Raw genomic sequence first — 57671 nt, 5'->3', positions numbered from 1 at the left:
GTGCAGATGAATCTGAATCTGCTCGGCGAAGCGATTCTCGGTCAGCGCGAGTGCAAACGCCGCATTGATGAGTGCTTGGATGCGCTGCGAATGCCAGATGTGGCCTGTTTGTCGGTCAAGATCTCCACGGTTTACAGTCAAGTGTCGGCCTTGGCCCGCGAGCATACCATCACGAAGGTTTCGGATCGGTTGGAGTTGCTTTATCGCACTGCGTTACAGGAAACCACGGCGCAGACGGGCCAGAGCAAATTCCTGTATTTGGACATGGAGGAGTATCGTGATCTGTACCTGACTGCGGATGTGTTGCGCGAGGTATTGCGCCGGCCGGGGTTGGAACAAGCGCGTGCCGGTATTGCGCTTCAGGCATACATCCCGGATTCCTTCCCGGTCTTGCTGGAGTTAATCGAATGGTCGGCTCAGCGCGTGCGTGAGGGAGGCTTGCCATTGACGATTCGCTTGGTCAAAGGCGCCAACATGGAAATGGAGCGGGTCTATGCATCCATCGCTGGCCATCCTCAGGCACCTTATCAGAACAAGCTGGAGACGGACGCAAACTACAAGCGAATGTTGCGGCATCTGCTTGATGGTGCAGCGTCGGGAGCAGTGCGTGTTGGAGTTGCTTCGCACAACCTCTTTGACGTTGCGCTGGCGTTGTTGTGGGCCGATGAGCGATCGCTGGAGGATCAAATACAGATTGAGATGCTCGAGGGGATGGCCAATCATCAGCGTCGGGCGCTCTCGGATCGTGGTAGCAGCCTGCTGTTGTATGCGCCCGCGTGTCGTCAAGACGGTTTCTTAAATGCGATCGGATACCTTGTGCGTCGGCTTGACGAGAACACTGGCCCAGAAAACTTCTTGCGGCACACTTATCGTTTGACACCCGACAGCGAAGAATTTGACAGGTTGGCTGAAGGATTTCGTCAGTCCTATGAATTGTTGGAACAGGTCAGTGGATTGCCGCGATTTCAAACGCATTCAAAGACTTGTCAGCGTTCCGTGCCGCCGGATCAACCGCCACCGGCGAGCAGTTGGGACCAATGGGTCAATGAGCCAGATACGAATTGGGCGATCCCATCGAATGTGCATTGGGTGCAAGAACACCTGAATCGCTGGCATCAGCAATGTGACGAAAGAGCGGTGGAAGTGCCATTGATGGTTGCCGGTGATGTGATCACCGCGACGGTACGCGAAGAGGCTACCGACCCATCGCGGCCGGAGACCGTGGTGTGCCGTTTTGCGGTCGCTGATCAGAGCCAGGTTCAGCAAGCGGTTCAGGCGGCTCGAAAGACTCAGCCACAGTGGGCGGCGACCGACATTCAGCATCGGCAGGGACTGCTGCGACAGACCGCTCAGAACTTGCGCCTTCGACGCGGCGACTTGCTGGGAGCCATGGTGGCTGATGCCGGCAAAACGGTTGCTCAGGCAGATCCCGAGATCAGCGAAGCGATTGACTTTTGCGAATTCTATCCGCTAACGGTTCAGCATTGGAGTCAAGACAAGAGCCTCCAGGCCTCACCGCGAGGCGTGGTGTCCGTGATCACGCCCTGGAATTTTCCGTTGGCGATTCCCTGTGGTGGAGTGGCCGCTGCACTGGCAGCCGGAAACTGCGTGATCTTAAAACCAGCACACGAAACTGTCTTGACGGCTTGGTTGCTGTGCAACGCGTTTTGGGATGCGGGCGTTCCCCGCGAGGTGCTGCAAATGATTCCTTGCGCTGATGAAGACGCTGAGTCCGGTTTGGTGAAAAACAGGGACATTGACGTTGTGATCCTTACCGGTGGAACCGCGACGGCCAAGCGCATGCTAAGCGTGCGACCGGATTTGCACTTGCTTGCCGAAACCGGAGGCAAGAATGCCACGATTGTCACTGCGATGGCCGACCGAGATCAGGCCGTCAAGCATGTCATTGAATCCGCCTTTGGGCACGGCGGGCAAAAGTGCAGTGCCACGTCATTGTTGTTGTTGGAAGACGAAGTGTTTGAAGATCCCGTTTTCCGTGACACACTAGCCGACGCGGTTGAAAGCCTAATCGTTGGTTCGTCTTGGGACTTGTCCACTGCGATGGGCCCTTTGATTCATCCACCCGGAAAGGATTTGACGCGGGGTTTGAAGACACTTGAAGACGGCGAAAGCTGGTTGGTTGTCCCCGAACATGTGGTTGGGAATCCCAATCTGTACCGGCCTGGAATCAAATGGAATCTCCAGCCCGGTAGCTTCACTCATCGCACGGAATTGTTTGGCCCCGTGCTTGGCGTGATGCGTTACTCACGGTTGGAAGAAGCGATCGAGATTGTAAGACGCACCGGCTATGGTCTGACCAGCGGTATCGAGAGCCTTGACGAGCGTGAGATTGAACTCTGGAAGCAAACCATCCATGCTGGCAACTTGTACGTCAATCGGTCCACAACGGGTGCGATTGTTTTGCGTCAGCCTTTTGGTGGTGTTGGATTGAGCGCCTATGGCCCGGGAGTCAAAGCCGGCGGCCCGCACTATGTCTTGCCGCTGATGCATTTGACGTCTGCAACGTCAACGATCGATGCAACGGTGGATGTGGCGACCGAGTCCTTGGTAGCGGGTTTGCAGCCCTTGCCGGATTGGTTGCACGCGGCAAGCCAATCAGGATTGTTGTCTGACGGCCAAGAACGCCAACTGGCCAGTATGATTCACAGCGTCAGCCAAGCCGTGGAGACAGAATTCAGCCAGGAGCATGATTCGGTGCGTTTGGTTGGACAGGATAACCTGCGGCGCTATCGGTCGCCCAAAAGCGTTACCGTCCGCGTCGATCGGGAGGACGATATCGATGCCACACTGCTGACCTTAATCGCGGCCATCGGTGTGCAAACGCAGGTCACCGTTTCGATTGATCCGGAATTGGCAACGCAAGCACATCAGTTGCTCGACCGCCTGGGAGACGCTGTTCCTGGCGTGATTCATCCAATGGAGGAGTCCGGCGAACAGTTGGCCGAACGCATCGCTGAAGGTGACGTCGATCGTCTTCGCGCACTGAGCCCACTGACTCGCGCCGATCAGCAAGCGATCTTAACAGCTTGTGCGGAACAGTTTGTCACCGTCATCATTGAGCCCGTGTTGGCCGCGGGGCGGATTGAATGTCTGCGTTACTTGGATGAACAATCCGTGTCGGTCGATTATCACCGTTACGGCAATCTCGGGCGTCGAGCGGGCGAGTCTAGATGTCCGGTGGCGTAGTTTGTCGCCGGTAGCGCAGCTTCTTCATTGCCGCGCTGTCTCATCTCATCTTAGAGCAGGCCCCGCGATGGCGCTTGCTGGAGCCTTTTAGGAACCGATCATTCAGCGCGGCTGAGTGTTGGTCTCTTATAACCGTCACAATCGGGACCAGCAAAGCAGCTGGTATTGTCGCCACAACGAACCGACTTGCATGTCGGTGTCTACTCATGCGGCGTCGCCACTTTAACGCCTCGGCAAGATGGATGGCGATGTCCTCACTAGCCCGGAATGACTCACCGGAAAACGTCTCAAAGTCACCGCTTGCTTCCCGTCTTTCGCGGGACAACAAGTCTGGCGGTTTGGAACACAAACACACCAAGCATGGTGGTGAGGGCAAGCAGCCTGTCACCCAAGTGGACGAAGTCCGCGCTAAACTGGCGCATTGCCACAGTGTTGTTGCCATTGAATCCATGTCACAGAGCAAGCTGTCAACACTGTACCGTGACTGGGTGACGCAGCCCGGGGCAAGCATGCCAAGCAATTCGTGATGTCTGCGTAGTCACCGATGGTGATTTGACTACAATGTGCCCGACTCAGCGTGCTCGCGTCATTTTTCATTGCTAAACAACAGCTGCAATCAAAGAGCTAGGCGATGGTTTGCTGAATGGATTGGATTCCCATCACGCCTTTGAAATCATTGCCCCAATAAAGATGGACACAGCAAAGCGATACTTGGTCACCGGAGCCGCAGGTTTCATTGCGTCCCAGGTTTGCCAGCAGCTATTGGACCAAGGTCATCAAGTTGTCGGAATTGACAATTTGAATGATTATTATGATCCACGGTTGAAACGGCACCGCCTGGAGCAACTGGGGGGTAACTCATTTGAGTTCCAAGAGCTGGACATTGAAAACGCGGCCCAGTTGCGGACGCTGTTTGATCAGTCTTCCTTCGATGCCGTGCTCAATCTGGCCGCTCGGGCGGGAGTGCGTTACAGCATCGAGAATCCTGTGGTTTACGAAACCACCAATTCACTAGGCAATTTGAATCTGTTGCAGGAAATGCAGCGCACGGGTTGTTCTAAGCTAGTGCTCGCGTCGACGTCGTCATTGTACGCTGGTCAACCCATGCCGTTTCGCGAGGACCTGCCTGTCAACACGCCGATCTCGCCTTACGCGGCCAGTAAAAAGGGTGCGGAGGTGATGTCGTACAGCTTTCACAATATTCACAAGATTGATGTTTCCATCTGTCGGTACTTTACCGTCTATGGTCCAGCTGGTCGGCCGGACATGTCGGTGTTTCGGTTCATTCGCTGGATTGATGAAGGGACGCCGATTGAGCTGTATGGAGATGGGACGCAGTCTCGCGACTTCACTTACGTGGACGATATTGCCCGGGGAACCATTCTGGCGGTCAAACCGCTGGGCTACGAGATCATCAACCTTGGTGGTGGTGGAACCCCGGTCTCTCTGAACACGATGATTGAAATGCTGGAACAGCGTTTGAACAAGAAAGCAATCATCAACCGTCAACCGTTTCACAAAGCGGACTTGATGGAAACCAGCGCCGACATTACCAAAGCCCGTGACCTGCTCGGTTGGAATCCGGAAGTCGATTTGGCCGAGGGACTCGATCGCAGTGTGCAGTGGTATCTCGAGAATCAGCCTTGGTCAGAAAGCATCCCGCTGCCTTAAGCGTGACGGTCAACCTGGTGTGGCGTCACTTGACGGCGTGTCCCCGTTCTGCGGAGACGTATGGTGAATAAACAGAAAGCCACCCTTGTCATCCTGAATCGTTCTTATTGGCCCGACATGGAAGCAACGGGGCAGCTGCTGACGGATCTCTGTCGAGACCTGTCACGGCGCTTCGACGTGCACGTGATCTGCGGCCAGCCAAACCGCTATCATGCTGAGCAGCAGTTTGTCCAAAGCGGAATCGAGAAACATCTCGGCGTGACGATTCATCGCCTCTCACATACTCGTTTCAATAAGCGATTTCCGGCCGGAAGATTAGTGAACTTGCTCTCGTTCTCTTGGGCGGTGGAGCGTTATCTGAAACAGGCTCGATTGCAACCCGATGTCGTGGTGAGTCAGACCGACCCATTTTTTCTGCCCTTGGTCGGAAAACGTTATGCCCAGCGGGTTCAGGCAAAGCATTGTGTTTCCTTGCAAGATCTCTATCCCGATGTTGCTCAGGCGGTTGGCAAGTGTCGGATCCCTGGCGTTGCTGGTTTGCTGCGAAGCAAGCTAAGAGCCGTTTATGAAGCTGCGGATCGTCTGTTTGTGGTCGGCGGCTGTATGCGAGAGCGTTTGGCGGCCAAGCCGTGGGGAATCGCTCGCAGTCGCCTGCATGTGATTCCGAACTGGGCAGATTGCGCGGCCATTCGTCCGATCGATCATGCAGACAATCCGTTTCGCCAAAGCATCGCGGCCAATGATCAGTTTGTCGTCATGCACTCTGGGAATATGGGACTGACTCAGCAGCTCGATCGCCTGGTTCGCGCCGCTTGTGACATCAACTGGCCTGACGACGCAAAGCTAATACTGATCGGTAGCGGGGCGGCGAAATCAAAACTGCGAACACTGATCAACCAGTGTGGTGCTCCCTTGGGCCGCATTGAACTGATGGACTATCAGCCTCGCGAGATGTTGGCAGAGAGTCTGTCAGCAGCGGACCTGCATGTCGCGTCGATGCATCCAAACATTGCCGGTTGTTTGTCGCCAAGCAAGCTGTATGGAATCTTGGCCGCAGGTCGCCCGCTGTTAGCCATCGGACCGCGAGAGACTGAATTGCAACGCACCATTGGCGACAATGACCTCGGTTGGTGCTTGGATTCGGCAGACCCCATGCGGATCGCGAACACCGTTGCAGCAGCTGAGAGTGAATTTCGCAGCAATCCATTGCAGTATCAAGCTCGTTGTCAGCGGGCACGTCGACTAGCCATTCGTCGCTACGATCGAACCGTCATCACTGGACGGTTTGGCGATCATCTGGAACAATTAGCCGCTGAAGAGTGGCTGGAGACTGCTGAGTCTCTGGAGACCGGTCCGATCCCACGTCGGTCGCGTCGACCCGTGCGGGCGCAGTTCGAATCCGTGGTCTCGCCGGCGGCAGACAAATCGGGTCAGGGACACGCATCGGCGGCTGTGTCCACGCTTCGTGTTGACGATGCGCAGCCGGTTTCAGAGCCACCGCCGATTTCAGAATCACAGCCAACCAGCGAAGAGCGACCCGCGACGGCATGTTCCACGCCCCGTAGCTCTGTTCCCGGTTACACTGGCTTGCCGAACGCATCAATTGATCAAAACCCCACATCGTTAGACAACAGATAAGCATGCCCACGGCGTTAATCACCGGTATTACAGGACAGGACGGTTCTTATTTAGCAGAACTGTTATTGGCGAAGGGTTATGTGGTGCATGGGATTGTGCGCCGCAGCAGCATCACCGCCAGAGGGCGATTGGATCAGCTGTTTCATCGGAAAGACATCTACGAGAAGCGGTTTTTTCTGCACTATGCGGACTTGGGTGACATGACCACGATTCGGCGGATCATGCTCAAAACCGCGCCCGACGAGCTTTATCATTTGGCTGGGCAAAGCCATGTCGGAGCCAGTTTTGAGATCCCTGAAACGACCTGTGAGTTTACAGCGATGGGAACGTTGCGGATCTTGGAGATTTTGCGAGATCTGCCGCAGCGGCCCAAGGTTTTGCATATCAGTAGCAGTGAGATTTTTGGACGCCCCAAGGACGCACCGCAGAACGAACAGACGCCTTACAAACCCGTTACGCCGTACGGTGTGGCCAAATGCTTTGCGACTCAGATGATTGCGTTGTATCGCGATTCGTTTGATTTCTTTGCCTGCAACGCCATTTGTTACAACCATGAATCACCTCGCCGTGGTGAATCATTTGTTACCCGCAAGATCACGCGTGCTGCGGCTGCGATCGCGTTGGGGCATCAGGACAAGTTGTCGTTGGGATCGCTTGATGGTCGGCGGGACTGGGGTTATGCGCCAGAATACGTCGAGGCGATGTGGCGCATGTTACAGCAACCACAACCCGATGATTATGTGATTGCAACGGGGACGGATTACAGCGTTGAAGATTTCCTTTCGGCGGCGTTTCAGGCTGTCGATCTTGATTGGCGACAATATGTGGTCCAGGACCCGCGTTACATGCGACCAAGCGAAGGGTTTCGGTTGGTTGGCGACGCGAGCAAAGCGGCGCAAACATTGGATTGGACGGCGACGACCAAGACGCCGGACATTGCTGCCACGATGGTCTGTCATGATCTTGAGGCCTTGCAGGCCAACGCGGCGGGTTCCGCCGTCGAGTAGTTTGGGCTAGCCGTTGGATGGACAGCGGCCAAGTAAACCAAATGCACCTTTAATGATTCGAATGTTAAACCTGTTGACGGCGCAACGATGCGTGCGCGCAAACCTGGCGTTCGAACTGACGTGATGCAACACCATTCAAATGTCATTGACGACTAAGCAAGACGTCGATCCAGTCGCTGGATTGGACCGTCCTTCACGGTCAGTGGAACTGCCATCACCGCCTAGGGGGGATGTCTATCAGCAGTGGTCGAATGATCAGGAAGTTGGTTGGCAGCGGTGGTCGGAACGACTGTCATGGGGGGCCACGGCGCTGATCGGCTTGCTGCCTGCCCTGGTTGCGTTGGACTTTGGTGGGGTCCTGGCTTGGACTCAACATGTTACAGCCCTGGTGGTCAGCCTTTGTTGCGCTATCGCTTTGTTGGCCATCTGGTTGGGGAACAGCAAAACATGGGCGGCGAAGTTGCCGCGACGATCGTATGCCGTTTGCGGTTTGATCAGTAGCTTTGCATTATTGGGCTTCGTGCAAACGATTCCACTGGATGCCGATTGGGTGCATGTCTTGAGTCCCGCCGGCCATGCGGTTCAGATGAACTGGGCGGCCGAGGCGATGGCAGCTGGCAGCGAGCACTTACAGCAGCCGGAACCGGTCATTGAAGCGATGGGCGATTCCTCGCGAATCACAGCATCGATCGCGCCCGTTGCCGGGCAGCACGTCACTGCGTGCTTGATGGTTTTAGCACTGTTGGCATTGACCGTACCGTTACTGCTGGCCAAACGCGAGCGATTTGTATTCGCCTGGTTGGGGTTGGCATTGGGTGGTGCGACCATCGCGTGCATCGGTTTGCTGCGAATGCTTGTTCCTGAGATGGGCTTTTTTAGCTTTTTGCAAGGCGGCGAGGGCGCGCCCTTTGGGACCTTTCTCAATCGCAATAACGCAGCGTTAGGCATGCTGTTGGGGCTGGCTTGTTCGGCCGGGATTCTGCGCTGGCAAACGCTCAAGATCCGAGCCGAGTGGGCATCGGAAGAAGTCGATCTACCGAGAACGTTTGAAGTCAGTGATCTGAGCTACTTGTTAAATCCAGTGACACTGATTGCGGTCGGTGGTTGCCTGGCCAGTTTACTAGGGCTGCTGTTTTGTGGGTCACGGGCCGGGATTCTCTGCGGTGTGATCTCAGTCGTGGTGTTTACATTGTTATGCAAAGGCACCTTCCTGCGGCGATACTGGAAAACCGTTGCCGTTTCGATCTTTGTGACCTCGTTTGTGTTGATCACTCAGCCGCGTGTCAATCAAGCCGAGACGCCAACGGAAAGTATTTGGCAGCAGCGTTGGGAATCATTGACCAACGATGACCGTTACTTGCACTGGCCGGACGGCTTTCGAGCGGCAATGCACTACTTTCCCTTTGGCAGTGGGCTGGGGAGTTATGGTTACGCGTATCTTCCGTTTCAGCGTTCAAGTCCCTGGCGCTGGTGTGTGCATGCGGATAATCTTTGGTTGGAGGTGCTCTGCGAGGCCGGTTTGGTCGGCGCTTTAGGGATTGCTTGCCTGTTTGGACTGTTGCTGTTTTCTGCGATCCGGCTCTCTCGATCAAGCTATCTGTTCGACCAGGGCATGTCGGTCACGGCGGTGATTTTGATTCCCATCATGGCCATCAGCCAGGCGTTGGATTTCGGGTTGTTGGTTCCCTCCAATGCGTTGGCGTTCACGATCATTTTGTCCGCTTTGGTTGGTCGAGCATTTTTGGCGGGTTTGATTGAAACGATGGATCGAAACACCGAACAGCGTGGACGCGCGTTTGGTGCATCACAAGCAACCATCGACCGAGCCAAAGGCGGCTGGGATTGGGGCCAGCGAACATCGTCCCGTGTCAAAACGGTCCCGCTGGGAATCGCCTGCGCGGCGTTGCTGTTGACCTTGCCAGCACTGTTGCAGCTCGGCCGAGACAGTCGCGCGATGACCGAGACTCGTTTATTGCGGCAGCAGCTGGCCGCGGGCGATTATTCCTTGGATTGGTTGGTCGAACGCGAACGCGGCCTCTCTGAGTTGGCCGCAAATCACCCCCACCCCGAATTATTGACCGAACTGGTTGCGTTACAGTTTCAGTTAGGGCGTTTCCAGGAATTAGAGTCCATGGATTTCGCTCAGCGTCCCGATGTGCAACGCAGACAATTGTTGTTTGCCACTCGTCCGGTGAATCGCCGGTTATGCTGGCGAATCTCGCAGGAACACCTTCGTGAGACGGTCAGTGACGCGAACCGTTCGCTGGTCATGTTGCGTGCTCCTGATCCCTATTCGCAAGCTGCCGAATCGTATCGCAGGGCACTGCGTAGCAATCAGCAATTGTTGCGTTATCGACCGCTTTCGGTAGATGCTCGCCGCTGGATGGTCGCGTTGGAGTTTGCTCATCAGTCGCCTGGCCACACGACCTTGGCGTTATGGCAATCCGCACGGCTGCATTGCAATAGTCCAGAGACACTGTTTCACATTGGTTTAACAGCAGCAAGGCACAGCGATAGCCTGGTCGCCACGTCATGCTGGTCGCGCGTTTCGATGTTGAAACCATCGATGATCCGCCGCGTGGAAGAAGAAGCGAAGCGACATCGAATTTCCTTGACCGACACCGATAGTCAACCTTTGAAACAAGCCAAACGACCGGCGTCCAGTCCCACCGCGGCGGCCAATGGATTGCTTTGATTTTGTTGACTTGCCCCTGCCCCGTGATCCGCTGTGAACATTTTGTCCGTCGTCGGCGCTCGGCCGAACTTCATGAAGATTGCTCCGATCATTCGAGCTCTGGCAGCCGCCGATCCGGATGGCCAACAATTGTTGGTGCACACAGGGCAGCATTTTGATCAGCGCATGTCCGATGTGTTCTTCCGCGACCTTGGCTTGCCGAAACCGGACGAGTATCTCGGAATCTCCGGTGGCTCGCACGCGGAACAGACGGCGCGCATCATGTTAGCCTTTGAGCCCGTTCTGCTAAAGCATCAGCCGGATTGGTTGGTCGTGGTGGGCGATGTGAATTCCACCGTCGCCTGTTCTCTGGTTGCGGCCAAACTGGGAGTGCCGATTGCGCATGTCGAGGCTGGACTGCGGTCACGAGACAACACGATGCCAGAAGAGATCAATCGAAAAGTGACCGATGCCATCGCTGATCGGTTGTTGACGCCGTCGCCGGATGCAGACCAAAACCTGTTTGATGAAGGTGTTCCCAAGGATCGCGTTTTCTGCGTGGGGAACGTGATGATCGATTCACTCGTTCACGCTCTGCCACAGATTGAACGCGCTGACATTCATCAGCAACTCGGGTTGCAGCCTGGTCAGTATGTGCTGGCGACGTTACATCGTCCGAGTAATGTTGATGACCCAGAGATGCTTGGGCAATTGGTTGAGGCGTTAGGGCAGATTTCACAAGACCAACGGGTTGTGTTTCCCGTGCATCCCCGCACCCGACAGCGTCTGGAAAGCAAAGGGTTTGCGATCCCTGCCGAGGTCCGATTGATTGATCCTCAGGGATACTTTGACTTTATGTCGCTGATGCAGCATGCTGGGGCAGTGATCACTGATTCTGGCGGCGTCCAGGAAGAGACAACGTACCTGGGAGTTCCCTGTTTGACGGTTCGTCCCAACACGGAACGCCCGATTACGATTTCACAGGGCACCAATCGCTTGGTGCAACCTGGCCGCGACAACTTGCTGGCGGCGTGGAGTGAACTGCAAAACACACCACCACAGAAACAGTGTCCAAGTTTATGGGACGGGAAGGCAGCCGAGCGAATTGCGGCTTGTCTGTTAGGGCAATCGGTTGCTGCAGCTTGAAGACGCTGCGGTTGCCGATTGAATTGAGAAACCTTTGAGCGATTCAGTTCAACAACAACGTCGAGTGACCATTCGTCCATCAAGTTTCGGTAGTTTGCCGAACCTGATGGAAGTCTGGTATTACCGCGATCTGCTGGTTCAGTTGGCTCGCCGAGACATTCAATCTCGGTTTCGGCAGTCGATCTTTGGTGTCGGCTGGGCGGTGATCACGCCACTGCTGACGACATTGATCTACACCGTCATCTTTAGTGTCTTCATTCGTGTCGATACCAGTCCGGTGCCCTATCCGGTGTTCGTCTTCACGGCCCTGATCCCCTGGCTGTATTTTTCGGCGTCGTTGACCAAGGTCAGTGCGAGCGTCGTTGCCGGCGGTCCATTGCTTTCCAAGGTGTTCTTTCCCCGTCTGGTGTTACCCTTGTCAGCACTGGTGGTTGCCGGCGTTGAATTGATGATTCATATGGTGGTACTGTTGGGGGTGATGGCGATCTACGGTTACTGGCCCGGCGGAGCGATCCTGGCGTTGCCGTTTTTTGTTGCCTACACGCTGCTGACAACGTTTGCAGTGGGGATTTGGTTAGCCGCACTGAACGTTCGTTTTCGCGATGTTGGCATGCTGGTGCCCTTTCTGTTGCAAACCTGGATGTACCTCTGTCCGATCATCTATTCAGTGGAAATGGTGCCGGAGCGATTTCGTGCGCTCTATTGTCTGAACCCGATGGTGGGCGCGATCAGTGGATTTCGCTGGTGTCTGGCTGGGGCTGCCGAGCCCAATTGGATGATGATGGGGATCTCCTGTCTGGGGATGCTGGTCGTCTTGATGGGTGGCTTGATTTACTTTCGACACGCTCAAGACCAATTTGCTGACATCATCTAAACGGTGACAACCAGCGTTCAGATCGACGGGCTCTCCAAGTGCTATCAGCTTGGCGTGACCCATGCGAACACCCTGCGTGAAGTCGGGCGGCAGGCCTATCGCTCGCTCGCGTCGATGGCGTTGGGGCGGGGCCGAATTGCCCCCCTGGCCGCAGAGAGTCAGCGCACGTTGTGGGCGTTAAAGGACCTTACATTGCAGGTCAAGCAGGGCGAGACGCTGGCGGTGATCGGTCCCAATGGCGGTGGGAAAAGCACGCTCTTAAAGATTCTTAGTCGAATCACGTTGCCCAGCAAGGGAACCGTCGAAGTACACGGACGGATCGCTAGCTTGCTGGAGGTCGGCACTGGATTTCACCCTGAATTGACGGGCCGCGAGAACGTTTACCTTAACGGGACGATTCTGGGCATGACTCGCTCCGAAGTGAATCGGCAATTTGATGCGATCGTTGATTTTTCGGGTGTGGAACAGTTCTTGGATACGCCGGTCAAACGGTACAGCAGCGGCATGCGAGTTCGATTAGGTTTTGCGGTCGCGGCCCACTTGGAACCGGACATCCTGATTGTGGATGAAGTTCTGGCGGTCGGCGATCAACAGTTTCAACAGAAGTGTCTGGGCAAAATGCACCAGGAGGCCAAGAGTGGTCGCACCGTTCTGTTTGTCAGTCATAACATGTCATCTGTGTCCCATTTGTGTGAACAGGGCATGGTGTTGAATAAGGGGCGGACCACGGGCGTTGTACCGGTGGCGGAAGCCATCGAGCAGTATGCTGCTTCCTTTCCCTCGGGCCATCGCGATGGCCTGTATGTGGCGGACCCGGCACATGAGCCCGCGCTGTTCTCGCGTCTTGTGATTGAACAGCAAGGCGAGTCACGTTCCACTGTGCTTGATGACCAGCCCTTTGAGATCGAGATTGCGGTTCGTTCTACAGACGCAAATCCCACTGACAGACTCTTCGTCACGGTGTGCAATCAGTTCCGGCAGCATGTGTTTTCGGCATCTTGTTTGGTGGATCAGATGGAACGCCGAGGTGATCAACACGTCATTCGTATGCAGGTCAACGAACGGTTCCTGATCGCTGGTTCCTATTCGCTGGATGCGTCTTTGTTGACAGTTGGCAACGATGTGCGAGAACACCTCGCTGGTATCTGCGGCTTTCGAGTTGCCAATGTGGCGGCGTCAGAGCTGAATCGTTTCCATCTGCAAAATGATTTAGTCCTGGGGCAGTATCAATGGCTCTGATTGTGATCGCTTTGATCGGGGCGGCAGCCAAGTTGATGTATTCGTTCTTGTTCAAGCGGTAGTCGAAACCACTGGGGAATCCAATGTTGCATTGTGTGATCACCACCATCCAGGAGCCGACCGGCTGCGTCCTGAAACTCGCCTCCTCTGCGTCCCGATTCGGGATGCGCCTGGTCATTGCGGGCGATGTGAAAGGACCCAGCGGTTACGACCTAAGCTCCGTCAGCGGTTTTGACGATCGGTCGCTGGAGTTTCTCTCGATTGCTAGCCAACAGGAAAGTGGCTTTCGATTGGCTGAGAGCCTGCCCACCGGTCATTATTGCCGAAAGAACATCGGCTACCTGCGGGCAATCGAAAATAACGCTAGTTGTATTTACGAAACCGATGACGACAACCGTCCCTTGCCGCATTGGCGACCGCGTAATTTTGTGGTCGCTGGGCCGCGTTTGGTCCGCAGTCGCCCAGCCAATGGCATTCACTGGGTCAATACCTATCAACACTTCACGCAGGCGAACATCTGGCCACGGGGTTTGCCGCTGCCCTTGATCCATGATCCAGAATCCGATTCGAGTGACGCGTCCAGTGCCGTTCTGGCGGACGACCATGACTATGTGTTTTGCTGCCCCGTGCAGCAATCGCTTGTCAACGGATCGCCGGACGTTGATGCGATTTGGCGGTTGGTATTCGGCGATGAATTTCAATTTGAATCCAATCCCAGCGTGTTGCTACGGCCCGGACAGTGGAGTCCGTTTAACACCCAGAGCACCTGGTGGTGGCCGGAAGCCTATCCGCTGCTGTACGTGCCTGTGCATTGCCCGTTTCGAATGTGTGACATCTGGCGCAGTTTCGTGGCCCAACGCTGTTTATGGGCCATGGGCTACGGGGTGTTGTTCCATGCTCCGGAGGTTGTGCAGGAACGCAATGACCATCGCCTGATGGATGATTTTGAAGATGAGATCTCTGGGTACTTGCAGAATGAGTCGATTGTCAAGTTGCTAGACGGATTGGAGCTTCATGTCGGCAACGATGCAGTGACCGAGAACTTAAGGCGTTGTTACGAAGCCTTGGTCAAAGCTGAGATCTTCCCGAGCGCTGAACTGACGCACTTGGACGCATGGATTGACGACATCACGGCGCTACAGGGGACGCAGTCGCCCGTTGCGAAGAACCGCGGCCAGCAAAGCGAGACTCAAGCAACAACGATTCGTGTCGATTCGCCCGGTACGACTGCACCCGCCATTGGCACCGAAAATCCGGTTGCCTCTCCACCGGTGACGCCGTTCTAACTTGAGGCTTTCGAGAATTGTTCCTTCATGAAACGAGGTGGGCTGAGACACATGCAGACGGCACAGACACAGCAGACGGCACAGACACAGCAGACAAAGCATGCAGCGGCGACGATGCATCGAGCGCAAACGGTCGAACGGGATTCTAACGTTCCCGAGAATCGACTGCCTGCGATCAGCATCGTTGTTCCCAGCTTTAACCAAGGACAGTTCATTGAACGCTGTTTGCAATCGATCCTAGAACAGGGGTACCCCAAGCTTGAGGTCCATGTTGTCGATGGTGGTTCAACAGACGAAACGGTGGATGTCCTGCACTCGTTTGATGATGAACGCCAGATCAAGTGGACCTCCAAACCAGACAAGGGCGTCGTTGACGCGGTCAATCAAGGATTCCAACGCTGCACTGGCGATGTGGTGGGGATCCAAAGTAGCGATGACCTGTACCTGACCGGAGTGTTTGACCAGGTTGCCAATCACTTTGCCGAACATCAGCAGTGTGATCTGTTGTACGGTGATTGCATCAAGGTGGACGCTGACGGAAACGAGTTGCTCCGGCAACCGACGAGCGATTATTCGTTGGAGAATCTGTTAACGTTTCGGACCTGGATTCCACAGCCGAGCGCCTTTTTCAGGCGAGCCATGCTTAGTCGCTGCGGTGCATGGGATGAATCCGTTCCCTATGCCGCCGACACGGATCTTTGGTACCGGATTGCGTTGTGTGGGACGGTCCAGAAACTTCCGGAGTTCCTGTCGCAGCGCCGAGTGCATGATCAACAGCGCGATCTCTGTGGCGAAAAGATCATTCGCGATTATGGGAAAACGATCCGTCGATTGGTGCAGCGCGACGATGTGACCAGCCAGATCAAACGCTGTGCGATTGCGGGCGATCACTTGCTAAAGATCCGTTATCGCCCCGATCACTCGTTTCACAACGCTTGGCATACGTTCTGTGCCGGTTGGGCAGATCGCGAACTTCGTGATTGGAACAAGGTGTTTTGGCATCTTGCACTGCCGATTCGCAAGGCGTTGTCCCCGATCAAGTCAACTCTGTTGGGCAGAAAGTGAAATCTAACTTGCGTTCATTGGCTGGACTAATCGTCCGTGAGGCACCGCACTGGTTACCGCTGTTGATGCGTGCTGACGCTTGGTGGCAGGTACGGAATCATACGGATTCGGTGACTTGTCGCGTCAATCCATCTTCGATGCAGGTCGAAAGTGACCAAACGAGTTCGCTTCGTGTCGCGGATCGATTCCCGTGGGCAGGGCGATACCTGTTTCGAAAAGCACTCAAGCAGTGGTCTTTTCAGAGCAGTTCATGTGTCAGTTTTTCAGATACCCCCACAATCTCGTTTATCATTCCATTCCGTGGGCAAGATCGTTTGCCGCAACTGCTGGCCGTGATTCGGTCGATTGCTGCGTTGCCGGGGGACGTCGAATGCATTGTCGTCGAACAGGGACGCGAGACGGTCATTGAACAGTTGCCGGGCAACACGCGTTACCTGCGAGTCGGTGATGGGGGGAGTGCTCTGGACGCTCAACCGGACGATCAGTGGAATAAATGCTATGCAATCAACCAAGCCGCTCAGGTTGCTCTCGGCAAAATCCTGGTCCCGCACGACGCCGATGTGCTGGTTCCCAGTCGGTATGCTGAAGTGATCTGTGATCACCTGATCAGTCGCGGTCAGCAGGTGATCTATCCCCAGCGATTTTTGTTCTATCTGAATCAACTTGATACCGGGACGCTCTTGCAAGCAGATGCGTTTCAGGAACTGGCACAGTTTTATCCGCTGATGGTCAAACAGAACTGGACCGGCGGGACCCTGGCCATCACTCGCGATGCGTTCGATCAAATCGGTGGTTACGACGAGACGTTTCGGGGCTGGAATGGTGAGGACTACGAATTCTATGATCGCTGCCAATTGTTAGATGGTTGGTTTCACGGCTATGTGCCCTTTGTTCATCTTTGGCATCCGCCACAACCAGGCCGGTTGAACCCTGTGGCCAGGAAACAAGTCCGTGAATTCACCGACGACAAGCTGCGTTTATCTCGGCGCGAACGAGTCCGTGGTCTAGTCCGTCCCAGGAAACGCGGTCTTCAGTCTTTGCAAGGAGGCAAGCATTGAACATGCGTATTGGAATCGTTGGCTGCGGCGCCATCGCGGAATACCTACACGTTCCCGTGATCCAACGCTGCACGGAACTGCAACTAACCGCGTTTGTTGATACCAACGCTCAGCAACGTCAGCAATTGGCCAGTCGTTGTCCGGGCGCCGTGCAGGGGGAAACGATCGAACAGGTCGTAAAGCACATTGATGCGGTTGTGTTGGCAACACCACCGCATTGCCGAGTGTCACTGGTCAAGCAGGCAGCTGATCTTGGGATTCATGTGCTCAGTGAAAAGCCACTGGCTAACTCGGTTGAAGATTGTTTGGAGATCGAAGCCGTTCGTCAGCGAGCCGGCATCCAATTGGCCGTGATGCACCAATTTCGATGCTGGCCAAACCGAATTGCGTGTGGCGAAATCATTCAGTCTGATCCTGACGCTCTACTGGGTATCTCCGTCGCACAGGGCAACCCGTATTCGTGGCAATCGGCCACAGGTTACAGCGTTCAGAGACATTTGGTGTCGGGGGGCGTGTTAATCAATGCAGGAGTGCATCCCTTGGATTCGGTGATCTCTTGGTTGGGTGATCCGGTCTCGACGCAATACACAGACGATGCCTGTGGTGGTCTGGAGAGCAACCTGCGCATCGAGGCTCGTTTCGTGGGAAAGGTCCCCGTGACGGTCAGGCTCAGTCGAACCTGCCGGTTGGAGAACACGATCCGTCTTCGCTTGGCAGATCGAGAGCTGGTGATGAATAACTCCGATCCGTACAGCTACCGAGTCGAAGTACCGACCGCCGCTGGAGCACGTCGAGATTCCGTAGTCGCTTGTGGCTCCGACGAGCAAGAGTTTCTAGGACCTGCGGTGACTGTTTACAAGAATTTTGCGTCAGCGATTGTCAGCGGCGAACCCTTAATCGTGGATGCGAATGAGGCGACTCGCGTGATCCGCTGGATTGAATCCTGTTACGACCAAAAGCAACAGCGTGACTTGCCCGCTGCAGCCTTGACGCCGGGAGCATGCTGGTGAGTAACTCCTTTAGTGATTCATCGTTTATGAGTGGTTCCACCGTCAGTCATCCGCGTGTCACATCGGCAACTGTTCGGTCTGGACTCTCCCGGCCCCAATGGGTTCGTGGCTACCGGCCACTTGCTGATCCCGATTTGGCTGGTGTCAAAATCGGGGTCACAGGCGCCGGTGGTTTCATCGGTGGTCGGCTGGTCGAACGACTCACGCTAGAACATGATGCGCTCGTTCAAGCGACGGTGCGTTCCTGGCACAGTGCCGTTTGGATTAGCCGCTACAACGCTGCAATTCATTCGGCGAACGTACAGGATACGGCCAGTTTGACCACGGCGTTCGAGGGATGTGACGTTGTGGTTCACTGTGCCAACGGAGGCAATCGTCCCGAAGAGATTTGGGCGACCAATGTCGGAGGCACTGAAAATGTGATTCAAGCGTGTTTGGATACCAAGGTCCGACGTCTCGTTTTTGTCAGCAGCATTGCCGTGCACGGATGTCAGCCACCGAACGGCGTTGACGAGCTCTCTCCCTACGACTTCGAGGGCAGTGTCTACAGTCGATCTAAAATTGCTGCCGAGCGATTGGTCAAAGCGGTTCATCGCAGTGGTGACTTGGAAACGGTGATCATTCGCCCGACCTTCGTCTGGGGGCCCCGGTCGGCGTTGTTTAGCGTGCGGCCACTGCAAGCGATGCAGCAAGGCCGGTTTCGATTGGTCAACCAAGGCAGCGGCGATTGTCACGCTGTCTTTGTCGAAACGGTGGTTGATGCGTTGATCCGGGCATCAGCAGTTCAGGCGGCTGCCGGCCGAGCGTTCTTAGTTGCCGATGACTTTGGAATTCAGTGGCGTGACTTTTATGCTGCTTACGCACAGATGCTGAATCTTGATCCGGACCAGTTGCTATCGGTTGATGCAAAGCGTCTCACGACTCGCGGACAAGCGTTTCTGTATGGGCTATTGAAACGAAAGTTGGAAGATTGGAAAGGCAATCCGGCACCACTTTGGCGTAAGGTCCTGCGCCGCAGCAGTCGCATCGTGGCCGACAAGTTGGCGGCCGGTGGTGCGATGAATCTCTGGGATTTAAGGAAGCAGGCGCGGCAGGGTTCGCTGAACACTGACGCCATGCAGCGTGTCTTGAAGGTTCGCTCGAGATACTCCTTTAATGACGCCATGGAGCTCACCGAGCAATGGCTCCGTGACCAAGCGTGCTTGCCACTAGATGGCTCAAATCCCCGTTAACGAAATCATGATCAAGACCGTTCTAAAACAATTCGTACCGCCTCGCATCCGGCAGTCGATGCGCCGTGGCTGGTTGGTTCAACAGCATCGAAACGGAGCCTGCGAGTGCAATGTTTGCGGCAACAGCGTCGAGGCGTTTCATTCGCATGGAATCCCGCCACGTCCCTCGATTCGCTGTCCGATCTGCGGCAGTAAGCCATGTCACCGTTTGATTTGGGCGTGGCTGAGTGAAAACGTCAGCGTGATCCGGCCCAATCATATGGTTCTGCATATCGCACCACAGCGCGAGTTGGGAAATCGGATTGCGGAAGTGGTTCGCTGGCGTGGCGCGACTTTCCATTCCGGTGCCATCAATGATCCTCAGGACCCACTGGACATTACCCAGTTGCCATTCGCTGATCAAAGTGTCGATCTTTTGATTGCGTGTCATGTTTTCAACATGCTGCCCGCAGATGATCCTGCCTTTGCAGAGGTGCACCGTGTGCTTCGCCCCGGCGGGTTGGCCATTACGTCCGTGCCGATCCACTGCGATGTCACAGCGTTGATCGAACTGCCTGGCGAGACCACCTGCCAAGAGCGGCTGGCGACCTTTGGCGATCCATTCATGTTTCGCAAATACACTCAGCAGGCGTTCTATCAGCAGGCACACAGATTCGGGTTTGAGTTTGCTCTGATCCAACCACAACACCTTGAGCATGGTGACTATCGTTGGGAGCTCGCCGAGGAGTCGCTGCATCTGTTGCGAAAGAGTCCATGATCTCGCTGACATTTGATGACGCTTTGGTGGAACATCTAGAGATCGCCGCACCCATCCTAGATGCCTATCAGTTGAGCGGGACATTCTATGTCCACTTGGCAGCCAACCAGTTTTTTCAACGCCGAAGTGATTGGTCTGCACTCGCGGATCGGGGTCATGAACTGGGTGGGCACACCATCTTTCATCCGGCGGTTTCATCCAAAAACTGGGTGAGCTCCGGCATCGCGATCGATGATTACAGCCTGGATCGAATGCGGCACGAGCTGACGGTTGCCAACGACTATTTGACTTCCATCGATGGATTCACCGAGCGTAGTTTTGCCTATCCGTGTAGCAATCCAAGCGTTGGAAAAGAAGGCTACGTGCGGCGCATGCTTCCTGCGTTGGGACTGCAGCGAACTCGCGTGGCGGGTTGGGTGGATCGAATGGGGATCGACTTTGGGGCCACGAAGCAACGGTATCAAGACTTGGTTTCACAGTTGTATTTCGCTGCACGCAGTGGCGGGATCACACTGGCCGACACAGCGCCGCCAGCGACGGCAATGGATCGCTTCTTGCTCGTTAGCGCTGCGGTCAATGGTGATGGACTTGAGCCCATGTGCGAGTTCATCGAACGTTCTTTGGCGTCCGATGGATGGGCAATTCTTCAGTTTCATGGCGTGGGCGGCGGTCATGCGATGAATTGTCCACAGGACGATTTCGCTCAGCTGATTGATTGGATAGCGTCCCGGTACGCAGAGTCAGTTGTCACGATTAGGGATGGAGTCAAACGATTACAGCGCGATGGAACGCGATTACGTCATTTAAGTGTCCGATGATGAGTCAGAATCTAGAACCCACTTCCGATTTTGTTCCTGGTATGGTGTCGACCATCATTCCGGTTTACAACCGCAAACGCTTGTTGGTCGAAGCCGCCGAAAGCGTGCTCAGCCAGTGTTACCAATCGATCGAGTTGATCATCGTTGACGATGGTTCGCGTGATCGATCGTATCAAACCGCCAAGCAACTTCAGTCCCGGTTTCCCGAACTGATCAAGGTACTCAGACAAGCAAACCGAGGCGTTGGTGTCGCGCGTGAGCACGGTCGCCGATACGCTCGTGGCGAATTCATTCAGTACCTCGATAGCGACGACCTGCTGGTGGCGAACAAGTTTCGCGACAGTGTTCAGTTGATGCGAGACCGACCGGAACTGGGGGCTGTCTACGGGTGGATCAAACTGCGTCAAGCTGACGGCAGCGAATTGGATCATCCGTACAAGTGTAGTGGCGTCGAACGAGCCAGCCTGTTTCCCTGGTTGCTATCGGATCGTTGGTGGAACACCAATGCACCGCTCTGGCGACGCAGTGTTTGTGATCAGATTGGCCCCTGGAGCAGTTTGCGTTGGTCGCAGGACTGGGAATACGACGCTCGTGCAGCGTCTCGCGGAGTCCAATTGGGCTATCTACCGCAATACGTCACCATTCAGCGACAGCACAACGGACGCCGGCAATCAGCGGCCAGCCGATGGACATCCAGGCAACGGATCGACAATCGGGTGCAGTTCTTTGAAGCGCTGTGGGAACATGCCCAGGTCGGGCAGATTTCCGAAGACAATTCTCATCGTCAGCACTTTGCCCGGTGGGCGTTTGCGACCGCTCGCAGCGCCGCCTTTGCTGGCCATGGTCTGGCTGCCGCCCGCTTGATGCGAGTGGCTTATGGAGCGGCGGGCAAACAAGCTCGTGTCGCGCGCGGCTTCGAACTCTTTGACCGAACGCGACGAATGTTTGGCAATCGAATAGCCGGACGAATTTGGAAACTTGCTGGCAAGGTCAAACCCGTAGGTCGGTTTACTTTGCAAGAGTCTTTTACCAATGGAGTGCAATAGATGAAGCTGCTTGTCAATGCGTTATCAATCACCAACCAGAGCGGTCGAAATGTACTGGTTGCCCAGCTCAATCAGCTGAAGCATTGGTTCGCCGATCAGTTGGATTGCACGATTCTGTATCACCAGTCGAATCAGGATCTGATTGCGCAGATCCCGGGCATGAACTGGCGGCGCTGTCCCGGCTATACGTCTCATTGGCTGGGCCGGGCGGTTTGGGAACGAGCGAACATCGATTCGATGGCGGGTTCCATTGGCTGTGATGTCATCTATTGCGTTTCTGGAATGACTCTGCCAACACAGGTTCCGCAGCTCGTTTTATGCATGAATCCTTGGGCCATGATTCCAGGGGTGCCACAGGGTTTCAAACAGCAGATCAAGGCAAGCCTGCAACGCAAACAGTATCGCAATGCAATTGCCCGGGCAGACGCGATGGTGTTCTTGTCAGACTACATTCGACAAGCCTATCAAGAAAATGCGAACGCCCAGGCCGAACGGGACTGCGTCTCTTATGCTCCCATCGATCCAGCGGTGATTGAGCGAGCCGCGTCGATCGGAAAGCGAAACCGCGAGCGGAATCACATTGTGAGCGTGTCCGCCATGGCCAGGCATAAGAATCCTCATGTGTTGGTCAAGGCGTTGAAACAGATTCGCCAGCAACGCATTGATGCCAGGCTGACGCTTGCTGGTGGCTGGCCTGACCCGCAATACAGACGTGACGTGGTCGAACTGATTGACTCACTGCAGCTGACCGAACACGTCTCGTTAACAGGCTGGGTGGACGACAATCAACTGGCGGAGCTCTATCAGCGAGCGGATGTTTTCTGTTTGCTCAGCTCCAGTGAATCGTTCGGGATCCCAGCCATCGAGGCGCAGTGCTACGGAACGCCATGCGTGGGGACCGATGCCTGTGCCGTTCCTGAGGTCTGTGGGGAAGGCGGAGTTTACGTGCCGGTCAACGACAGCCAAGCGGCGGCAGATCAATTGTCACGCTTGCTAACTGATCAAGCGCATTGGCATTCGCTGCATCAAGCGGCATTGCGGAATGTCCAGCGTTTCCGCTGTGATGTCGCTTGCCGATCTCTGGCTCACGCCCTGATGCGGTTTGATTCGCGCTTGCAAAGTCCGCTTGGCCCCCAGCAGCAAACCGACGACGCGTTGATCTTTCATCGTGCCGGAACTCTATCGACCTTCGCTTCGCAAAACAGCGGTGTGATGCAGAACTAGCGACCGCACACCGGGAATGCCAGCCAACATCAGAACCATGAAAACGACACCGCCACGAAGACATCCAAGTCATCCTTTGCCAACGGCCAAAGTTTTAGGGGAGGTCCGACCGTTTGGATCGGCCAATGGGTTGCAGCAACGAATCGATCCACCTAGCGATGCAAGCATCCGCGTGCCAACCGTTTCGGTCGTCATGGGTGTTCATAACGGTGAGCTGACGGTGGCCGAAACAATCGACTCAATGCTCTGTCAGAGTTTGAGTGCATTCGAATTCATTATTGTTGACGACGGCTCGACTGACACCACGGCCGAGAGATTGCAGCGCTACGCAAATCAGGATTCACGGATCCGGCTGGTCCATCAGGAAAACCGTGGTTTGACGGCCGCTCTGCAACGAGGTTGCTCGCTGGCACAAGGAAAGTACATTGCCCGCTGCGATGCCGGGGACTGGTATGCACCCGAGCGTTTGGAACGCCAGTTGGCTGTCTTGGAAGACAGTCCGGAAATCGTTGCCGTCGGTGGTGGTGGTCAGCGTGTTGGGCCGGACGGCGAGTACCTGTTTACAGACCAGCGAAACGCACCGCCGGCGGTGATTACACAACAGTTGAAGCAGGCCGATGCCGCGATCACGCATGCGGTGGCCATGTATCGGACCACCGTCTATCAGCAAGTCGGCGGGTATCGCGATGAGTTCACATTCGCCCAGGACATTGATCTCTGGTTGCGGATGGTTGAGCATGGACTGTTGGCTGAAATTCCGGAAATGATTTGTCGCATTCGGATCGAACCGCAGGGGATTTCGTTGGCCAAGAAAGTGTCCCAGTGGCGTCTCGCCGAGATCGCCTATCAATGTGCGGCACTTCGAGCCAAGGGACAAGACGAGTCAACGCTGCTCCGCGAAGCCGCCAATCTGGGCATCGCCAAGCAGCCGGCGCAGACGGTTTGGGGAAAGATTCAAACTCGCTTGACGAAGGCCAAAAGCGTCCGCTTCGTTGGTAATCAATTGTTTGTGAATCGAGACGCACGCTGTCGCCATTACTACCTTCAGTCTCTCGCGATAAACCCCACCAGCCCAACCGTCTGGTCGCGATGGTTGGCGTCCTGGTTGTTGTGTAGGCATCGTGAATAAACGCATCGAGCAACCGTTGCCTGAGAGCAGCGTTTCCAGCCCGGCCAGAGTGATCAATCGAACACTGCACACCGCTGATCTGGTTTTACAGCGTTTGCGAGCCAGCCTGTGGCGTGTAAGGGGTGCCAGATTGAGCGCCAAAGTCATGATTGGGTCCGGTGTCATGATCCGTGAACCCTCCAGCGTGACGCTGATGGATCACGTGACCGTCGAGAGCCAAGTTTGGCTGAAGGTCGTCGATCACAGGGCAACGATTTAAGTTGGGAAACACTCTTTCATCGGGCGTGGGACTCAGTTTGATGTTTCAGGTTCCGTTCACGTCGGTGAACAAGTCTTGATTGCACCCAATGTGTTCATCACCGACCACCAGCATCGGGTCGATTCAATGATTCCAATCGCTGAACAGGGGTGTGAACAACGTCCTGTCGTGATTGGCGATGACGTTTGGATTGGAACAGGGGCCGTGATCCTGCCTGGGGTGACGATCGGCAGTGGAGCGGTGATCGGCGCTGGGGCGATTGTGAATCAAGACATTCCCGCAAATCAAATTTGGGCCGGCGTTCCAGCTCGAATGATTCGACATCGTGGTGGAGCGGGGCCACCTCAGCCAAAGAAACTTTCCACGGTATTGAATTCATGATGAAGCAATTAATCAAGTCCGCACTACGGCAATGCAATGTGGAAGTCGGGCGTCCGGTCGATCCCGAACTGCCGCTACAGCATGCCTTGAAGATCGCGGGCCGCCCGCATTCCTTTTGGTTGGTCAATCGCTTTACCAAAGACTGGTGGCAGCGGCCCGAAATTGAATGTAGCGGCGAGTTTGCTTACTTGTCCAAGCTTGCTAAGTTTGGTGACACGGTCGTTGAAATCGGAGCTCATCATGGCATGATGACCCTCTTGCTGTCGGACCAGATTGGTTCCGAAGGCCACGTCTATGCGATTGAAGCAGAGCCATTCAATTTGATGACGTTGCAAGCGAATTGCTTTAGTAATCAGGTTCGCAACGTCAGCACGTTCCACTGTGCAGTGGGTGATCACTGCGGACGCGTTGATTTTGGGGGTGAGTCATTGGCGGCTCAATCGGGAACGGTCCGCAAGGTCGTCATGACGACTTTGGGCGAGTTTGCCGAACAATCGCAAATTGAATTCATTGATCTGCTGAAGATCGATGTCGAAGGGTATGAAACTCAAGTGCTGCGTGGCGCGGGGAGCCTGTTGAAAAAGATTCCTCGGCTCGCCATTGAACTGCACCTGGACTTGTTACAGCAAGCCGGTAGCAGCTTGGCAGAGTTTTGGTCCTTGCTGGAGACGAACATTGCGGTCGGGGACAAGACCGTCATTGCCATCCAACGGCCTGATTGGAACACTGGACGACCAATCACGTCGATTACTGACCTGCCTGATTCAGGGGTGGTCAATCTTTTTATCTCCAATGAATTCTAATTTTCCGTCGACGCCCGGCACGCAGAACTGGTTTGCTGACAAACCAGTCGTAGTCGTCGCGCAAAATCCTCGGCAGCGTTCATCGCGTGCTACGGCCAAGAACGACTCTCAGCAAGAACGCCGCACGCCACCGAGCGTGGTGAATTTGTCTTTGGCAATCCCCACGTATGGTCGGAACAAGGTTCTGATCAAAACCATCGAGTCGATCCTGAAGCTGCACTGCCAGCCCAGAGAGATTTTGGTGCTGGACCAATCCAGTAAGCATGATCGCGAGACCCAGCAGCGCCTGGATTTGTGGCAAGGGATGGATGTGATTCGCTGGATTCGCATCCCAAAGCCAAGTATTCCAGGGGCGATGAATCGCGCCCTAAGAATTGCGGTGGCGCCGTCGGTGTTATTCATTGACGATGACATTCTGCCTCGGGGCGAATTCATTCGTCATCATCACGAGGCCTTACGCGATCGTCCCGAACGCTGGGCAACGGTTGGGCAAATCGTTCAGCCCTGGCAAGAACCCAGTGATGTTGCTGCGCCGCGGCGAAGTTCGGGCATCTATCGCGATTTTGATTTTCCATTCTGTTCGACTCGGGATCAGGATGTCACCAACGTGATGGCGGGCAACCTCTGCGTGCGCCGGCAACAAGCCCTTTGGATCGGCGGGTTCGATGAGGGCTATGTTGGCGTCGCTTATCGCTTTGAATCCGATTTTGCCCATCGGTTGGTTAAGTCCGGTGGACAAATCCGCTTTCTGGGCAACGCTGGGATTGATCATCTAATGGCATCCAAAGGGGGCACACGCTCCTACGGAAAGCATCAATCAAGTCCCTCACCCATGCACGCGGTAGGGGATTACTACTACGCCCGAAAACACACCAAGCATCAAGCGATGGTTTGGTTCTATTCCCTGCGACGGTTAGTCAAAGAGAGTTTTACACGTTTTCACCTGCTTCGTCCGTGGTTGATTCCATTCAAGCTGGTAGGCGAGGTACGTGGGTACTTCTTGGCAAAATCCCTGCTGGAAAAACAGTCCAGCGCGCTACAGGATCCAAAACAGGAAGATCAATGAAGTTAATGTATCTGACCACCCATCCGATCCAAAACCAAGTGCCGGTGTTTCGGAAATTGGCCCAGACTCCGGGGATTGACTTTAAAACACTTTACTGTCAGATCCCCGATGCCCAACAACAGGGACAACAGTTCGGTGTGAACTTCGAGTGGGACATTCCACTGTTGGATGGCTATGAGTATGAAGTGCTGGAGAATCGATCGCGAAAACCCAGTGTGATGAAGTTCGACGGTTGTGATACGCCCGGTGTGGCCCGAAGTCTGCATCAGCATCAACCTGATGCGGTGGCGATCAATGGCTGGGTGGTCAAAAGTTGTTTGCAAACCGCGCGCGCCTGTCGACGTTTAAGGATCCCTGCCATCGTGCGTGGCGAAGCAAACGATCTGCGGCCGCGATCCTGGTGGAAGCGTCAGTTGCACCAGCAGATGATGCAGTTGTTTGATGCATATTGCCCGATCGGTCTTGCGAGCACTCGATTTTATCGCCAATTAAATATTCCTGATGAAAAGCTGTTTCTGTCCCCGTATTGCGTGGACAATGATCGCGTCAGCAGGTCAGCGCCAAAGACCGATGCGTCGAGAGCTCTGGCTCGTCAGCGGTTCAAGATTCAGGATGATCGTTGCTGTTTGCTGTTTTGCGGAAAGCTGATGCCCAAGAAGCACCCGTTGACAATCCTAAAGGCTTTGGAACATAGCATCGCCGATGGATCAAAGGTGCAGCTGCTAATCGTTGGCGATGGGGAATTGAGAGCAGAGTGCGAGCAATTCGTCTCTGCGCGGAGTCTTCCGGTAACCTTCGCAGGCTTTATCAATCAGTCCGAAATTAGCATGGCGTATGACGTCGCGGATTGTTTGGTCTTGCCCTCCGATCACGGAGAGACCTGGGGGCTTGTGGTGAACGAAGCTTTCGCGGCGGGAAATCCAGCCATTGTCAGCGACCAAGTCGGGTCGTATCCGGATCTGATCGAAAACGGTGTCACAGGTTGGGTGCATCGATTTGACGATGTTTCGCACCTGGCAAGTCGAATCAGCGAGGCAGCCGAAGATCCACAGCGGCTAACACTGATGGGACAGCAAGCCAAGGAACTGATCCATAACTTCAGTCCGGCGCGGGCCGCCAAGGGCATTGTCGCGGCGGCGGAATACTGCGCTGCCAATCGCTTGCAGTACGCTTGATCTCTCGGTCAGTATTTTTGCACCGTCCGCATATTGGCCCGCACATTGGCAAAATTGATGCACATCGGTTTGATAGACACTTCGTTGGTAGGGTCACGGGGCAGTATGGCGCGGTATCGCGATCAACTGGTCCGAGCGCTAGCCGATTATCAAGGGCAAAGCGTTCAAACAAGCGTGCTTTCGCTTGGCCCCAGCTCACAGCAGCTTCGGCGCGTCCCCCGGCCTTTGCGGTCGATCCTGCGTCATGGCTTCACTTGGAATGCTGCTCGCAAGATTGATCCATCAGAATTCGACTTATTGCATCTTCTTGACGGTAGTTTTGGCTATGTCGCCAGCGCACTGCGAACGCAGCGTTATGTGACAACGGTACATGATTTGATACCTCGGTTACAAACTCAAGGAACGTTCGCCAAGGCTCCGCGGGTTGGAAGATTTGCTTCGGCCATCGTCAATCGCAGTTTGCGCGGTGTTGCTGGCGCACGTGCGATTTGCTGCGACAGTCATTGCACCGCTGCGGACTTGATGGGAACTCAGTTCGTGAGCGATGACCAAGTTTCGGTTGTTCATCTTGGACTCACGGACGGATTGACCAAAGACGAGATTCAGTCGGACCGGTCGTTTGCCAGTCGCCCAGAGGATGGCGTGAGTGATCCGGTCATTCTGCACGTTGGCAACAATGGATTTTATAAGAATCGTTTGGGTGTGATCGAGGTTTTCGAACGCATCGCCGCTGTCCGCAAGGCGCAGCTTGTGTTGGCAGGCGAACTGCCTAGCACAGCGATTCTCGATAGAGTTGCCAGCAGTGCGTTTTCAAAACAGATCCAGGTGCGCAGCGACTTGACCGACGGGCAGCTCTATAAGCTTTATCGATCGAGCGCGTTGTTGCTATTTCCTAGCTGGTACGAAGGGTTTGGTTGGCCACCGTTGGAGGCGATGGCGGTCGGCTGTCCGGTGGTCTGCAGCAGCGCGGGGTCCCTTGCAGAGATCGTCGGTGACGCCGCGGCGATCAGTCATCCCGGAGACACCGTCGGCCTTGCAAATCACTGCCTGCGGTTGCTTGGGGACATCCCTTATCGGGAGCGAATGATCCAGAGGGGGGTCACGCAGAGCGCACAATTCAGTTGGGAAAAGACGGCCCAAGAGATGGCCCGTTTTTATGCGCGGGCCCTGTTTGAAAATCAGGCCAGCGTCGAAAATCATCCAGGGGGCGAACATGGAAGGAAGGTTTCAGCGAATCGATATTCCGCGAGCCAAGTCAGCAAGCAGCCCCGTCGGCAGCGAAGCCTTCGTTGATACCTCGCGCGGTAATTGTCGTTCCATTCATGGTTTTGCGAACAAAGTGGGGCGTGTTCTGTGGACGGTCTGTTGGTGGACTTGTTTTCGACCGTCACCGCGAGTGTTCTATTTCTGGCGAGTCATGCTGCTGCGACTCTTTGGGGCTCGTGTTCATCGGAAGAGCCGAATTCATCCCTCCGCCCGCATCTGGGCACCGTGGAATCTGAGCGTTGGTGCGGACACCTCTGTTGGACATCATGTTGATCTTTACAACGTCGCGCCGATCTATTTGGGGAACCGGGTCACGGTTTCTCAAGAGACACTGCTTTGCACGGCCTCGCATGAGATCACTGATCCAACCATGGTGTTGACGCGGCAATCCATTCGCCTGGAGGATGAATCCTGGGCGTGTGCACGTTCTTATTTGGGGCCAGGAGTACTGTTGGGACGCGGGGCTGTGGCAGGCGCTTGCGCCGTGGTCACCAAGAGCGTTGAGCCTTGGAAAGTGGTCGCGGGCAATCCGGCTGCGGTTCTCAAGGAGCGAAAACTCTGCCATGTCTAGTTCTGAAACCGCGTGGCGATACGGTGCGGCTGAAACTCGTCCGCAAGCTGTCTCAAAGACGAATCCAGATGAACGCCTTCTCAGCTCTGAGACGCCCAGAGCCGAGACGCTCGACTCCCAGCGGCACATCGCGGCGGTCCGAAACGGTCTCTCTGCCGTCGTGCTTGCGTTCAACGAAGCTCGCAACATTCGACGCTGCATTGAATCGTTGTCCTGGTGCGATGAAGTCGTGGTGGTCGACGATTGTTCGACCGACGCAACGCGGGAAGTTGCCGAATCATTGGGCGCTCGAGTGGTACAGCATCGGTTTGAGTCATTCGCCAAACAACGGAATTGGGCCCTGCAAAACGCTGATCTTCAACAGCCCTGGGTGTTGATGCTGGACGCCGATGAAGTCGCGACGCCTGGGTTTGCCAATGAAGCACAAATCGCGGTCAACGAAGCGGCTAGCGACTTGCAGGCGATCTGCATTTGTCGCAAGACAGTGTTTATGGGCAAGACGCTGCATCATGCCGATGGCTTTCCTGTGTGGATCATGCGATTGGTACGAAACGGAATGGCCGCCTTCGAGGACCTCGGTCATGGTGAACGACCCGTTCCCAGCGGTGTTGGTACACCCAAACTGATTCGGGAACCCCTGCTGCATTTCGCCTTCAGTCGCGGGATGGACGATTGGTGGAATCGCCATGTGCGGTATGCCAAACGCGAAGCCATTCGGGAGTCGAATGAGGGACGCGACCGTTGTTGGCGCGATCTGTTTGCTGCGGATTCCTGGAAACGACGTCGCCAGTTGCGGGCGTTAACGGCTTGCCTGCCAGGACGCGGCTGGATGCGTTTCTTGTATCAGTACATTTACAAATGTGGATTCCTCGATGGTACGGCCGGCCTGCAGTTTTGTCGCATGATGGCTTGCTATGAAGCGATGATCTCCGTTCGCCGTGCTGAGACACATTGGCTGAGCGACAGTGAACAACACAGTGATTCCTTCTCTGAACCAGTGACCCGAGCTTAATCGTTGGCTAACGCGTTTTATCTATTATGCCTAATCGGTGGACTGATTGGAGCACGGAATTGGAAGCACGGTCTGGTGATCGCGATGATCCTGGACTGCGCTCGGGATCCGGTGCGCAAGTTGGTCCCTGGCGAGCCAACGACCATCACCTATGCCGTCGGCTTGGTTTGGGCCGGGCTGATGCTGAATATGTTGGTCAGCCAACGCAAACGCCTGATGGAGATTCGTCAGCGATTCTTATGGATTGATCAAGTCGTCATTTTGCTGCTGTGCAGTTTGGTGCCGGGGGCATTGATGTCTCTTTCGCTGCACAAGTTTGGTCCCGTTCTGGCGCTTGTCGGGTTCGTCTCGTACAGCGTGCCGCTTCTGGGGATCCTGGTGGGGATTTGCTATACCTTCGACTTGGCTGCTTTTCGCCGCCTGCTGCAGGTCTATATCTTCGTTAACAGTTTGTTCTTCATTGGCTCGTTGGCCGAGTTGCTGAACTGGGGCTGGCCGGGGCTAGGCGGTTTAAGCGGATTCCATTGGATTCGTTACACGTCGAATGATATCGTGACTTTGTACAGCGGCTTCTTTCGCAGTCCCGATATCGCTGGTTTTCACGCTGCCAATGTCATGATCGCCTCGATCATGTTGTTGCTCAATCGAGGCGATAAACCTCGCTTGGAGCGACGGATGAATCCCGTCTGGTTGTTCACTGCCAGTTGGAGTTTTGTGCCGTTGTTACTTTGCGGTCGCCGAAAGATGCTCGTGATTCCGGTGGTGTTCGTGGTCACGTATCTTTGTTATTTGAACCTGTTTAGTCGGCGGGACGTTCGCCGCGTGGCTGCTTACATCGCGTCCGTGGTCGCCATTGGGGCGGTGCCTTTGATTCTGCTGGGAAATCGCTCGACCGTAGACAGTCACCAGGCGTATTATGCGTCCACGCTAAGTGACCTCGCGCCTCGCCTGCGAGACAACGTCGCCGGCAGTGTGGTGGGAACCTTGCAGCAGTCCGGAGTGATGGGGGGCGGTCTAGGCGTGGCAACTCAAGGGGCACACTATTTCTCCAGTGACCAAGCCCTGAACGCTTGGCAAGAGGATGGAGTCAGTCGATTGTTCATGGAGCTGGGGATTCCCGGCGTGATCATGATTGGATTAGCGGGAATCATTCTCATCCGCCGATTAGGCGCCGAGGCTCGGAAAGGTGGTTACGCACCGCTGGTGGAGCTGAGGGCGATGATGTTTGCCATGTCTGCGGGGAACTTGGCTTCGTTTGTCGCTTCCCACCAGCATTTCAGTAGCGACCCCGCCAATACGCTTTGGGTGCTGATCTTTTTTGGGATGTTCATGGGGGCATTGGCGATCAATTTGCCCGCCAATTTCAATTCGGCAGCCACTGCCCAACCCAGTCAAGTCCCACCGCCAGCGATGCGGCCTGTCGCTCACTTCCCCGGGGACGCTGCCTCGTCAACCGGACAGCCTGTCGGCCGTGCAATCGAGTGATGTCGGTTTCACATGCCTGAGCAAAGCCGTTACAATGAATTTTGGTAGGATGCGATCCTTTCCCTACGAAGATTCATTCGTGCTCGCAGGATTCGGTTGAAGTCATGTCGGTAAAACAAGTTCAGTGCCCAAAGTGCAAACAGACGCAGAATGTGATGGCGTCGATGATGAACGCCAAATGCCCAAGCTGTGGGATGGTGTTTTCGACGACCGCTGAGCCTGCCGCTGCTGGCGGTGATCCTGCGAATGCCGCCAATCCCTACCTCTCCACTGCCTCACAAGCGTCGTCAGCTTCCAGTGCCAACAAAGCCATTGTTCCGGCGGTTGTTGTTGGAGTGGTCTTGCTGGTCGCCTTCGGCGGAATCTCCTTCCTGTTCCTTGGATCTTCTTCGACCACCACTTCCACTGTTCCTGCGGCCAGCAGTGGTAGTCGTCCGGTGACCGACTCGGGCGGAGCCTCCAACTCAACAGCAAAGGCTGACAACAAACCGCTTGGCCCCGATCTGCCAACGGAGTACCAGGTCATCTCATTGCCCGAAACCACTCGCAAGCAGATTCATCGCGACTACCGAGCGATGATCGATTCATCGCTGGGGAAATCATCACGGATTCCCGATGGAGCTGCTGGAATCGCGTTGAACAATACCTTGGACAGCGTTGTCCGCCGAGAAGTCGACCGGTTGGCTGCCCTGCATAGCGTGAGCTCGGACGATATTTATCACATTGTCGCTGAGGGTGACGACAAAGGCTGGTAGGAATCACAACTCCATAGGGCTTGCTGAATGAGTCGAACACCTTGCTTTTTACTTGGCTTGGCAAAAGTCATCATGGACTGCCCTGCGCCGTAGGTGTTCCGCTTTCACAGCCCAAGGTCGCGAAGCGCACTTTGGTTAGGAGCGCACTTTGGTTAGGAGCTGACTAAATCAGCAACCCCTCCAAAGACACGCTCGACACGCAGTTTCGATTGTCTGACTGAACTCAGGCACAATCGTTTCCATCAACCGCATCAGGATCATCCACGTGATAGAGATCCCGATGCGGTTTTTTTGTGCTTTGATCCAAGCCGCGATATTCGAGGCGCTGTCAGGGAAAGACAATTCGATAGAATGCGTTTTTACGACAACGACGGTGAAGGTTGATGGATAAGAAACAGAAAAAGCGGCTTGATGTGATCAACAAAAAACTGACCAGCTTGCGACAGCAATTGTCAGGGTCGCGGCAACAAGCTGACGACCTTGATGAGTTGAAAGAGCTTGAAGACCAAATCGCCAAGCTCGAAGCGGAAGCCGCCGCAATCAAAGCGTCCAAGTAGAACGCTTCGGTGCCATGCGTTGGTCATCTTCGTGTGGCTTTCTCAATCGCCACATGGACAGGCGGCATTCTTGCCTCCGATGGACGGCAATGAATGCTGCGTTGCTTCAACGCTCGATTCGCTGAGGCAGCGCAACGCGCTGCTTTGGAATTAGAGATGTGTTTCCCGATTGCCTGAAGCCTGTGCCCCGTAGCCTGCGTCCTGTGCGAGACGTTCACAGCTTTGGCATCGACGGCGTTGGGCTTTCGGCTAACGCCTTGTTTGGGTGCGAAACCGTTTGATCAATCGGTGAATTCGTAGTCTGGACGCACGGTCTTGTACCAGTCTTGCCACGCCAATTCGCCATTGAGTCTCGAAGCCTCATCAAGCACATCTGGCATGTCGAAGCCTTCAAATTTACGACTGATGAATCGCAATGAGTCTCTGGCAAATCTTGGAACCTCTGGATCGGGGTCGCTGAGTGCATAGATCAGTGTTGGAACCACATCAAAGCTGTCTGCCGTTCCTAGCACACGTGCGGCAACTCGGCGTGCTTGGTGAGACTCGCTCCCTCGCAGGATTCGCTCCATTTGATCGATCTCGTTGGCACGTTTCTTGGGATCGCGTGAGAGTTTCATGTTTTCCGCCAGTGCCTGGCCATCTAGCTTGTCGGCACCAGAGGCTTCAAGCAGTTTCAGCATATTGTCCATCGACTGTGCAGCACTGGGCTGGGTTGCTTTGCCATCAGCGGTCAGCGTCGAGTTGCTAACGTCTTTTCCAAATCCGTAGCCGCCCTGAGTGTCTGAACCATAGGCCTGATTCAGCGCCTTCTTGGTGCTGCGAATCAGGGCCAGGACTGCAAAGCAGGTGTTCGCTGGGGCACCGATCCCGTTGGTTCGTAGCCAAGAACCATCAGCACTTTGTTTTTGGCGGAGTTCATCAACGATGCGGTTGTACCAAGGTGTATTGTCGGCGATCGGCTGGCCTTGGGCGATGTCGGAAAAGCTCTGGTAGCGTTCCTCGGTGTAGCACGAGTAATAGTAGAACTGTCCGGACATGCGGTTCTTGTTGTTGTTTGCTCGTTGCCAGCCTTCCATTCGCCGACATGAATCCACCAGGCGTGCGTTGGGAATGCGACTGAGGTTATTCTTCTTTTTCGCGTTGGGGTCGATTTTGACCTCTTTGATCGCTTTGGGCAGATCGATCAACGAAGGGTCTTCTTGGGTCTTCGTGTCTCCCCACATGCCCAGCACATCGCCGCCGATTAAGAGAATCGAACCGCCCGCATAACCCATGCTTTCAGTGACTTCGTGCTGTTTGATGAGTTGTCCGCCGGCGGGCAGCTCGCCTTGATAGGGAAATCCACCGGTGGGATCCTGAACACGAAGCTGCCAATTCATCGACAATTGCAGACGCGAATAATCGATGGAAAAATCATGAATGTCCAGCGTCCACAAAGCCAGAATGACGTACTGAGTCTGTGAGGTGTCCCCTTTCTTTTCGGCGGGGTAGGTGTAACCACCGTGCGATGGTTGCACTCGATTGAAGTATTCAACGATCGTATTCAGTTCGCTGCGGTATTTGTCGACATCGACTTCGCAGAACAGCAGTGCCGAGATTGCGGCTTCATAGTTTGATTTTGAAGTGTGTTCCCGGGCCGCTTTTGCGGCGTACTTTTGGGCTTCCGCAAGGGCCTTTTGGACGACGGGGTTTTGTGCGTTGTGATTCTCCTTCATCAGCGTGTAGCCGACCAGGACCAGCTCATTCGGCGCCGTTTGGGCGCTGTTCAAGTACTGAATCGCTTTTCCAACCATGTTCTTAACGACAGGGTCTTCCGGCGTGTACGCATCGCTTTGTTGACCGCCCAGGCAAAGCATGCTGGTCAACAAGAGGATGGAGCAAGCGGCCCGCAGAGTGAAGTTGTTCATCGTTCGCTCGAAAAGAAAAAGGAAAAGCTGTCGGCAGTTGACCAGAGCATGCGAGTTTCCGCTGTCGAAGGCATTCGGGCCGGCCTGAACAATTGACGCTGCCAGCCGAATGACCGCTCTAGAAGTCTAGTACTGATACCCGAAAATTATAGCAAAGAGCGGTTCATTGCAAAACAGTAGCCGGACCTGACAGCGGAATTGGCGTTGTGACCGGAATAAACGCGACAAAATCGCGGCAAATCTTCGGTGCTCGGGCAAATCTCGAGGCGTCCAGTCGGGACGATGCCCTGTTTGAAGGTCAATTTTTCCGTGAAGCTGTTATAGTGTCGGCGAAAAGCCCACCGCTGCAGCCGCCAAGGCCAGGATCTCTCTTGCTTTGTGGGCACCGCTGGGTTTGTCTTTGGCGACGCTGGGTTTGTCTTTGGCATCGCTGGGGCGGAATCTCGCCGCGTGTTCGCAGTCCTCAGGTGGACGTTCTGCCTGGTGGCTTCGCTGTTAGCGGAGCGAATTGGCTGGGAAACCAGACGTGCTGCTGGAAGAAAGATTAAGAAACTTATGCCTGTTCGACATGCCATTCGATCTGTTCTCCGTCCCATGGTTAGGGGGGTGCGGGAGATGCTTGCCGAACCGGAGCCTGAAGTTCAGTTTGGCCCGGTCCAGCTGACCGATGGGCCCGCCGCCGGCGTGACTTTGATTTTACCTCGGCCGAGCGAATTGACTGAGTTGATTGTCAATGGTGCCTATGAACCGACGACCAGCTTGGTGATGGCACAGTTGTTGGCGCCCGATGATCATTGCTGGGACATTGGTAGCCACTATGGTTACTTTACCTCCTTGATGGCAAAGCTGGTTCCACAGGGCAGTGTCAATGCATTTGATCCTTTGCCAGCGCATGTTGATCGCTTGCGACAGGGGATGGCAACGTCGGGGCTCGATCACGTGCACGTCCATCAGCAAGGCGTGGCGGGACAGTCTGGTGAAATGGTGCTGCGTTTCGCCCAGGATGGTCAAGATGACTCCATGGCGTATTTGGAAGACTACGGCGGAGTGAAGACGCCACTGGCAGATCAGAATTATCCGGACTTTGGTGCTCAGAGCGTTCCCGTCGTCACGCTTGACGAAATTGATGCCGCCGTGCCGGCCTTGATCAAAATCGATGCCGAAGGGGCTGAGGCGGCGATCCTGTCCGGCGGAGTCAATTTGTTTCGAACCGCTCGTCCACGCGTCTTGGTGGAAACTCATGGTGTTGGCGAAGCGCTTCAGTGCGCCAACCAGATGCAAACGCTTGATTACATTGCCTTGGCGTTGTCGCCCACCAAAGAGACCTTGCCCGTCTTGTGGGTGCACAACCAGGACCAACAGGCTCGCGAGTGCCTAGAAACAGTGACAGAGTCTCCGGTGAGAATCCTTTTTCAGCCGGAACGGTTAACCGCTGGCGAGACAAGCGGTGACGCGACAGCCGGTCGGGAGCAGGGTTGATGAGCGCCGGAGACGCCGGCGAGTGGCCGGAGGTGACGGTTGCTATTCCGGCTTATAACTTGCAATCGTATTTGCCGGACACGATTCGCAGCGTGCAATCACAAGACTATCCGGGCAAGGTCCGCATTCTTGTGCTCGATGATGGCTCCACCGATCAAACCTTAGCGCTCGCTCAGCAGATGGCTGAAAGAGATCCGGCGATGGTGGTCATCAGTCAAGCGAACCAGGGTCGCGCTCTTGCTCGGCAACGGTTGTTGGAAACCTGCGAGACGGAGTTCATGGCTTGGATCGACGCCGATGACTTGGCGACCCCGACTTGGTTGACCGATCAGGTCTCACGCTGGAACGAGGACTCTGAGCTCGCAGCGGTCGGTGGTCAAGGCTATGCAATGTTGCCTGATGGGTTACCGCTGGGACCGATTGAGCATCCCTTAGAGTCTGCTGCGATTGAACAGCGGCACGTCGAAGGCCATGCCAATGCGTTCTTTCAGTCCTGCGTGACGACGAAACGTTCCAAGCTTCTTCAAGCCGGCGGCTACCGCGAAAAGTACCATGCCGCGGAGGATTATGATCTGTGGCTGAGGTTGACGGAACTGGCTCCCATCGTGAATGTCGATCGACTGCACCTGCTGTATCGTGTGCATGCGGCCTCGGCCAATTGGACCTTAACTCACGTTCAAAAGGAACAAGGTCACCAAATTTTGAACGAAGCCCGCATTCGGCGTGGCTTGCAAACGCGCCAGTCGCTGGTTCATCCAATCAATGATCCGCACCTTGATGATCGCAATCGCCGTTTGTACTGGATCAATATCGCGCTCAAACACGGGAACGCCTATTCAGGCTTGCGGATGAGCTGGACCGCTCTTGGGCGTCATCCGGGCCAGCCACTGGTCTGGGCGGCGATGTTACTGTGTTTGATGGACACGGTGACTTGTCTTGGCAATCGAACGAAACGTTTTGTTCCTGGTCAACAACCGCAAATCAGAACCTTGCCGCGTTTCAGTGCGTATCGTCTTGCACGCTGGGCGGTGCATGTGAAACGACGCTTCAGGAAGGCAGGCTGATGATTGAAAGCATTGCCGGCAGCGCGGAGGCTTTTCAAACGCTTCGATGTTAAAGTTAATCTCCGATCGTTTGCAGTTCGATCGATCTCTGCAATGGGTGTTGCTGACTCGACTCTGGCACACTTTGTCGGGTCCGGTCACCATTGCGCTGGTGATTGGCATGATGTCATTGTCAGAGCAGGGGCTGTATTACGGTCTGATCAGCGTGGTCGGTATTCAGGCCTTCTTTGAGCTTGGATTGCCAAGCGTGTTGGTGACACAGGCCAGCCACGAATTTGCGGCCGGTGGAGCCACTCGATTACCGCAGTCGCCTGCCAAGACTTTGGCTCGGTTGCAGGCCTTGCTTGAGTCTTCGCGGACTTGGTTTGCTCGCGCTGCACTGGTTTATGTGGCGGTGGGGTTGGCGTTGGGCGTCTACACGTTTTGGACCGAAGAGAGTTCGGATTGGATCTGGCCGCTGGTCTGGCTGATTTTGGGATCCGCTCTCTCGGTGGCGCTGACGCCTTCGGTGGCGTTCTTAGAAGCCGTTGGGTACCGGGAAGACGTGTATCTGTTTCGGTTCCTGCAGTTCGGTTGTGGTAGCTTCGTCGTTTGGTTGGGCTTGGTGCTGGGGGCAGGTTTGTGGGTCTTGCCGCTGTCTTCGGCGGTTCAGGCACTCTGGACTTGGGGACTGATTCATTGGCGTCATCGCGACGTGTTTTCCTGTGTTCGGGACGCCGCTGCGGAACAGGCTTCATTTTCTTGGATTGAAGAAGTGCTGCCCATTCAATGGCGCATGGCGGCCATCAGTTTGGTGTGCCACGTTGCCACGCAGTTCTTCACGATCATCATCATTCGATTCTGGTCGGCTGATCTGGCGGCACCCTTGGGGACAACGCTTTCTGTGACTTCAGCGATCGGGATGTTGGCCATGGCCTGGGGGCAGACAAAGTTCCCGTTGATCTCCCAGTATCACGGGGCGGGCGATCGCGAGCGTGCGGGAACGCTGTGGCGTCAGGTCGCTTTGCTGTCCACCACGTTGATGGTCTTGGGCTTGGCAGCATTGCTGGTCATTCTGCTTGGCCTGCCGCTGTTAGAGACTTGGGTGGGCAAGTCGTTGCAAGATCGTTTTCTCACGCCAAGTCAATTGCTGATTTATGCTGCCGGGAACTTGCTGATTCATCTGGTGACACTGCAAGGCATGTATGTGCTTGCCCAGAAACGAAACCCGCTGACCGCCGCAACGGTGATCGGATTTGGCATCCTGGCCATCTCGGTTTGGGCCGGCGGTTACTGGGGCGGCGTCGATGGTTTGCTGATCGCTTACACAGTGACGGTGGCAGCGGTGACGTTCCCTGTTCACACGCTGGCGTATCTGCGATTGCGAAAGCAACTCACGGTGTAGCGGATCGCTTACCGGCCTAGAGCCACTTGCTAAGCTGTGAGTACACGGTCCAAGTACCGGTGATCAGCATGCCCAAGGCCGATAGCCACAAGCACATGTCCCAGAACGTGCTGGGCTTCAATTCCTCCACACAGCGTTTGTAGCGAAAATACAAAGCCGCACCCGCCAGCATCGGCAGCATTACCCCTTGCGCGATGCCACTGATCAGAACAAGCCCTTTCGGATCGGGGATGAAGATAAAGATCACCAAGCAAAGGATTGGGAAAAATCCGCTCAGAAAGCGAATCCACTTTTGACGTGTGACCTCGTCCGGTTTGATCACGCCGATCACTCGCAGGCAATCGGAAAACGCGCGAGCGTGTGAAGCGTTGGCGACGAAAAAGGTGGAGTACAGCACCGCGACGGCGCCACACAAGAAGATCATTGACGCCCATTCGGAAAACACTGGTTGGAACATCACGGCCAACGTCCGCACCATGTCGGACTTCTCAGGGGCCAAGCCAACGCGGTGCAAGACCGAGGCTCCTAAGACGTAAAACGCAATGGTCGAGAACGTGTAAATCAACATCGCTCCCCAGGCGTCAACTTGCATCACACGCATCCAGCCCTTGGCGCGTGCTTTCCATGCCTGGCTGTTGTCGTTCTTGCCGGTGAACTTGGCGTAGCCTTTCTCGAGACACCAATACGGGTAGGTGACCAGTTCCGCCGCCCCGACGCCAATGATGCCGAAGGTCGCCAGAGCTGCGTAAGTAGACTCTTTCCAGTTTTCGGTTTCGGAACCAAAGGGCACCATGCCCGTCCAAAACTCTTGGGCGCTGAAGGCAAACTCGGCCTTGCTCTGCAACCAATAAACGTTCAGCACCACCAAGGCGGTGAAGGAGCCGACCAGCGCGGTGCTGAAGGTTTGGATCAGGTTGTAACGCCCGATGACTAGAATCACGCTGGTGACCACTGCGATCATGGCAGCCCAAATCACCGTGTCGTACGGCAGGCTGCGCGCTTGGGCTTCACCAACTGGGTAGGCTTGGTCGTATTCCGCCCAATAGTTTTCGGTCTCTCGTGGAGCGGCAGCGGTCAAGGCAGCGGTTTCATTGGAGGCTGCCAGCTCTGCTTGTTCTGCCTTCGATGCGCCCTGACGACGTTCATATTCAGCCAAGTAGCTGTCAATCTGTTGCCGCTGTTCCAAATCAGCGGCCGCGTTGTAGGCCTTGGCTTGTTCGGTCATCGGCGCGCTAATGGCAAGCGACTGGCCGACGCCGCCAACGATCCCGCCCAGCTGCGCAATGCTGGCGAACCACATGATTAACCAATACCAAACCAACCAGTTGCCACGACCCTTGATGCGTGGGCCGGGAACCTCGTTCATTGCCGTCATGGTCGTTTTGCCACTGATGATGGCGTAACGTCCGAACTCAATCTGGGCGAACACTTTGATCACACAGCCAATCAGGATCAACCAGAGCAGCGAGAAGCCGGCCTTGGCGCCGGTATGCGTTGTCGCAATCAGTTCGCCACTGCCCACGATGGAGCCGGCGACGATCAACCCAGGCCCAACAGCAAACAGGATGCGAAAAAACGATTTTGGGGGTTCTTGGATTTCACTCATGGCGGAGCAGTGTAGCAGAAGGCGCCCTTGAGTGGTTCATTGACGACCAGAAGTTGGAAGAAGATTCCCGGATGGGGGCAGGGGATGCTTGCAGCCGGCAGGGGAGCGGTCGATACTAGAAGAGGGTGTCACTGCGTTGCGCTGACCAGTGAAGCGAGAGTCTCGACCAGAACATGCTTAGCTCGACATGCTTAGCTCGTTCTTTGCTTGCTGTGCTTCCATTGCTTTTCACTCCTTGGCCATCGAGCCGACAAATGCAAACTGTCCAACGCCGGCGCGTTGTGCCAAACCAGACGGTGCCCGACAAGCACGACCGCATCCCTAGCCCTTGAAACAATCGACACGGTAAAGAAGGCATCGATGGCCGCTGATCAGCCACTTGATACGACGATAGGCGTTGTCACTCCCGAGAACATCGCGTTTGAATACCAGTTGGCTGGTCCGTTTCGCCGTTTGCCTGCGTTCGTGATTGATGTCTTTGTCGTCATTGGGATCAACATCGGGTTGGGGTTCTTGTTAGGCTTGATCGCTTTCCTGCTGACCACCACTGTGACGGCGATTTTGGAGGTCTTGGGCGTTGGGCTATTCATCGCGGCGACCTTGTTTGTTGCTTGGTTCTATGGAACCCTGATGGAAGCTCATTTCAACGGACGAACAGTTGGTAAGTGGATCTGTGGGTTGCGCGTGATTGAGATTGATGGACGTGCCGTCACACCGCGTAGCGCTTTACTACGCAACTTAGTCCGTGTTGCCGATTTTTTTCCCATCGCGTTTACCAGCGTCGGCATGGAGTTTGGTGCTCTGGTCTGGTTGGTGCCACTGGGGATGCTGGGGTTGCCAACGGGGATGGTTGGATTGATCACCATGATGATGACCCGTCGCTTACAACGGCTCGGTGACTTGGCTGCCGGGACGATGGTGGTGGTGGATGAACGGAAGTGGCAATTGCCGGTGGCAAAGGTCGATGATCCGAGAGTCCCCGCATTGGCCTCGTTCATCCCGGCTGACTACCGCGTCACGCGACGGATGTCACGAACCTTGGCAACCTATGTGGAACGGCGAGCGTTTCTGACTCCCGGTCGGCGAACCGAAGTGGCGCGTGCCTTGGCCGATCCCCTGGGCGAGTTGTTTGAGTTTCGCAAGGACATCGATCCGGACCTGCTGCTCTATGCGCTTTACTACCAGACGTTTTTGAAGGACAGCAGCGCTCCGTTGCCTGACGTCGGGAATCTTTCGAATTACAGCCCGTTGGCCAGAGACGCGCATCGGCTGAACCAATCGCCGCCAGCAGTCAATCCACCACCAGCAGTCAATTCACCAGCAGTCCCTCAGGCAGTTGGCAGCCCAGCGGTTGTAGAGCCAGCTGCGATCCCCTCTAGCCGGCCAGCCAGCTCTCAGGCAGGATCTGCATCCAGCGTGTGGGAATCAACCGGCAAGCCTAACACCATGAGTCAACCGCCAACGGGGCCGAGCATGAATCGGGAAGACCAACCATGAACGTTGCCAAGCTGCTTGAAAAGAGACGCAAGGACTGGAATGAGCTGGAAAGGTTTTGCGAGGCCATGGAGGTCAGTGGCAAGACCGACAAAGCGGGTCCGCAATATCGTGGTGCGCAGGGCGTCATGCGATTTTCGTCGCTTTACCGAGCGGCCTGTGCTGATCTGGCTTTGGCCGATGCCTACCAGTTGCCGCCCAATACGGTGACGTACTTGCACCGCTTGGTGGCTCGTGCCCACAACCAGCTGTACCGAACCGAATCGGCCAATGTGGCCAGCTTTTTTAACATGCTGATTCACGAGGCGCCACGGCGGATCTTTTCGGACAATTGTGTTCGCGTCGCCGCACTGATTTTTTATGGCCTGTTTGCTCTGGCGATGTTCATGGGCATGTCTGACAAGCAGTTCCCCGGTTTTGCCGAAGCTGTGTGTGGGACAGATCAGTTGGAGGCGACTTCTGCCAATTATTCAGAATTCGATTTCGGTCGTGCCACTGGAACCAACAGCGTGATGGCTGGATTCTACATTCGCAACAACACACAGATCGGCTTGCAGTGCTTTGCGCTGGGCATGCTCGTGATTCCTGCCATCTTTGTCTTGGCGTACAATGCGGTGGTGCTGGGCTCTGTGTTTGGATACATGGTGCGTGACGGAGTTGGCGGCACGGAGAACTTTTTGCAGTTTGTCACTGCGCATGGTCCGTTAGAGTTGACTGCGATCGCGTTGTCCGCTGGTGCGGGGCTACGAATTGGTATGGGAGTGTTCTACACCGAAGGTTTGGATCGAGTGGATTCGATTCGTCGCGCTGGGAAACGGGCCGTGCCAATCATTTCGGCGGCGGCCATGATGTTTATTCTGGCGGCCTTTACCGAGGGGTTTTTGTCGCCCAGTGGTGCGCCCTACATCGTCAAGGTCGGGTTTGGAATCTTCTCTGCGATGCTGATCAGTCTTTATTTCGTGGTGTTAGGTTTCCCACGCACACAAGCGGTCGATCAGTCCTTGCGACGATCGGTTCGATTTGGCGAATTGCGTGACGAGGCCTCCAGCGCACAGCAGGCGGGGTGATCCATGCAATTAGATCAAACGCATGTTGCCGTCCGCGTTCGCACGCTGAGCGAAATTGGCGATCTGATGTTGGTGCTGATTTATCAGTATCCCAAGATGTTGTTTTCCAGTTTCCTGATCGGCGCGTTCCCTTGGATCATTGCCAATACATTGATCTTGGGTTGGATTCCATTGGTTGAAATGGAATTCGGGTGGGATGACGAGCAGTCGGCAGGTCGCTTGTTTAGCTACCTGGTGTTGATGGGATTCCTAATCTTTTTGCAAGTCCCGTCCGCTGGCGTGGTGACGACGGTTGCTTTGGGCCAGGCGGTGTTTGAAAAACAGCCCAGCGTGCGGCGGGCATTGAGTTCCGCCAGGAAACGCTGGAAGAGTTGGTTCTATTGTCTGGCCGTCAGGCGGCTAGCCGTGCCGATGATGTTCATTGCCGCGATGTTTTCGTTGGGTTTAGGAGAAAGCGACTTCGTGACGTTGGCGTGGTTTTTGGTTGTGATTCTGTTCCTGATCGCTTTGGTGATCAGGGGCTCCAAACCCTACGTCCCCGAAATGATTCTCCTGGAACTGTGTCCGCTGCGGTCAAAGGATCCCGGGCAAATCACGTTGTCCAAACGCTCTCGCGCTCTGCATCGCGCTGCCGGTGGTGACGCCAGTGGCCGCTGGGTGGGGACGTCGGTGATGTTGATGGTGATTGCTGGCGGGCTGTTCTACAGCATGTACTGGTTACGAGGCGTGATCGTCGGTTATTGGGACATTGGCCGGGTGGTGTTGTTGGTGTTTTACCCGGCCGCCTTGTGGATCGCTGGTGCACTCAGTGTCGTGCTGCGGATGTTGTGTTACGTTGATTCTCGGATTCGCACCGAGGGCTGGGACGTCGAATTAGCGATCCGCGCCGAAGTCCTGCGGCAGTTTCCTGAGGACGAGGGGTTTGGTGAGGCGACCGTCAGCGGGCGCAGTGCGTCACAAAAGAACGTCGCTGCCACACCCGAGCCTGCCACACCCGAGCCTGCCACACCCGAGCCTGCCACACCCGAGCCTGCCACACCCGAGCCTGCCACACCCGAGCCTGCCACACCCGAGCCTGCGTCACTGCGTGGAGGTGGATGATGCTAAGAACTTTCAATCCATTGGCGGCTCGACGGTTGAGTTTCGCCGCTGCCTGTTGTCTGGCGTTCCTGCTGCCCGCTGGGGTGGCGTTCGGCCAGGCGGCAACGCCACAGCCCGGTGAAGCCTCCACAGCGGGCGTTCCAAGCATTCAAAAACAGCTCGCCAGTAGCCCTTGGTATGATGCGGAGACCAAGCAGATCAAGCCTGTCCGCGTCGAGATTCCCACCGCTGACTCCATCAATCGCAAGAGTCGATGGCTGCCGAAACCCAAGACTGTCAAGACCAGCGTTTCGACCAACACAGCGACAGGAGGCACCACGGCCAGCACCTCCAGCGGTCTGTTCAATTCAAGCGTCACATTTGGCCATTTGATGGCCTGGGCATTGGTGATCGTGATCGCGCTGCTGATCATCGGGTCGGTGCTGTATATGATGAGTCGTTCGGAACGCTCGCAGCGAACCGGCGGAGGTCATGACGGTGATGAGGGTGAGCTTCCGAATGAACAGTTGCTTGAACGAATCAAGCATCTTCCGGCTGAGTTGCGACGAACCGACGTCAACTTGCGCACCGAGTGCGAGCGGCTGATGAAGGAAGGGCAATATGACCAGGCAATCATTCTGTTGTTGGGCCATCAGCTTTTGATTTTAGATCAAGCGGGTTATTTGCGTCTCAACCGAGGCAAGACAAACGGGCGTTACGTTCGTGAAAGCGGGCGTCAGGATGCCGCCGTTGGACAGTGGCTGAAACAGACCAGCCAGGCATTTGAAGCCTCGTATTTTGGCCGGCACGCTTTGGCCGACGATCTGTTCACGAGGCTTTGGTTACAGAATCGTGAATTGGAATCCAGCGTCGCCGAAAAGGAGGCAATGGCATGAAAGTATCCACCGTTTATCGATTCCTGCTCTGTGGGTTATTCGGGTTGATGGTCGGCTGTGGCAGCCAGTTAACAACGGACTACGGCAAGAGCAAAGGCTATTTTGCCCGCAGTAGCTTGAATGGCTTTACCGCCTTTCGACAAAGCTGGGAAGATGCGGGCTATCAGTCCACCGATCTGACTCGGATGTCTGATCGAATGCGAAATGTGTCGGTGATCGTCTGGACACCCCCGCAGATGAATCCGCTCACCTGGGAGAATGTCACTTGGCTAAACAATTGGATGCGACAAGGGCGTCGCACGCTGGTCTACGTGGTGCCCGACAGCGGCAGTGAGGCTGCATTCTATGCCCAGGCGTACCCGCTAACCGAACCGAGTCAGCGTCTGAATTATCGTCGCCGTTATGCCGAAGTCCTGGTGCGTGAACACGCCTATCAAGTGCGGCGATCGGCGTATTCACCAGGGAACTGGTTTACTGTCCGTCCCCAATTAAGTTATTCCCCCATGGTCTCGCTGCGAAACGGCCAGGGCGACAACGCGCAGCCGACCAGTGTAGACGCCAAAGGTGGATCGGATGGTCAAGCGCCTTCGCTGGCCAGTGGTGACTTGCAACGACGTTCGTCCGAGTGGGTGGTGGAGACCTTGGACAAGAATGCCATGATCAATCGCTCGGGCAGTTTTAATGGCCCGACAGGACCGTCCGCGTCGGATTACGTCGAGTGGTATGAGGCGTCAGACGTTTCCGCGGACTCAGAGCTCACGCCGCTGGTGACCACCGAAGACGGAGACACCTTGGTGGCCAAGGTGGTCAGTGACCAGTGGCCAGATTCACAGGTCCTGGTGGTGGCCAACGGTTCGGCGCTAACAAACTTTGGTTTAACCGATCCCAACAATCAGTCTCTTGCGCAATCCTTGATTGATGATGCGGTGGCGATGGGAGCTGGCAACCAGCCGACGCAGGCCGAGTTAGCCAACGGATCGTTGGTGGCTTTCACCGATGCGGCGGGCGGGATTTTGGTCAGCGAGCCGATGGCCGAAATTCCTCGTGCGACCGGTGCGGAAATGCTGGCCAAGTATCCCTTGAGTGTCGTGACCATTCATGGCGCAGTGTTGGGCTTGGTGATCTGTTTGATGCTGATGCCAGTTCTGGGCCGCCCCAAGAAGGTGCCTCATGAACAGCTGACGGATTTTGCCGACCACATTGAAGCCGTTGCGGTCTTAATGCAAAAACGCGGTGGCGAACAGTTCGCTAGGCAGCGGATCGGCGACTACATGACGCGCATTCGTGGTGAAACCCACGGTCCTTGGGTCGCTGGCAGCGAGGGCGCGGCAACAACGGTTCGCAAAGTGACCGTCAACACGCTATCGTTAGACAAACGCAGATCGCAAACAAACACACAGCCACCTGAAGGCCAGCCAACTGAACGTCAGTAACCTGGCACGAACGTTGGCAACGCAGGGACTGGGACCGACGGCGACCTTTTCTCTTGATCTCATTTTGATGCCCATGGTCGACGTGGGCGGAACAACTTATTCATCTGAAACCGCAACATCGAGACAATAAACGCGAGAGTCAACGTTGAACGAACAAGACCCCAATCAAGCACCCGATGACTTGCTCTCCGGTGAGCTACTTTCCGGTGAATCTTTGTCCAATCCCTCGTCGTCACTTGGTGGCGCCTCGGGCGATGCAGCAGCCGCTGGCAATCAGCCCGCTCGCGTGGGAGCGTTCTCGCCAACGCAGAAGAGTCCCAAGTTTGAAAAGGTGGAATCGCTGTTTCACGAAATCACCCGTGAAGTTGGCAAGATCTTTGTGGGACAGGACGAATTGGTGCTGGGAACGTTGACCGCGCTGTTCGCTGGTGGTCACGTGCTGATCGAATCGGTGCCAGGGCTCGGTAAGACACTCTTTGTGCGGACGCTGGGACGTGTTTTGGGCTGTGACTTTGGGCGGATTCAGTTTACCGCTGACTTGATGCCCTCTGATATCACCGGTGCACCGGTGTTTGACATGCAGAACAGCGAGTTTCGTTTTCGAGCCGGGCCGGTGTTCACGCAGCTGTTGTTGGCTGATGAAATCAACCGGTCGCCAGCCAAAACTCATGCTGCCTTGCTGGAGATCATGCAGGAGTATTCGGTGACCATCGATGGGACCAGTCATGCAGTCCCACAGCCCTTCCTGGTGATGGCAACTCAGAACCCGTTGGAAAGTGAAGGCACCTATAACCTGCCCGAAGCACAGCTTGATCGGTTTATGTTGAAACTGAAGGTCGATTACCCCAGTGAGGAACAGGAAGCAGAAGTCTTGAAGCTGCATAGTCGACAGGTCGACCTTAGCCAGCGACTGCAAGATGAAGTGCGCACGGTGACCAATCCCGATGGGGTGCGGAGCCTGATCCAGTTGTGTGCATCGGTCAACGTTGAAGACTCACTGGTTGCTTACATTAACCGCGTTGTCCGCGCCACTCGCAACTGGCCGGCGTTTCACATCGGCGCATCGCCTCGTGCTGGGTTGTCCTTGATGCAGTGTGCTCGGACGCTGGCCGCATTCTCAGGACGCGACTACGCGATTCCTGATGACGTTGTTGAAATCGCTGTTCCAGCACTTCGGCACCGAGTGCAGTTGAGCGCTGAAGCGGAGATCGAAGGCCGTGATGTCGACGAGGAGCTGTCGGCCATGATTCGTGGAATCGAAGTTCCACGCGACTGATCATGGATTCTTGCCTGGGATGGGGTCGGACCGGAGACGCGGGTTAGCGTTTCCAGTCGATCATCATGGTGCCGTTATCGGCGATGTCTAGCATGGGACGCGCCATCGGGCCACGCTCGAGGTTCATGAAGATCCCCGGTCGCCACTGCAAGCCGAAGCTGATGTTCCAGGACTCGCGAAAACCGCTGCTGGCCGAGTCGATGCGGTCGGGGCTTAGATAGGTCGCTCCGGTGTACAGCCCCAGTGTTGGGCTCAGCGATTGATTAAAATCACCGCCGAAGACAAAATCCCCGTCTGCTCCACCAAGAAACAGGTTCAGCGTGGACGGCGTTGGACTCTGAGGATCAGCAAAGTTAATGCGGTAAAAGAATCTCACTTGGGATGTCGCGTTGTAGCGAATCGTTTCACGAATTTGCGATCCGCTGGCATCTAGGATCGTCGCCCCGGTCGCTTCGGTTCCCATCGGCACCATCCATTGGATGCCCCAGTCGTTGCCGCTCATGTTCATCCAACTGAACTCGCTGCGGAACTGCCAGAGGTCGCCGCGGAAGTACCAGTCTTGATGCTGGTAATCAAACAGCGTGGCGAACTGCAGGCCGCAGGTCGCACGATGAAAGAAACCACCGGTCCAGTAATACTGGAATCTTGAATCCGTGGTGCTCCCGCCGCCGGACAGATTGGATTCCACCAGCCGCATTCCCGACTGCCAGCCAATCGGCAAACCAACGAAGTCCAGTGGCGTAGCATGGTTCATCGACTGATAGAAACCAAAACTGCCTGTGCCACGTGTGTTCAGCATTGAACCAGAGATCGGCGGGTAATTGATGGGCCCAGTGAAGGCATTGACCCCGATTCCGTATTCATAGCGTGTCAGAAGCGATGCGCAGTCCAACCAGTGCGGCATGCTGCATGCGGGACAGTACTGGGCTTGGTCATTGCAAACCGAACAGGGAGCCTTTTCACCCAGCAGTCCCGACGGTGCATAGCAGTTGCTGCCAACGTAACCGCCGCCACCGCCACTGCAACCGGCGTTACCGCAAACGCAACCGGCGTTGTGTGTAGAGGTCGCGCCTGTTTGCGATTGACCGGGTTGCAACAACCCAGGGCCGGGAAGTTGCTGTGCAGGGTACGTCGAGTACGGATCTGCTGTTGGCTGGCCAGGGTAGGGTGCGGCTGGCAGAGCGGTTCCCGGTTGGATGGGTTCGCTGTGTTGAGTTTGGAGCGTGCTGTCGGCAATCAGTCCGCTGCCGGTCAGCAATGAATTCGGTGCCAGGGCGTTTGAATTAGCCGTCCAGTGTCCGGTCGGGAAAACCGCTTCGTCGCAATGCAGCGTTCGCTGATGGCTGACCTGCTTGATCGCTGAAGTCGCCTGAGCCTCGGAGGCAGATTGTTGATCGCTAGGTGTAGATTTAGGGTCTGATGGCAGCGGGAGTACAACGAGTTCAACGAGCGCACTGAGGTTGTCGTTCTCGGTGGTGTTTTCGACCGCTGCTTTTGCTTCGTCCAAGCTCACGCGATCCGCTTGAACGGCATTGTCTGCCATCTGCACGACCGGAGTCTGTCCAGTTGCCGCTGCGCCCAAGCTGACTGTCATTGCAAACATGCTGAACGCGACCGCGACTGCGACGCCGCAGCGCTTGATTAGCGAACGTTTGCCAGCCGCATGCCGGGGGGCAGCTTCTTGCAGCGTGGTGGGAGGCGCTGGCAAGACAGACCGACCGGGAAGGGTAGGCTGCAATTGCATCTGGTGCAGGGCCGTTGATCCATTGTTTTTTGAGATCATCGACCGAGCGAACGGCATCAACTTGATGGTTGACGTTATCATTTCCTGAGCTGCCCCGCTCTCTAGTTGAACGTTAATCGGGGCGCCGGAATGTTTGGATTTAGGCTACAATGTTGCAGGCTATCCCAGTGCGGTTCTTGCCCCGTACCGCGTTGCATTCATCCACTGATGAAATGTCACTGGTATCTTCGGCCCGCAGAATCGTTGCCATTAGAAAAGTTTTTGTAACCGGTACTGTTTAACATGATGAAAGCACCTACATTGCCCCGTAAAACCCAGCGTTTAGCGGGCGGTTGGCCTGTTTTGACCGACTGCCCTCACCGTTCAAATTATGGCTCAGTGGGCAACTGTTTGGGTGGCATTGCCAAGAAAATGGGAATTCGATGGACGGTCTGGCAAGTCGTTTTGTTCATGGCGATCGTCGGTGCCAGCCCCGTTGCAGGGCTGGCTCAGGAGACCGACGAAGCTGGCACGCAAGCGACGGCAGAAGCGGTTCCAGTGACTCAACCCGCCGGCGACGACAAGCCGGCTGAGAGCGACAAGCCGGCTGAGTCAAGCGATACACCGGAGGCCATTGCCAAGCCAGCTGCGGTGCCCCAGCCGATCGACGCAGCGACCGCCAAGGTTACGTATCCGCGCGCGGTCTCGATCGTTGGCAAGGGACTGGCGGTGGTTGATCTTGATCTGCCGGGCGTCTGGCTGCATGAGGGAGAGACCTCTACGCTGCATACTCCGGGCACAAAGCTTTATCGCAAGCCGATGAACCGCCCTTGGTGTGCGATCGCACATCCCGAAGGCGGTCTGCTCATCAGCGATTCTGCCACACGAGAGATCTATCATGCTGCCAAGCCAGGGGCGCAGCTGACAGCACTGACGGCAGGGTACCTCGGGATACCGATGGCCCTGGCGGTCTCGCCTGACGGAACGACGTTGTACGTTGGCGATGCTGAAAGACGCTCGGTGTTTAAACTGCCGATCACTGGCGGCACGCCTGCTTTGGTGGCCAAGGGCGTCAATGCTCGAGCGCTGTCGTTCGATGCCGAAGGCATGCTCTGGGCAATCACTCCCGATGCGAACGCAGTCGTCATGATCGATCCTGCCAGCGAAGAGGATCCGCAGCAATACCGTGGAACCACGGTTGTGGGTGAGCGTCCCTACCAGTTCCCCAACGGGCTGGTTTGGGCAGGCGAAGAAGGCTTTGTAACCGATAGCTACGGCAAAGCGATTTGGCGATTTACCAAAGATGGCAAGACCGAAATCTGGCACCAAGGCGAGCCGCTGGATCTGCCCGTCGGTATCTGTGCTGATCAGGACGCTGTCTACGTCGCCGATCCAAGAAAAAAACAGGTCTACCGCTTTGATCGGAAAACCAAAGCAGCGGAACCTGTTTTTAAGTAAGCAACACTTCAAGCCAACAGCATCAAGCGGTTCGCAATTCGCATGCAGCCGCTTCAGCGGGCCGTCCACGTCGCGAGCGACTCTGGTCCGACAATTGGCTTAGCGGACACTTGGCTTAGCGGACAATTGGCTTAGCGGACAATTGGCTTAGCGGACAATTGTGCGGCCGAACTTCGTGATCACCACGTCCACACACTCACCGCAATCGAAGCGGTAGGTCAGGATCTTGCGACCGAACAGTCCAGGGTGGCAATCAACCAAGCAAGGTGTTTGTCCTGCACAGCAAGCTGGCAGGCAAGCAGAGACTTGGTAGGTGCAGCAAGTGCATGGATCTTTCACGCACCAGCAGACCTCTGCTGGCGGTGGTGGGCAAGGCTTGCAGCAAGGTTCGCAGCAGGCTGGAGCACAGCAACGATCTAAGTGGCAAAGGCCAAACAGGCCAGCGGACGCGTTGCTACTAGCAAGCATGCTAAACATCAGCGCCGAGCAAACGGCGATAGCTTTCAAACTTTTCATCTCGGGAGGTTCAACCTTCTGTTCTTGAATCAATTTTGAGCAAAACCGCGGTAAACGGCGGAAAGACGCCGCATTCTTGTTACAGTCCTCTAGGTCCTACAAGAGACAAGAATTCCTTAAACCGCAGGTTTTCTCTTCAATGAACCTACTGGTGTTTAATCTTGCGGGTTGTGCGGACTTTCCAGTTGTTTTTTGGGGGTGCCCCTCACCACACCGGGGACTCGGGCGGCAAGAAATCCAGCGAATCGCCGGCGGAAATCCAGTGTTTGAGCTTCGTTGAAGTGCACAGCCGGGCGATGGGCGATGATTGGATCGCTGCGTTCGGCCCTCCGGCCAACTTTCTGTGCTTTCCTGGTTTGCCGTGCTGTGGGCCCAGAATTTGGAAGCGGGCTAGCGGCTTCGCTTGAGAAATTGATACATCGCAGATCAGAAGCCTTGCTTGGCAAGCACAACGCAGAGGCTTCAATCGCCTTTCGATGGGTGGGAAACGGCCCTGGGTTTCGCCACCGAATGAACCACATGGATGCCAGGAATCTGAATCGATCAATGCAACGAACACCTCACATCATCCGTCGATCCAGCGGCCGCATTTGTTCAGCAGTGTTGTGGTTGAGTTTCACGCTGCTGATCGTGAGCAGCGGATGCGTGCGTCGCCGCATGATGGTTCGCACCAGTCCGCCAGGTGCGACCGTTTCGGTAGACAATCAAGTGATTGGTGTTTCACCGGCCGCCACGCCCTTTGTCTACTACGGAACACGAGAGTTTCGGATTGAAGCGGATGGCTATCAGACGGAAACCATTCGTCGCAAATTCAAACCACCTTGGTATCAATGGCCCTGCGTTGATTTCTTTGCCGAGACGCTCTGGCCTGGCGAGCTGCGAGATGAGCGAATCATTGATGTGACGTTGGTTCCCAAAACCACCGTCAGCCAAGAAGAAGTGTTGGCACGCGCAGAGAGTTTAAGGGGACAGTCAAGCGCCGGGCTCGTCACTGCACCGCGGCAGTGAGAGCGGGGTTACGGTGGGTCGACGCAGATGCGTGGTGGCAATGTGTCAGATTGCCAGCGTGAGGTTGCCAGCGTGATCTTCTCAGTCAGCTCGTGTTTACATCACCGAGAAGTGTTTACATCACCGAGAAGTAGTTTTCGACAGCGAAGTCCAGGTAGTCGTTTCGCAGTTCAACTTCCAGGCCGTTGTACAGGCAGAAGTTCTTCACTTGCAGCAACAAGTCACGGGGTTGGCAGTTGCGAAACGGTCGGTTGATCGGCTTGTAGTGATTCTCGATCAGGTAGTCGATGGCGTCTTGGTTGTACGGAACCTTGATCACGCGGCACATGATTTCGAACAGTTTGCGAAAGTCTTTTTCCGGTGGGTTCTCGATTTCGATCTTATACGGGATCCGCCGCAGGAACGCGTCATCAACCAAGTCCTTGGGTTCCAGGTTGGTGCTGAAGATCACCAGTTGGTCGAAGGGGACCTGGATCTTTTTACCGCTGGACATGTTTAAGAAGTCATAGCGTTTCTCCAGCGGGACGATCCAGCGGTTGAGCAGTTCATCGACGCGCATCTTTTGGCGACCAAAGTCATCGATCACCAGGGTGCCGCAGTTGCTCTTCAGTTGCAGTGGTGACTCGCTGATATTGGTTTCGCGGTTGCTCATCACTTCCAGCATTTCCAGCGTCAATTCACCACCGGCGATGATGGTTGGTCGCAGGATTCGGACCCAGCGTTTGTCATAGCCCGCTTCGTCCAGGAGCCCGGAGCTGTCCTCGGGCATGTCCAGTTCATGGTTCATGGGGTCAAAGACACGCATGATTTCGCCATCGACATCAATGGCTCGCGGGATCCAAACGTGTTTTCCAAAAGCGCTCGTGACTCGTTCAGCGATCGAGGTTTTACCGTTGCCGGGGAAGCCAAACAGGAACATCCCGCGGCCGCTGGCGACAGCTGGCCCCAGGCGGTTTAGGATTTTGGGGTTGATCAGCAGGTCATGAAACGCACGCAGTAGATTGTCTTTCTTGGGGAATTGTCCTTCAATCGTTTGGTAGCGAACGCTCTTAACGTAGTCGCTTAAAACGACCGGACAGGAGCCTGCGTAAGTGCAGTCATTGTTATGGTTGCGCGCGATCTTGCGACCTGATTCCGTCAAGATGTAGACGTAGTCATTCGTTGCCGTTGCGCTTTTGTAGGCGATGTTCTGTTCCATCTTTAGCCGCGCCAGCAGCGGTTCCAGCATGCGGAAGGGGACCTTGACGTTTTCGGCAATGTCGCGTCCTTGGCATTCCCCGATGTTCAGCAGCGAACGGTAGACGATGGCTTCCAGGATGGATTCATTGATGTTGCCCTGAAGCAAGTTTTCCGGCTCGGCGGGCCGCCATGCTTCGTCACGTGATGGCTTGAAGCCCATGGGCTTCCGCAGCGCTTGCGGGCCGTCGGCCACATACTGTGTCGGCATGGAGTGGGAACTTTGGTGCAGCGCCGGAGTTCCAGGGACGCCCGGTGGTGGCGCGACCGCGGAGGATGGCGCCGCGCTGGTTGCAATGGGCGGTGCCGCATGAGTGGCTTCGCTCAACGGAGCTGCTGGTGGCTGGCTTGGAGTGCTGTGCCCGGCAGCGCCTGGTTGAGGCATCATCGGGGCGGCCATTGGTTGACCAGCCGGGGGCAGTGCCACTGCTGGTGTGCTGGGGGCGGCTGGCTGCCCAGGACCAGATTGCCCAGGACCAGATTGTCCAGGACCAGGTTGTCCAGGACCAGGTTGTCCAGGACCAGGTTGTCCAGGCCATGGCTGTCCAGCATTGGTTTGGCTAGGCGGCATCGGCATCGCCGGGCTGGCGGCAACGGGCTGGCTGGGGCCGGGGCCGTTTCGTCCATCGCCTTGTGGCCAAGCTGGCATTCTGGGTTGCGGAGCAGGCGGTTGAGGTGCCGGAGGCTGGTTTTGATCCCTGGTGGCCTGAGCGGCGAGGGCCGCGTCCAGTTCCTTTGGCCGGGGCATCTTCGGAGTGCGGAACTCCGGGGTTTCCGAAGCAGCCATCTGCTGGGGGGCTGCGCTGTTTGGCGCAGACGTTGTCACGCCAGTCGTTGGGCTGGCATCTTCAGCCGGCATCGATGCAGGTCGTGGTTGTTGCTTTTCAGCAGTTCCATCAGCACCCGCCAATGCGTTGATACGTGAAAGCAACGCATCCAGTTGGGCGTCAGCATCACCGGGAGTACTTGGTGGTTGGGGTGTGGTAGACATGGGCGGGCAGGCTTTAGGGTGCGATCGTGATTTCGGCGAAACTGCGTTGAAACTCAGGAGCTCCGCAAATCGGATGGACTTGGGGCGCCGATGGAGCGGGTATCGACCTTTACGGGAGACCCGCTGGACGGTTTGTGGAGCGGTGTGATGGTTCCGCGCTGGCCGCTGGTTGAACTTGCCTGCTTGATCAATCGTGGCGGAAATGCCGAATTTGCAGGCGATCGTCAGCGCCGCGGTCAACTCAGTCAGGCGTCTGGGGCACAGACCGATCAGTTCGCAGCCGGTTGAGTTCCCAGTCAATCAGCCCACACCTGACAGCCAGGGAGGGGCGATTCGCTGGACCTCGCATTGAATTGGAACGCAGTCACATTGCAAGCATTGCTCAGAAACGCCGTCGGCAGCCTGTGTTGCAGTCCAGTTTTCACTGAAAACAGCCTGCCAGGAGGCGAAGGAACGGCAGAAGTGCGCATTCGGGAGAATGAATTGGAGAATGGCCCGCGAGATTAATTGCACCGTAAACGCCGCAATTAGCGGTGTTTGAGCCGCAACTCAATAGCACTCACGAGCGCCGAGGCAAACGCGCCGAGGGAATATTCAACAAAAGTTCATCTAGCCACTTGCGGACAAGAAGCAACGGCCTTACATTTCCGCCCACACAAACGACAAACGTTGCTTCAAAACAACTCTGTCCCGCGTGTAACCGATCATTGACAATTTGGTGGTGAATTATTTGTTGAGTTCAGCAGTAGCGAGATCGCTTTGCTGGAGTGTTAACTCACTTCAGCGAAAAATGGCGAATCGCTGGGCCGCGCAACCGATGCGGCCCGGAGCAGAATTAAGCTTTCGGTTTTAACTTTGATTTCTCCAGCCATCGCTTCGGCGGCGGTTGTGAATCGATACAAAATTGAAGGGTTTGATCCTGGCTCAGAATGAACGTTGGCGGCGTGGATTAGGCATGCAAGTCGTGCGAGAAGTCAATTAGCTTGCTAAGAGACGGACAGCGGCGAAAGGGAGAGTAACGCGTGGTTACGTACCCAGAGGACCAGGATAGCGTTGGGAAACCGGCAGTAATACTGGATAATATCTTTGGATCAAATGGTGTGATTCCGCCTGTGGATCGGACCGCGTACTATTAGCTTGTTGGTGGGGTAATGGCCTACCAAGGCTGCGATGGTTACCGGGTGTGAGAGCATGGCCCGGCTCACTGGGACTGAGACACTGCCCAGACACCTACGGGTGGCTGCAGTCGAGAATCTTCGGCAATGGACGAAAGTCTGACCGAGCGACGCCGCGTGCGGGATGAAGGCCTTCGGGTTGTAAACCGCTGTCAGTTGGGAGGAAAGGCCTGTGAAGAGCAGGCCCTGACCGATCTTCAGAGGAAGGACGGGCTAAGTTCGTGCCAGCAGCCGCGGTAAGACGAACCGTCCAAACGTTATTCGGTATCACTGGGCTTAAAGCGTGCGTAGGCGGCCTGGCAGGTGAGATGTGAAAGCCCACGGCTCAACCGTGGAATTGCGTTTCAAACCGTCAGGCTTGAGGAAGACAGGGGTGTCGGGAACTTATGGTGGAGCGGTGAAATGCGTTGATATCATAGGGAACACCGGTGGCGAAGGCGCGACACTGGGTCTTTACTGACGCTGAGGCACGAAAGCTAGGGTAGCGAACGGGATTAGATACCCCGGTAGTCCTAGCCGTAAACGATGAACACTGGGTTGAGGGGACTTCCACATCCTCTCGGCCGTAGCGAAAGCGTTAAGTGTTCCGCCTGGGGAGTATGGTCGCAAGGCTGAAACTCAAAGGAATTGACGGGGGCTCACACAAGCGGTGGAGGATGTGGCTTAATTCGAGGATACGCGAAGAACCTTATCCTAGATTTGACATGCTTGAGAGTCTCTATGAAAGTAGAGAGTGCCCTTCGGGGAGCTCTTGCACAGGTGCTGCATGGCTGTCGTCAGCTCGTGTCGTGAGATGTCGGGTTAAGTCCCTTAACGAGCGAAACCCTTATCTCTAGTTGCCAGCGGGTAATGCCGGGGACTCTAGAGAGACTGCCGGTGTCAAACCGGAGGAAGGTGGGGATGACGTCAAGTCCTCATGGCCTTTATGTCTAGGGCTGCACACGTCCTACAATGGCACGGACAAAGAGAAGCAAAGCCGCGAGGTGGAGCAAATCCCAAAAACCGTGCCTCAGTTCGGATTGCAGGCTGCAACTCGCCTGCATGAAGCCGGAATCGCTAGTAATCGTAGGTCAGCATACTACGGTGAATGTGTTCCTGAGCCTTGTACACACCGCCCGTCAAGCCACGAAAGTTGGGAGGGCCCGAAGTCGCTGAGCGTACAGTTTACTGACGCAGGCGCCTAAGGTCAGCTCGACGATTGGGACTAAGTCGTAACAAGGTAGCCGTAGGGGAACCTGCGGCTGGATCACCTCCTTTCTAAGGATTCTTAGAATAGGGAGACACTGGTGACAGAGTCTTCCGAATCCGTGGAAGTGATCTCGCAACTCGACTCAACAACGAAGTTTACTTCAGATTCACCACCAAACATCACGAAAGCCCGCTTTGGATCGTCGCCTTCCAAAGCGGGTTTTTTCGTGCGCGCTTCGAAGCGCCAAAAAATGCCACGCCCCATCACTCGCCCACCGA

47 protein-coding genes and 1 rRNA gene (1 of these 48 only partly in view) are annotated in these 57671 nt (G+C 55.6%); 43 read left to right on the top strand and 5 right to left on the bottom strand.

The window, feature by feature from the left end; all coding sequences use genetic code 11:
• From SV7mr_RS15650 to SV7mr_RS25470, 30 genes are all read left to right on the top strand, one after another.
• A protein-coding gene (locus tag SV7mr_RS15650; protein WP_145274086.1) for a proline dehydrogenase family protein crosses the window boundary here: on the top strand, positions 1-3207 show its 3' portion. 414 nt of this gene lie to the left of the window's left edge; 3207 of the gene's 3621 nt are visible here — the last part of the coding sequence; its start codon lies off the left edge, out of view; the stop codon is at positions 3205-3207.
• A gap of 248 nt (positions 3208-3455) precedes the next feature.
• Entirely contained in the window at positions 3456-3734 is a 279-nt protein-coding gene (locus tag SV7mr_RS15645) for a hypothetical protein (RefSeq protein ID WP_145274082.1), read from the top strand.
• Positions 3735-3891: 157 nt separating this feature from the next.
• The gene (locus tag SV7mr_RS15640; RefSeq protein WP_473163694.1) at positions 3892-4878 is read left to right on the top strand and encodes an NAD-dependent epimerase/dehydratase family protein; all 987 of its coding nucleotides are present in this window, start codon (positions 3892-3894) and stop codon (positions 4876-4878) included.
• Positions 4879-4938: 60 nt separating this feature from the next.
• Positions 4939-6516 carry a glycosyltransferase family 4 protein gene (locus tag SV7mr_RS15635; protein ID WP_145274076.1) on the top strand — a complete coding sequence of 526 codons (1578 nt, stop codon included), beginning with the start codon at positions 4939-4941 and terminating at the stop codon, positions 6514-6516.
• A 2-nt stretch (positions 6517-6518) separates the two neighbouring features.
• Positions 6519-7523: a GDP-mannose 4,6-dehydratase gene (locus SV7mr_RS15630; RefSeq protein ID WP_145274073.1), complete on the top strand. Its 1005-nt coding sequence runs from the start codon at positions 6519-6521 to the stop codon at positions 7521-7523.
• Between the two features lie 139 nt (positions 7524-7662).
• The gene (locus tag SV7mr_RS15625; protein WP_145274070.1) at positions 7663-10218 is read left to right on the top strand and encodes an O-antigen ligase family protein; all 2556 of its coding nucleotides are present in this window, start codon (positions 7663-7665) and stop codon (positions 10216-10218) included.
• A gap of 33 nt (positions 10219-10251) precedes the next feature.
• Entirely contained in the window at positions 10252-11343 is a 1092-nt protein-coding gene (wecB, locus tag SV7mr_RS15620; RefSeq protein ID WP_419187455.1) for a non-hydrolyzing UDP-N-acetylglucosamine 2-epimerase, read from the top strand.
• Positions 11344-11377: 34 nt separating this feature from the next.
• Positions 11378-12217: an ABC transporter permease gene (locus SV7mr_RS15615; RefSeq protein WP_419187454.1), complete on the top strand. Its 840-nt coding sequence runs from the start codon at positions 11378-11380 to the stop codon at positions 12215-12217.
• Positions 12218-12220: 3 nt separating this feature from the next.
• Entirely contained in the window at positions 12221-13456 is a 1236-nt protein-coding gene (locus SV7mr_RS15610) for an ABC transporter ATP-binding protein (RefSeq protein ID WP_145274067.1), read from the top strand.
• Positions 13457-13539: 83 nt separating this feature from the next.
• Entirely contained in the window at positions 13540-14742 is a 1203-nt protein-coding gene (locus SV7mr_RS15605) for an STELLO glycosyltransferase family protein (protein ID WP_145274064.1), read from the top strand.
• A gap of 27 nt (positions 14743-14769) precedes the next feature.
• Complete coding sequence (locus tag SV7mr_RS15600; RefSeq protein ID WP_145274061.1) at positions 14770-15807, top strand: glycosyltransferase family 2 protein; 1038 nt, start codon at positions 14770-14772, stop codon at positions 15805-15807.
• Positions 15804-16865 carry a glycosyltransferase family 2 protein gene (locus SV7mr_RS15595; protein ID WP_419187453.1) on the top strand — a complete coding sequence of 354 codons (1062 nt, stop codon included), beginning with the start codon at positions 15804-15806 and terminating at the stop codon, positions 16863-16865. Before SV7mr_RS15600 ends, SV7mr_RS15595 begins: the two co-directional genes overlap by 4 nt.
• 2 nt (positions 16866-16867) lie before the next feature.
• Complete coding sequence (locus SV7mr_RS15590; RefSeq protein WP_145274055.1) at positions 16868-17875, top strand: Gfo/Idh/MocA family protein; 1008 nt, start codon at positions 16868-16870, stop codon at positions 17873-17875.
• Between the two features lie 26 nt (positions 17876-17901).
• Complete coding sequence (locus SV7mr_RS15585) at positions 17902-19107, top strand: NAD-dependent epimerase/dehydratase family protein (RefSeq protein WP_419187452.1); 1206 nt, start codon at positions 17902-17904, stop codon at positions 19105-19107.
• A gap of 7 nt (positions 19108-19114) precedes the next feature.
• Positions 19115-19864, top strand: a complete 750-nt coding sequence (locus SV7mr_RS15580) for a methyltransferase domain-containing protein (protein ID WP_419187451.1) — start codon at positions 19115-19117, stop codon at positions 19862-19864.
• Positions 19861-20682, top strand: coding sequence for a polysaccharide deacetylase family protein (locus SV7mr_RS15575; protein WP_145274046.1), 822 nt, complete (start codon positions 19861-19863; stop codon positions 20680-20682). The genes SV7mr_RS15580 and SV7mr_RS15575 overlap by 4 nt, the downstream gene beginning before the upstream one ends.
• A complete protein-coding gene (locus tag SV7mr_RS15570; RefSeq protein WP_145274043.1) occupies positions 20679-21728 on the top strand; it encodes a glycosyltransferase family 2 protein in 1050 nt (349 codons plus the stop codon). The genes SV7mr_RS15575 and SV7mr_RS15570 overlap by 4 nt, the downstream gene beginning before the upstream one ends.
• Positions 21729-22952, top strand: a complete 1224-nt coding sequence (locus tag SV7mr_RS15565; protein WP_145274040.1) for a glycosyltransferase — start codon at positions 21729-21731, stop codon at positions 22950-22952.
• Between the two features lie 37 nt (positions 22953-22989).
• Positions 22990-24081, top strand: a complete 1092-nt coding sequence (locus SV7mr_RS15560; RefSeq protein ID WP_419187450.1) for a glycosyltransferase family 2 protein — start codon at positions 22990-22992, stop codon at positions 24079-24081.
• Positions 24074-24340: an LbetaH domain-containing protein gene (locus SV7mr_RS15555; RefSeq protein ID WP_145274034.1), complete on the top strand. Its 267-nt coding sequence runs from the start codon at positions 24074-24076 to the stop codon at positions 24338-24340. The genes SV7mr_RS15560 and SV7mr_RS15555 overlap by 8 nt, the downstream gene beginning before the upstream one ends.
• A gap of 75 nt (positions 24341-24415) precedes the next feature.
• Positions 24416-24721, top strand: coding sequence for an acyltransferase (locus tag SV7mr_RS15550; RefSeq protein WP_145274031.1), 306 nt, complete (start codon positions 24416-24418; stop codon positions 24719-24721).
• Entirely contained in the window at positions 24718-25524 is an 807-nt protein-coding gene (locus tag SV7mr_RS15545; protein WP_145274028.1) for an FkbM family methyltransferase, read from the top strand. The genes SV7mr_RS15550 and SV7mr_RS15545 overlap by 4 nt, the downstream gene beginning before the upstream one ends.
• The gene (locus tag SV7mr_RS15540; RefSeq protein ID WP_145274024.1) at positions 25514-26590 is read left to right on the top strand and encodes a glycosyltransferase family 2 protein; all 1077 of its coding nucleotides are present in this window, start codon (positions 25514-25516) and stop codon (positions 26588-26590) included. Before SV7mr_RS15545 ends, SV7mr_RS15540 begins: the two co-directional genes overlap by 11 nt.
• Positions 26587-27765: a glycosyltransferase family 4 protein gene (locus tag SV7mr_RS15535; protein ID WP_145274021.1), complete on the top strand. Its 1179-nt coding sequence runs from the start codon at positions 26587-26589 to the stop codon at positions 27763-27765. The genes SV7mr_RS15540 and SV7mr_RS15535 overlap by 4 nt, the downstream gene beginning before the upstream one ends.
• Positions 27766-27822: 57 nt before the next feature.
• Positions 27823-29058 carry a glycosyltransferase family 4 protein gene (locus SV7mr_RS15530; protein ID WP_145274017.1) on the top strand — a complete coding sequence of 412 codons (1236 nt, stop codon included), beginning with the start codon at positions 27823-27825 and terminating at the stop codon, positions 29056-29058.
• 124 nt (positions 29059-29182) lie between these two features.
• The gene (locus SV7mr_RS25475; protein WP_419187449.1) at positions 29183-29602 is read left to right on the top strand and encodes an LbetaH domain-containing protein; all 420 of its coding nucleotides are present in this window, start codon (positions 29183-29185) and stop codon (positions 29600-29602) included.
• Positions 29595-30614, top strand: coding sequence for a glycosyltransferase family 2 protein (locus SV7mr_RS15525; protein ID WP_419187448.1), 1020 nt, complete (start codon positions 29595-29597; stop codon positions 30612-30614). Before SV7mr_RS25475 ends, SV7mr_RS15525 begins: the two co-directional genes overlap by 8 nt.
• A gap of 75 nt (positions 30615-30689) precedes the next feature.
• Positions 30690-32099, top strand: a complete 1410-nt coding sequence (locus tag SV7mr_RS15520) for a hypothetical protein (RefSeq protein ID WP_419187447.1) — start codon at positions 30690-30692, stop codon at positions 32097-32099.
• A gap of 104 nt (positions 32100-32203) precedes the next feature.
• Positions 32204-32854, top strand: a complete 651-nt coding sequence (locus SV7mr_RS15515; protein WP_145274008.1) for a hypothetical protein — start codon at positions 32204-32206, stop codon at positions 32852-32854.
• Positions 32855-33237: 383 nt separating this feature from the next.
• A complete protein-coding gene (locus SV7mr_RS25470) occupies positions 33238-33411 on the top strand; it encodes a hypothetical protein (RefSeq protein ID WP_419187446.1) in 174 nt (57 codons plus the stop codon).
• Between the two features lie 281 nt (positions 33412-33692).
• On the opposite strand, the gene SV7mr_RS15510 is transcribed toward SV7mr_RS25470, so the two are convergent.
• Complete coding sequence (locus SV7mr_RS15510; RefSeq protein ID WP_145274005.1) at positions 33693-35318, bottom strand: hypothetical protein; 1626 nt, start codon at positions 35316-35318, stop codon at positions 33693-33695.
• A 555-nt stretch (positions 35319-35873) separates the two neighbouring features.
• Between SV7mr_RS15510 and SV7mr_RS15505 the strand changes: the two genes are divergently transcribed.
• The 3 genes from SV7mr_RS15505 to SV7mr_RS15495 are packed head-to-tail and all read left to right on the top strand — an operon-like array spanning position 35874 to position 39245.
• Positions 35874-36797 carry an FkbM family methyltransferase gene (locus tag SV7mr_RS15505; RefSeq protein ID WP_145274002.1) on the top strand — a complete coding sequence of 308 codons (924 nt, stop codon included), beginning with the start codon at positions 35874-35876 and terminating at the stop codon, positions 36795-36797.
• Positions 36797-37861: a glycosyltransferase family 2 protein gene (locus tag SV7mr_RS15500; protein WP_145273999.1), complete on the top strand. Its 1065-nt coding sequence runs from the start codon at positions 36797-36799 to the stop codon at positions 37859-37861. Before SV7mr_RS15505 ends, SV7mr_RS15500 begins: the two co-directional genes overlap by 1 nt.
• A gap of 46 nt (positions 37862-37907) precedes the next feature.
• Positions 37908-39245 carry a polysaccharide biosynthesis protein gene (locus SV7mr_RS15495; protein WP_145273996.1) on the top strand — a complete coding sequence of 446 codons (1338 nt, stop codon included), beginning with the start codon at positions 37908-37910 and terminating at the stop codon, positions 39243-39245.
• Between the two features lie 16 nt (positions 39246-39261).
• On the opposite strand, the gene SV7mr_RS15490 is transcribed toward SV7mr_RS15495, so the two are convergent.
• Positions 39262-40851 (bottom strand): Nramp family divalent metal transporter, encoded by a 1590-nt coding sequence (locus SV7mr_RS15490; RefSeq protein ID WP_419187445.1) that lies wholly within the window; start codon positions 40849-40851, stop codon positions 39262-39264.
• A gap of 360 nt (positions 40852-41211) precedes the next feature.
• Here SV7mr_RS15490 and SV7mr_RS15485 point away from each other — a divergent pair, with 360 nt between their 5' ends.
• From SV7mr_RS15485 to SV7mr_RS15460, 6 genes are all read left to right on the top strand, one after another.
• Complete coding sequence (locus SV7mr_RS15485) at positions 41212-42348, top strand: RDD family protein (protein ID WP_145273993.1); 1137 nt, start codon at positions 41212-41214, stop codon at positions 42346-42348.
• The gene (locus tag SV7mr_RS15480) at positions 42345-43412 is read left to right on the top strand and encodes a stage II sporulation protein M (RefSeq protein WP_145273990.1); all 1068 of its coding nucleotides are present in this window, start codon (positions 42345-42347) and stop codon (positions 43410-43412) included. The genes SV7mr_RS15485 and SV7mr_RS15480 overlap by 4 nt, the downstream gene beginning before the upstream one ends.
• Positions 43413-43415: 3 nt before the next feature.
• Complete coding sequence (locus SV7mr_RS15475) at positions 43416-44513, top strand: hypothetical protein (protein WP_145273987.1); 1098 nt, start codon at positions 43416-43418, stop codon at positions 44511-44513.
• Positions 44510-45388: a hypothetical protein gene (locus tag SV7mr_RS15470; RefSeq protein WP_145273983.1), complete on the top strand. Its 879-nt coding sequence runs from the start codon at positions 44510-44512 to the stop codon at positions 45386-45388. Before SV7mr_RS15475 ends, SV7mr_RS15470 begins: the two co-directional genes overlap by 4 nt.
• Positions 45385-46821, top strand: coding sequence for a DUF4350 domain-containing protein (locus tag SV7mr_RS15465; RefSeq protein WP_145273980.1), 1437 nt, complete (start codon positions 45385-45387; stop codon positions 46819-46821). The genes SV7mr_RS15470 and SV7mr_RS15465 overlap by 4 nt, the downstream gene beginning before the upstream one ends.
• A 286-nt stretch (positions 46822-47107) precedes the next feature.
• Positions 47108-48097: an AAA family ATPase gene (locus tag SV7mr_RS15460; protein ID WP_145278487.1), complete on the top strand. Its 990-nt coding sequence runs from the start codon at positions 47108-47110 to the stop codon at positions 48095-48097.
• 43 nt (positions 48098-48140) lie between these two features.
• Here the strand turns inward: SV7mr_RS15460 and SV7mr_RS15455 are convergent, their stop codons facing one another.
• Positions 48141-49841, bottom strand: a complete 1701-nt coding sequence (locus SV7mr_RS15455; protein ID WP_419187444.1) for a DUF6666 family protein — start codon at positions 49839-49841, stop codon at positions 48141-48143.
• Positions 49842-50123: 282 nt separating this feature from the next.
• Here SV7mr_RS15455 and SV7mr_RS15450 point away from each other — a divergent pair, with 282 nt between their 5' ends.
• Together SV7mr_RS15450 and SV7mr_RS15445 are read left to right on the top strand one after the other, a co-directional pair.
• The gene (locus SV7mr_RS15450; protein ID WP_419187443.1) at positions 50124-51278 is read left to right on the top strand and encodes an SMP-30/gluconolactonase/LRE family protein; all 1155 of its coding nucleotides are present in this window, start codon (positions 50124-50126) and stop codon (positions 51276-51278) included.
• A gap of 1062 nt (positions 51279-52340) precedes the next feature.
• Complete coding sequence (locus tag SV7mr_RS15445; RefSeq protein WP_145273974.1) at positions 52341-52802, top strand: PEGA domain-containing protein; 462 nt, start codon at positions 52341-52343, stop codon at positions 52800-52802.
• Between the two features lie 115 nt (positions 52803-52917).
• Here SV7mr_RS15445 and SV7mr_RS25465 read toward each other — a convergent pair whose 3' ends face one another.
• Positions 52918-55029, bottom strand: coding sequence for an ATP-binding protein (locus tag SV7mr_RS25465; protein ID WP_419187442.1), 2112 nt, complete (start codon positions 55027-55029; stop codon positions 52918-52920).
• Between the two features lie 90 nt (positions 55030-55119).
• Between SV7mr_RS25465 and SV7mr_RS15430 the strand changes: the two genes are divergently transcribed.
• On the top strand, positions 55120-55317 hold the full coding sequence (locus tag SV7mr_RS15430) for a hypothetical protein (protein WP_145273967.1): 198 nt from the start codon (positions 55120-55122) through the stop codon (positions 55315-55317).
• A 613-nt stretch (positions 55318-55930) separates the two neighbouring features.
• Positions 55931-57461, top strand: a 16S ribosomal RNA gene (locus SV7mr_RS15425).
• Between the two features lie 10 nt (positions 57462-57471).
• Here the strand turns inward: SV7mr_RS15425 and SV7mr_RS25460 are convergent.
• On the bottom strand, positions 57472-57671 hold a 200-nt coding region (locus tag SV7mr_RS25460; protein ID WP_419187441.1), incomplete at its 5' end, for a hypothetical protein.

The sequence above is a fragment of the Stieleria bergensis genome, assembly GCA_007745635.1.
GTDB lineage: Bacteria > Planctomycetota > Planctomycetia > Pirellulales > Pirellulaceae > Stieleria > Stieleria bergensis.
This window is presented reverse-complemented; position numbering and strand designations above follow the sequence as displayed.

Excerpts from the sequence above, each read along its gene's own strand:
- SV7mr_RS15645 (WP_145274082.1), top strand. The coding sequence starts at position 3,456 with ATGTCCTCACTAGCCCGGAATGACTCACCGGAAAACGTCTCAAAGTCA.
- SV7mr_RS15635 (WP_145274076.1), top strand. The coding sequence starts at position 4,939 with ATGGTGAATAAACAGAAAGCCACCCTTGTCATCCTGAATCGTTCTTAT.
- SV7mr_RS15630 (WP_145274073.1), top strand. The coding sequence starts at position 6,519 with ATGCCCACGGCGTTAATCACCGGTATTACAGGACAGGACGGTTCTTAT.
- SV7mr_RS15625 (WP_145274070.1), top strand. The coding sequence starts at position 7,663 with ATGTCATTGACGACTAAGCAAGACGTCGATCCAGTCGCTGGATTGGAC.
- SV7mr_RS15605 (WP_145274064.1), top strand. The coding sequence starts at position 13,540 with ATGTTGCATTGTGTGATCACCACCATCCAGGAGCCGACCGGCTGCGTC.
- SV7mr_RS15600 (WP_145274061.1), top strand. The coding sequence starts at position 14,770 with ATGAAACGAGGTGGGCTGAGACACATGCAGACGGCACAGACACAGCAG.
- SV7mr_RS15590 (WP_145274055.1), top strand. The coding sequence starts at position 16,868 with ATGCGTATTGGAATCGTTGGCTGCGGCGCCATCGCGGAATACCTACAC.
- SV7mr_RS15585 (WP_419187452.1), top strand. The coding sequence starts at position 17,902 with ATGAGTGGTTCCACCGTCAGTCATCCGCGTGTCACATCGGCAACTGTT.
- SV7mr_RS15580 (WP_419187451.1), top strand. The coding sequence starts at position 19,115 with ATGATCAAGACCGTTCTAAAACAATTCGTACCGCCTCGCATCCGGCAG.
- SV7mr_RS15575 (WP_145274046.1), top strand. The coding sequence starts at position 19,861 with ATGATCTCGCTGACATTTGATGACGCTTTGGTGGAACATCTAGAGATC.
- SV7mr_RS15570 (WP_145274043.1), top strand. The coding sequence starts at position 20,679 with ATGATGAGTCAGAATCTAGAACCCACTTCCGATTTTGTTCCTGGTATG.
- SV7mr_RS15565 (WP_145274040.1), top strand. The coding sequence starts at position 21,729 with ATGAAGCTGCTTGTCAATGCGTTATCAATCACCAACCAGAGCGGTCGA.
- SV7mr_RS15560 (WP_419187450.1), top strand. The coding sequence starts at position 22,990 with ATGAAAACGACACCGCCACGAAGACATCCAAGTCATCCTTTGCCAACG.
- SV7mr_RS15545 (WP_145274028.1), top strand. The coding sequence starts at position 24,718 with ATGATGAAGCAATTAATCAAGTCCGCACTACGGCAATGCAATGTGGAA.
- SV7mr_RS15540 (WP_145274024.1), top strand. The coding sequence starts at position 25,514 with ATGAATTCTAATTTTCCGTCGACGCCCGGCACGCAGAACTGGTTTGCT.
- SV7mr_RS15535 (WP_145274021.1), top strand. The coding sequence starts at position 26,587 with ATGAAGTTAATGTATCTGACCACCCATCCGATCCAAAACCAAGTGCCG.
- SV7mr_RS15530 (WP_145274017.1), top strand. The coding sequence starts at position 27,823 with ATGCACATCGGTTTGATAGACACTTCGTTGGTAGGGTCACGGGGCAGT.
- SV7mr_RS25475 (WP_419187449.1), top strand. The coding sequence starts at position 29,183 with ATGCTGCTGCGACTCTTTGGGGCTCGTGTTCATCGGAAGAGCCGAATT.
- SV7mr_RS15525 (WP_419187448.1), top strand. The coding sequence starts at position 29,595 with ATGTCTAGTTCTGAAACCGCGTGGCGATACGGTGCGGCTGAAACTCGT.
- SV7mr_RS15515 (WP_145274008.1), top strand. The coding sequence starts at position 32,204 with ATGTCGGTAAAACAAGTTCAGTGCCCAAAGTGCAAACAGACGCAGAAT.
- SV7mr_RS25470 (WP_419187446.1), top strand. The coding sequence starts at position 33,238 with ATGGATAAGAAACAGAAAAAGCGGCTTGATGTGATCAACAAAAAACTG.
- SV7mr_RS15510 (WP_145274005.1), bottom strand. The coding sequence starts at position 35,318 with ATGAACAACTTCACTCTGCGGGCCGCTTGCTCCATCCTCTTGTTGACC.
- SV7mr_RS15505 (WP_145274002.1), top strand. The coding sequence starts at position 35,874 with ATGCCTGTTCGACATGCCATTCGATCTGTTCTCCGTCCCATGGTTAGG.
- SV7mr_RS15500 (WP_145273999.1), top strand. The coding sequence starts at position 36,797 with ATGAGCGCCGGAGACGCCGGCGAGTGGCCGGAGGTGACGGTTGCTATT.
- SV7mr_RS15495 (WP_145273996.1), top strand. The coding sequence starts at position 37,908 with ATGTTAAAGTTAATCTCCGATCGTTTGCAGTTCGATCGATCTCTGCAA.
- SV7mr_RS15490 (WP_419187445.1), bottom strand. The coding sequence starts at position 40,851 with ATGAGTGAAATCCAAGAACCCCCAAAATCGTTTTTTCGCATCCTGTTT.
- SV7mr_RS15485 (WP_145273993.1), top strand. The coding sequence starts at position 41,212 with ATGGCCGCTGATCAGCCACTTGATACGACGATAGGCGTTGTCACTCCC.
- SV7mr_RS15480 (WP_145273990.1), top strand. The coding sequence starts at position 42,345 with ATGAACGTTGCCAAGCTGCTTGAAAAGAGACGCAAGGACTGGAATGAG.
- SV7mr_RS15475 (WP_145273987.1), top strand. The coding sequence starts at position 43,416 with ATGCAATTAGATCAAACGCATGTTGCCGTCCGCGTTCGCACGCTGAGC.
- SV7mr_RS15470 (WP_145273983.1), top strand. The coding sequence starts at position 44,510 with ATGATGCTAAGAACTTTCAATCCATTGGCGGCTCGACGGTTGAGTTTC.
- SV7mr_RS15465 (WP_145273980.1), top strand. The coding sequence starts at position 45,385 with ATGAAAGTATCCACCGTTTATCGATTCCTGCTCTGTGGGTTATTCGGG.
- SV7mr_RS15455 (WP_419187444.1), bottom strand. The coding sequence starts at position 49,841 with ATGCAATTGCAGCCTACCCTTCCCGGTCGGTCTGTCTTGCCAGCGCCT.
- SV7mr_RS15450 (WP_419187443.1), top strand. The coding sequence starts at position 50,124 with ATGATGAAAGCACCTACATTGCCCCGTAAAACCCAGCGTTTAGCGGGC.
- SV7mr_RS15445 (WP_145273974.1), top strand. The coding sequence starts at position 52,341 with ATGCAACGAACACCTCACATCATCCGTCGATCCAGCGGCCGCATTTGT.
- SV7mr_RS25465 (WP_419187442.1), bottom strand. The coding sequence starts at position 55,029 with ATGTCTACCACACCCCAACCACCAAGTACTCCCGGTGATGCTGACGCC.
- SV7mr_RS15430 (WP_145273967.1), top strand. The coding sequence starts at position 55,120 with ATGGAGCGGGTATCGACCTTTACGGGAGACCCGCTGGACGGTTTGTGG.